This window comes from Pseudomonas sp. LBUM1647 (assembly GCF_059716175.1).
Window position 1 is genome coordinate 1,199,969 of record NZ_CP166809.1, and the last position, 57,671, is coordinate 1,257,639.

Annotated in this window: 42 protein-coding genes (2 of these 42 running past the window's edge); 25 read left to right on the top strand and 17 right to left on the bottom strand. The window is 59.0% G+C overall.

Going from position 1 to position 57,671, the window contains the following annotated elements; translation table 11 throughout:
• The 6 genes from hisS to ACA059_RS05405 form a co-directional block, all read left to right on the top strand.
• Window positions 1-640 carry the 3' portion of a histidine--tRNA ligase gene (gene hisS, locus ACA059_RS05380; protein ID WP_497632996.1) on the top strand. The gene continues 650 nt to the left of window position 1, outside the view, so only the last 640 of its 1,290 coding nucleotides appear in the window; its start codon lies off the left edge, out of view; its stop codon occupies window positions 638-640.
• Between the two features lie 40 nt (window positions 641-680).
• The gene (locus ACA059_RS05385; RefSeq protein WP_415773378.1) at window positions 681-1,322 is read left to right on the top strand and encodes a tetratricopeptide repeat protein; all 642 of its coding nucleotides are present in this window, start codon (window positions 681-683) and stop codon (window positions 1,320-1,322) included.
• Window positions 1,315-2,466, top strand: coding sequence for an outer membrane protein assembly factor BamB (gene bamB, locus ACA059_RS05390; protein ID WP_497632997.1), 1,152 nt, complete (start codon window positions 1,315-1,317; stop codon window positions 2,464-2,466). Before ACA059_RS05385 ends, bamB begins: the two co-directional genes overlap by 8 nt.
• A gap of 139 nt (window positions 2,467-2,605) precedes the next feature.
• The gene (gene der, locus ACA059_RS05395; protein WP_046046039.1) at window positions 2,606-4,075 is read left to right on the top strand and encodes a ribosome biogenesis GTPase Der; all 1,470 of its coding nucleotides are present in this window, start codon (window positions 2,606-2,608) and stop codon (window positions 4,073-4,075) included.
• 303 nt (window positions 4,076-4,378) lie between these two features.
• On the top strand, window positions 4,379-5,527 hold the full coding sequence (locus tag ACA059_RS05400; protein WP_497632998.1) for a pyridoxal phosphate-dependent aminotransferase: 1,149 nt from the start codon (window positions 4,379-4,381) through the stop codon (window positions 5,525-5,527).
• Window positions 5,515-6,306, top strand: coding sequence for an amidohydrolase (locus ACA059_RS05405; protein WP_497632999.1), 792 nt, complete (start codon window positions 5,515-5,517; stop codon window positions 6,304-6,306). Before ACA059_RS05400 ends, ACA059_RS05405 begins: the two co-directional genes overlap by 13 nt.
• Window positions 6,307-6,468: 162 nt before the next feature.
• On the opposite strand, the gene leuA is transcribed toward ACA059_RS05405, so the two are convergent.
• Complete coding sequence (gene leuA / locus ACA059_RS05410; RefSeq protein WP_497633000.1) at window positions 6,469-8,148, bottom strand: 2-isopropylmalate synthase; 1,680 nt, start codon at window positions 8,146-8,148, stop codon at window positions 6,469-6,471.
• 398 nt (window positions 8,149-8,546) lie between these two features.
• Here leuA and ACA059_RS05415 point away from each other — a divergent pair, with 398 nt between their 5' ends.
• The gene (locus tag ACA059_RS05415) at window positions 8,547-8,903 is read left to right on the top strand and encodes a hypothetical protein (RefSeq protein WP_497633001.1); all 357 of its coding nucleotides are present in this window, start codon (window positions 8,547-8,549) and stop codon (window positions 8,901-8,903) included.
• Window positions 8,904-9,038: 135 nt separating this feature from the next.
• On the opposite strand, the gene ACA059_RS05420 is transcribed toward ACA059_RS05415, so the two are convergent.
• Together ACA059_RS05420 and xseA are read right to left on the bottom strand one after the other, a co-directional pair.
• Complete coding sequence (locus tag ACA059_RS05420; RefSeq protein ID WP_497633002.1) at window positions 9,039-9,860, bottom strand: peptidoglycan DD-metalloendopeptidase family protein; 822 nt, start codon at window positions 9,858-9,860, stop codon at window positions 9,039-9,041.
• A 3-nt stretch (window positions 9,861-9,863) separates the two neighbouring features.
• Window positions 9,864-11,243: an exodeoxyribonuclease VII large subunit gene (gene xseA / locus ACA059_RS05425; protein ID WP_497633003.1), complete on the bottom strand. Its 1,380-nt coding sequence runs from the start codon at window positions 11,241-11,243 to the stop codon at window positions 9,864-9,866.
• Between the two features lie 177 nt (window positions 11,244-11,420).
• Between xseA and ACA059_RS05430 the strand changes: the two genes are divergently transcribed.
• The 4 genes from ACA059_RS05430 to guaA all read left to right on the top strand — a co-directional run bounded on the left by ACA059_RS05430 (window position 11,421) and on the right by guaA (window position 16,363).
• Window positions 11,421-12,188, top strand: a complete 768-nt coding sequence (locus ACA059_RS05430; RefSeq protein WP_497633004.1) for a sulfite exporter TauE/SafE family protein — start codon at window positions 11,421-11,423, stop codon at window positions 12,186-12,188.
• A 260-nt stretch (window positions 12,189-12,448) separates the two neighbouring features.
• Window positions 12,449-12,997 carry a sugar ABC transporter ATPase gene (locus ACA059_RS05435; RefSeq protein WP_497633005.1) on the top strand — a complete coding sequence of 183 codons (549 nt, stop codon included), beginning with the start codon at window positions 12,449-12,451 and terminating at the stop codon, window positions 12,995-12,997.
• 225 nt (window positions 12,998-13,222) lie between these two features.
• On the top strand, window positions 13,223-14,692 hold the full coding sequence (gene guaB, locus ACA059_RS05440) for an IMP dehydrogenase (protein WP_123368331.1): 1,470 nt from the start codon (window positions 13,223-13,225) through the stop codon (window positions 14,690-14,692).
• A 93-nt stretch (window positions 14,693-14,785) separates the two neighbouring features.
• Complete coding sequence (gene guaA, locus ACA059_RS05445) at window positions 14,786-16,363, top strand: glutamine-hydrolyzing GMP synthase (protein WP_046054681.1); 1,578 nt, start codon at window positions 14,786-14,788, stop codon at window positions 16,361-16,363.
• A gap of 79 nt (window positions 16,364-16,442) precedes the next feature.
• Here the strand turns inward: guaA and ACA059_RS05450 are convergent, their stop codons facing one another.
• Window positions 16,443-19,511, bottom strand: coding sequence for a membrane-targeted effector domain-containing toxin (locus ACA059_RS05450; protein WP_497633006.1), 3,069 nt, complete (start codon window positions 19,509-19,511; stop codon window positions 16,443-16,445).
• Window positions 19,512-19,648: 137 nt separating this feature from the next.
• Window positions 19,649-20,353, bottom strand: a complete 705-nt coding sequence (treR, locus tag ACA059_RS05455; protein ID WP_497633007.1) for a trehalose operon repressor — start codon at window positions 20,351-20,353, stop codon at window positions 19,649-19,651.
• 237 nt (window positions 20,354-20,590) lie between these two features.
• Here treR and treP point away from each other — a divergent pair, with 237 nt between their 5' ends.
• From treP to tadA, 7 genes are all read left to right on the top strand, one after another.
• Complete coding sequence (gene treP / locus ACA059_RS05460) at window positions 20,591-22,033, top strand: PTS system trehalose-specific EIIBC component (RefSeq protein ID WP_497633008.1); 1,443 nt, start codon at window positions 20,591-20,593, stop codon at window positions 22,031-22,033.
• Between the two features lie 140 nt (window positions 22,034-22,173).
• A complete protein-coding gene (gene treC, locus ACA059_RS05465; RefSeq protein WP_497633009.1) occupies window positions 22,174-23,820 on the top strand; it encodes an alpha,alpha-phosphotrehalase in 1,647 nt (548 codons plus the stop codon).
• 106 nt (window positions 23,821-23,926) lie between these two features.
• The gene (locus tag ACA059_RS05470) at window positions 23,927-25,150 is read left to right on the top strand and encodes a maltoporin (protein WP_497633011.1); all 1,224 of its coding nucleotides are present in this window, start codon (window positions 23,927-23,929) and stop codon (window positions 25,148-25,150) included.
• Window positions 25,151-25,212: 62 nt separating this feature from the next.
• Window positions 25,213-27,747 (top strand): phosphoenolpyruvate--protein phosphotransferase, encoded by a 2,535-nt coding sequence (gene ptsP, locus ACA059_RS05475; protein ID WP_497633012.1) that lies wholly within the window; start codon window positions 25,213-25,215, stop codon window positions 27,745-27,747.
• 2 nt (window positions 27,748-27,749) lie between these two features.
• Window positions 27,750-28,040, top strand: a complete 291-nt coding sequence (locus ACA059_RS05480; RefSeq protein WP_497633014.1) for a PTS sugar transporter subunit IIB — start codon at window positions 27,750-27,752, stop codon at window positions 28,038-28,040.
• A gap of 268 nt (window positions 28,041-28,308) precedes the next feature.
• Entirely contained in the window at window positions 28,309-29,685 is a 1,377-nt protein-coding gene (locus tag ACA059_RS05485) for a multicopper oxidase family protein (protein ID WP_497633015.1), read from the top strand.
• Complete coding sequence (tadA, locus tag ACA059_RS05490; RefSeq protein WP_497633017.1) at window positions 29,685-30,179, top strand: tRNA adenosine(34) deaminase TadA; 495 nt, start codon at window positions 29,685-29,687, stop codon at window positions 30,177-30,179. Before ACA059_RS05485 ends, tadA begins: the two co-directional genes overlap by 1 nt.
• Before the next feature lie 92 nt (window positions 30,180-30,271).
• Here tadA and cmoB read toward each other — a convergent pair whose 3' ends face one another.
• The 8 genes from cmoB to ACA059_RS05530 all read right to left on the bottom strand — a co-directional run bounded on the left by cmoB (window position 30,272) and on the right by ACA059_RS05530 (window position 41,156).
• Window positions 30,272-31,228: a tRNA 5-methoxyuridine(34)/uridine 5-oxyacetic acid(34) synthase CmoB gene (cmoB, locus tag ACA059_RS05495; protein WP_497633018.1), complete on the bottom strand. Its 957-nt coding sequence runs from the start codon at window positions 31,226-31,228 to the stop codon at window positions 30,272-30,274.
• Complete coding sequence (cmoA, locus tag ACA059_RS05500; protein WP_497633019.1) at window positions 31,225-32,004, bottom strand: carboxy-S-adenosyl-L-methionine synthase CmoA; 780 nt, start codon at window positions 32,002-32,004, stop codon at window positions 31,225-31,227. Before cmoA ends, cmoB begins: the two co-directional genes overlap by 4 nt.
• Before the next feature lie 159 nt (window positions 32,005-32,163).
• Window positions 32,164-32,649 carry a hypothetical protein gene (locus ACA059_RS05505; protein ID WP_497633020.1) on the bottom strand — a complete coding sequence of 162 codons (486 nt, stop codon included), beginning with the start codon at window positions 32,647-32,649 and terminating at the stop codon, window positions 32,164-32,166.
• Window positions 32,650-32,772: 123 nt separating this feature from the next.
• Window positions 32,773-33,432, bottom strand: coding sequence for a lysoplasmalogenase (locus ACA059_RS05510; RefSeq protein ID WP_497633021.1), 660 nt, complete (start codon window positions 33,430-33,432; stop codon window positions 32,773-32,775).
• Window positions 33,433-33,434: 2 nt separating this feature from the next.
• Window positions 33,435-33,827: a protease inhibitor I42 family protein gene (locus ACA059_RS05515; RefSeq protein WP_497633022.1), complete on the bottom strand. Its 393-nt coding sequence runs from the start codon at window positions 33,825-33,827 to the stop codon at window positions 33,435-33,437.
• Window positions 33,828-34,032: 205 nt separating this feature from the next.
• Complete coding sequence (gene lon / locus ACA059_RS05520; protein WP_497633023.1) at window positions 34,033-36,450, bottom strand: endopeptidase La; 2,418 nt, start codon at window positions 36,448-36,450, stop codon at window positions 34,033-34,035.
• Window positions 36,451-37,152: 702 nt separating this feature from the next.
• A complete protein-coding gene (locus ACA059_RS05525) occupies window positions 37,153-39,564 on the bottom strand; it encodes a glucose/quinate/shikimate family membrane-bound PQQ-dependent dehydrogenase (protein WP_497633024.1) in 2,412 nt (803 codons plus the stop codon).
• Between the two features lie 209 nt (window positions 39,565-39,773).
• Window positions 39,774-41,156 carry a carbohydrate porin gene (locus tag ACA059_RS05530; protein WP_497633025.1) on the bottom strand — a complete coding sequence of 461 codons (1,383 nt, stop codon included), beginning with the start codon at window positions 41,154-41,156 and terminating at the stop codon, window positions 39,774-39,776.
• A gap of 364 nt (window positions 41,157-41,520) precedes the next feature.
• On the opposite strand from ACA059_RS05530, the gene ACA059_RS05535 reads away from it, so the two are divergent.
• Together ACA059_RS05535 and ACA059_RS05540 are read left to right on the top strand one after the other, a co-directional pair.
• Window positions 41,521-41,751 carry a VF530 family protein gene (locus tag ACA059_RS05535; RefSeq protein ID WP_497633026.1) on the top strand — a complete coding sequence of 77 codons (231 nt, stop codon included), beginning with the start codon at window positions 41,521-41,523 and terminating at the stop codon, window positions 41,749-41,751.
• Window positions 41,752-41,753: 2 nt separating this feature from the next.
• Window positions 41,754-42,407 carry a Pr6Pr family membrane protein gene (locus ACA059_RS05540; RefSeq protein WP_497633027.1) on the top strand — a complete coding sequence of 218 codons (654 nt, stop codon included), beginning with the start codon at window positions 41,754-41,756 and terminating at the stop codon, window positions 42,405-42,407.
• A gap of 215 nt (window positions 42,408-42,622) precedes the next feature.
• On the opposite strand, the gene ACA059_RS05545 is transcribed toward ACA059_RS05540, so the two are convergent.
• Together ACA059_RS05545 and ACA059_RS05550 are read right to left on the bottom strand one after the other, a co-directional pair.
• Window positions 42,623-43,408, bottom strand: a complete 786-nt coding sequence (locus ACA059_RS05545; RefSeq protein ID WP_497633028.1) for a siderophore-interacting protein — start codon at window positions 43,406-43,408, stop codon at window positions 42,623-42,625.
• Entirely contained in the window at window positions 43,405-43,986 is a 582-nt protein-coding gene (locus ACA059_RS05550) for a PadR family transcriptional regulator (protein WP_347806051.1), read from the bottom strand. The genes ACA059_RS05545 and ACA059_RS05550 overlap by 4 nt, the downstream gene beginning before the upstream one ends.
• 516 nt (window positions 43,987-44,502) lie before the next feature.
• Between ACA059_RS05550 and ACA059_RS05555 the strand changes: the two genes are divergently transcribed.
• From ACA059_RS05555 to ACA059_RS05575, 5 genes are all read left to right on the top strand, one after another.
• Window positions 44,503-44,997 (top strand): CS1 type fimbrial major subunit, encoded by a 495-nt coding sequence (locus ACA059_RS05555; protein ID WP_497633029.1) that lies wholly within the window; start codon window positions 44,503-44,505, stop codon window positions 44,995-44,997.
• Window positions 44,998-45,082: 85 nt separating this feature from the next.
• Window positions 45,083-47,608, top strand: a complete 2,526-nt coding sequence (locus tag ACA059_RS05560; RefSeq protein ID WP_497633031.1) for a CS1-pili formation C-terminal domain-containing protein — start codon at window positions 45,083-45,085, stop codon at window positions 47,606-47,608.
• Window positions 47,609-47,612: 4 nt separating this feature from the next.
• The gene (locus ACA059_RS05565) at window positions 47,613-48,827 is read left to right on the top strand and encodes a hypothetical protein (protein WP_497634627.1); all 1,215 of its coding nucleotides are present in this window, start codon (window positions 47,613-47,615) and stop codon (window positions 48,825-48,827) included.
• A 42-nt stretch (window positions 48,828-48,869) separates the two neighbouring features.
• Complete coding sequence (locus tag ACA059_RS05570) at window positions 48,870-49,613, top strand: molecular chaperone (RefSeq protein WP_497633033.1); 744 nt, start codon at window positions 48,870-48,872, stop codon at window positions 49,611-49,613.
• 33 nt (window positions 49,614-49,646) lie between these two features.
• Window positions 49,647-50,147 (top strand): CS1 type fimbrial major subunit, encoded by a 501-nt coding sequence (locus ACA059_RS05575; protein WP_497633034.1) that lies wholly within the window; start codon window positions 49,647-49,649, stop codon window positions 50,145-50,147.
• Between the two features lie 132 nt (window positions 50,148-50,279).
• Here ACA059_RS05575 and ACA059_RS05580 read toward each other — a convergent pair whose 3' ends face one another.
• Window positions 50,280-55,409, bottom strand: a complete 5,130-nt coding sequence (locus tag ACA059_RS05580; RefSeq protein ID WP_497633035.1) for an NEL-type E3 ubiquitin ligase domain-containing protein — start codon at window positions 55,407-55,409, stop codon at window positions 50,280-50,282.
• A 146-nt stretch (window positions 55,410-55,555) separates the two neighbouring features.
• Window positions 55,556-57,671, bottom strand: partial view of a transglycosylase domain-containing protein gene (locus ACA059_RS05585; protein ID WP_497633036.1) — the 3' portion only. Its footprint extends 1,001 nt past the window's final position; 2,116 of the gene's 3,117 nt are visible here — the last part of the coding sequence; the start codon falls outside the window, past its right edge; the stop codon is at window positions 55,556-55,558.

Sequence of the window (57,671 nt, forward strand, 5' to 3'; positions counted from 1 at the left end):
AGCCGTGCTGGTCGACGCGCCGAAAATGGCCGACTACCTCGACGAAGAATCCCGCGTGCATTTCGAGGGCCTCAAGGCTCGCCTGGACGCCGCCGGCATTCCTTACGTGATCAACCCGAAGCTGGTTCGCGGGCTGGATTACTACAGCAAGACTGTTTTCGAATGGGTCACCGACCAGTTGGGCGCTCAAGGCACCGTGTGTGCCGGTGGTCGTTACGATGGTCTGGTCGAGCAGATGGGCGGCAAGCCGACCACGGGCGTTGGTTTCGCCATGGGTATCGAGCGCCTGGTGCTGCTGCTTGAAACCCTGGAGCAGATCCCGGAAGAGATTTCCCGTCAGGTCGACGTCTACCTCTGTGCCTTCGGCGAAGCTGCAGAGCTGGCCGGTTTGACACTGAGCGAGCGTATTCGTGATCAATTGCCCAACCTGCGCCTGCAAGTGAATGCCGGCGCCGGCAGCTTCAAAAGCCAGTTCAAGAAAGCCGACAAGAGCGGTGCGTTGTACGCGCTGATCCTCGGTGACGACGAAATGGCCCAGCAAGTGGTAGGTTTCAAACCCCTGCGTGGCCAGGGCGAACAACAAAGCATTGCCTGGGATGCGCTTGCTGCACACCTGGCCACCTGCGTCGTGCAGGGTTGAAGCTGTCAAACAGCCGATTTAGCGATTAAGGAGTATTGGGGTGTCGAGTACCGAAGACGAACAGCTGTCGGATTTGAAGGACTGGTGGACACGCAACGGCAAGCCCCTGGTCACTGGCGGCCTGTTGGCGCTGGTCATCGTGTTCGGCTGGCAGGCCTTTCACAAGTATCAGAGCAATCAGTCGCAAGGCGCCTCGATGCTCTATCAGCAACTGCTGGAAACCACGCTGACGCCAGACGGCAAGCCTGATGCCGCCCGTGTTGCGGACCTGGCCGGCAAGCTCAACAGCGAGTTCGGCGGTAGCGCTTACGCGCAGTACGGCAGCCTGTTCGTGGCAAAAGTTGCGGTCGACAGCGGCAAGCTGGATGACGCAGCCAGCGAGCTGAAAGCCATTGTTGCCAAACCGGCCAACCCGGCGCTGGGCGAAATTGCTCGGCAGCGTCTGGCGCAGGTGCTGGCCGCGCAGAACAAGGCCGATGAAGCCCTGAAACTGCTCGAAGGCGATGCCGATAAAGCATTCCTGGCCACTCGCGAAGAACTCAAAGGCGACCTGCTGGTGCAGTTGGGTCGTACCGACGAAGCGAACACGGCGTATCAAAAAGCCAAGGCGGCACTGTCGGATGAAGCGGCAGTGGGTGGCCTACAAATCAAGCTGGACGACCTGGCTAAAGGGGATGCGTGACGTGATTCGTTGGAAACATGCAGCATTGCTGGCTCTGGCCATATTGGCCGCGGGTTGCAGCAGCAACAGCAAAAAAGAACTGCCACCGGCCGAGTTGACCGACTTCAAAGAAGAAGTGGTTCTGCACAAGCAGTGGAGTCGTTCGATCGGTGACGGTCAGGGCGATTCGTACAACATGCTGGTTCCGGCGATCGATGGCGATACCATCTATGCCGCCGACGTCACCGGTGTGGTGATGGCGATGGATCGCAGCAATGGCGACGTCAAATGGAAGAAAGATCTCGAACTGCCTGTTTCCGGCGCTGTCGGCGTCAGTTACGGTCTGCTCCTGATCGGTACGGTCAAGGGTGAAATCGTTGCCCTGGACGCCATCAACGGTGAAGAGAAATGGCGCGCTCGCGTGTCCAGTGAAGTCCTCGCACCGCCGGCCAACAACGGTGATGTCGTTGTTGTTCAGACTCAGGATGACCGTCTGATCGGTCTGGATGCCGCTACCGGCACCCAACGCTGGTTGTATGACAGCACTCCAGCGGTATTGACCCTGCGCGGCACCAGTGCGCCGATCGTCACCAACCGCCTCGCGGTGGCTGGCCTGTCGACCGGTAAAGTGGTCGCTCTCGATATTTCCAACGGCGTGCCGGTGTGGGAACAACGGGTAGCAATTCCACAAGGTCGTTCGGAACTGGAGCGCGTTGTCGATATCGACGGTGGCCTGCTGCTGTCCGGCGAAACGCTGTACGTCGCCAGCTACCAGGGTCGCGTTGCGGCACTGGACCTGCAAAGCGGTCGTCAGCTTTGGCAGCGTGATGCTTCCAGCTATGCCGGTGTCGCCCAGGGTTTTGGCAGCGTCTACGTGAGCCTGTCTTCGGGCACCGTTGAAGGCGTCGACGAACGTTCCACCACAGCCTTGTGGAGCAACGATTCGCTGGCTCGTCGTCAACTGTCGGCTCCGGAAGTGTTCTCCAGCTACGTTGCAGTCGGTGATATGGAAGGTTACCTGCATCTGCTGAGCCAGGTGGACGGTCGTTTCGTCGGCCGCGAGCGCATCGACAGCGACGGCCTGCGTGCCCGTCCGCTGGTGGTGGGTGACACGATTTATCTGTATGGCAACAGTGGCAAGCTGGAAGCCCTGACCATTAAGTAAAGGTTTGACTATGCTTGGGGTTAACCCCCAGGCAGCCCCGTTTCACGGGGTTCGCAGCGCCCTCAAGCGCTGCCCCGAGCACCAGCCGCTGCCTCGCAGCGGCTTTTGTATTTTCTGAAATAACGAAGTGGAGAGCCGCATGGTTCCCGTAATCGCCCTGGTGGGCCGACCGAACGTCGGCAAGTCCACCTTGTTCAACCGCCTGACCAGGACTCGCGACGCCATCGTCGGCGACTTGTCCGGTCTGACCCGTGATCGCCAATACGGTGAGGCCAAGTGGCAAGGGCGTTCCTACATTCTGGTCGACACCGGCGGTATCTCCGGTGACGAGCACGGTATGGACGAAAAAATGGCCGAGCAGTCGCTGCTGGCCATTGAAGAAGCGGATGTCGTTCTGTTCCTGGTAGATGCCAAGGCTGGTTTCACCGCCGCCGACCAGATGATCGCCGAGCATTTGCGCAAACGTAACAAGCGTTCCTACGTGGTTGCCAACAAGGTCGACAACATCGACCCTGAAATGGCCCGCGCCGAGTTCGCCCCGTTGGGCATGGGCCACGCGATCCCGATCGCCGGCGCCCACGGTCGTGGCATCACCCAGATGCTGGAAATCGCCCTGAGCGACTTCCCGAAAGACGATGACGAGCTGGAAGAAGGCGAGGAAGAGATCGTTGCCGAAGGCGAGGAAGCCAAGCGCATTCCTGGCCCAAGCGAAAAAGACGGTATCAAGATCGCGATCATTGGCCGTCCGAACGTCGGCAAGTCGACCCTGGTCAACCGCATGCTCGGTGAAGACCGGGTAATCGTTTATGACGAGCCCGGCACCACCCGCGACAGCATCTACATCCCGTTCGAGCGTAACGACGAGAAGTACACGCTGATCGATACCGCTGGTGTGCGCAAGCGCGGCAAGATCCACGAAGAAGTCGAAAAATTCTCCGTGGTCAAAACCCTGCAAGCGATCAAAGACGCCAACGTGGTGATCTTCGTGATGGACGCCCGCGAAGGCGTGGTCGATCACGATCTCAACCTGCTGGGCTTCGCCATTGAGTCGGGTCGTGCGCTGGTTATCGCGATCAACAAGTGGGACGGCATGACGCCGAGCGAGCGCGACTTCGTGAAGGTCGAGCTGCAACGTCGACTGTTCTTCGTTGACTACGCCGACATTCACTTCATCTCGGCCCTGCACGGCACGGGCGTGGGCAACCTCTACGCCTCCGTACAGAACTCGTTCAAGTCTGCGGTCACCCGCTGGCCAACCAACCGCCTGACCACGATTCTGGAAGATGCGGTTGGTGAGCACGCGCCGCCGATGGTCAACAACCGCCGGATCAAGCTGCGTTATGCCCACTTGGGTGGTGCTAACCCGCCGATTATCGTGATTCACGGTAATCAGATCGAGAAAGTGCCGAAGTCTTATGTGCGCTATCTGGAAAACACTTATCGTCGTGTCTTGAAGCTGGTCGGTACTCCGATCCGCATCGAGTTCAAGGGCGGCGAGAACCCGTACGAAGGCAACAAGAACTCGCTGACCGACCGCCAGGTCAACAAGAAGCGTCGGATGATGTCGCACCATAAGAAAGCCGACAAGAAGCGCCGCGACAAGCGCTGATTCAGTTTCCCACACCTTTGTGTGTGGGCTTCTGTGGCGAGGGGATTTAGCGAAACGTCGCACCGCCCCGTTGGGCCGCGTAGCGGCCCCAAAACCATCCACTGCGGTCTGTCAGATAAACCGCGGTGCAGGGTTTACGACTACTTCGTAGCCGAACGGGGATAAATCCCCTCACCACAGAGTAATGCGGTGATGTTTGAAAGAGGGGCGCCGGTTGGCGCCCTTTTTTTATGGGCGTCGTTTGGGCTATCCTCGGGCTCTCCCGCGCCGCCGTAGAGCCGGGTGTAGAGCAGGGAATCACCGATGATCACCAGTAAGCTGCCGAATGTCGGCATCACTATCTTCACTCAGATGTCTCAGCTCGCGGCGCAAACCGGGGCGATCAATCTATCCCAGGGTTTTCCCGATTTCGATGCCCCGCAAGCCCTGTGCGATGCGGTCGGTCGGCATATCGCCAATGGCCATAACCAGTATTCGCCGATGACCGGCCTTCCGGCATTGCGTCAGCAGATTGCGGCGAAGATCGCCCGCAGCTACGGCGTCAATGTGGATGTCGACCATGAAGTGACGGTCACTCCCGGCGCCACCCAGGCGATCTTCTGTGCCATTCAGGCGGTTATCCACAGCGGCGACGAAGTGATTGTGTTTGATCCGTGCTACGACAGCTATGAACCGTCGGTGGAACTGGCCGGTGGTCGTTGCGTGCATGTGCAACTGGGCCTGAATGATTTTGCCATCGACTTTGAAAAGCTCGCGCGGGCGATTACGCCGCGCACGAAGATGATCGTTCTCAACGCTCCGCATAACCCTAGCGGCGCGCTGATCAGTCGTGCCGAGCTGGATCAGCTGGCGGCGTTAATTCGCGACCGCGACATCTATGTCATCAGTGATGAGGTCTACGAACACCTGGTGTTCGATGGTGTATCCCACGTCAGCGTGCTGAATCACGAAGAGCTGTATCAGCGCGCATTTGTGGTCAGCTCCTTTGGCAAGACCTATCACGTCACTGGCTGGAAAACCGGCTACGTGGTCGCACCGCCAGCCCTCACAGCGGAGCTGCGCAAGGTTCACCAATACGTCAGTTTCTGCGGTGTAACGCCGCTGCAATATGCCTTGGCCGACTACATGGCCGAGCACCCGGAACACGTCGAAGAACTGCCGGCTTTCTATCAGGCCAAGCGCGATCTGTTCTGCGACCTGCTGACGCCGTCGCGCTTCAGTTTCACTCGAGTGGCCGGCACGTATTTCCAATTGGTCGATTACTCGCAGATCCGCCCGGACCTCAATGATGTCGAGATGGCGTTGTGGATGACCCGCGAACATGGCGTGGCGAGCATCCCGATCTCGGTGTTCTACCAGACCCCACCCGAAGGCCAGCGCCTGGTGCGCCTTTGCTTCGCTAAACGCGAGGAGACCCTGCGTGAAGCAGCGGCAAAACTATGCGTGATCTGAGTGCGCTACCTAATCTGAATATCGCGCTGATCCAGACCACCCTGGCCTGGCACGATCGTCAGGCCAATCTGGAGCATTTCGAGCCGTTGCTGGAACAGGCTCGCGGCGCTGACCTGATCATCCTGCCGGAGATGTTCACCACCGGTTTCTCGATGGAGTCCGAGACCCTCGCCGAGTCGGAAAACGGTCCGACCAGCAAATGGCTGCGGGTTCAGGCGGCGAAACTGGATGCGGTGATCACCGGCAGCGTGATTGTCCAGGCGGGTGACGGCAGCCATCGCAATCGCCTGTTGTGGGCGCGGCCGGACGGGGAGGTGTGGCACTACGACAAGCGCCATCTGTTCCGCATGGCCGGCGAGCACAACCACTTCACCCCCGGCGAGCGTCAGGTGCAGTTCGAACTCAAGGGCTGGCGAGTGCGGCCGCTGATTTGCTACGACCTGCGCTTCCCGGTCTGGAGCCGCGATGCTCAGGACACCGATTTGCTGCTGTACACCGCCAACTGGCCGGGTGCACGGCGTCAGCACTGGAATCGTTTGCTGCCAGCGCGGGCAATCGAAAACCTTTGCTACGTGGCGGCGGTGAATCGCATTGGTACCGACGGCAAAGGCTTTGCGTATACCGGTGATAGTCAGGTGCTGGATTTTCAGGGTGAGACGTTACTCAGTGCGGGCGAAGCGGATGGCGTGTTCAAGGTCGTTCTGGACGCGGCGGAACTGGCGGCTTACCGCACGCGCTTTCCGGCGAATCTGGATGCCGATACGTTCGAGTTCACCTGATACCGGGGTGGTAGCTATAAGATCGCAGCCTTCGGCAGCTCCTACAGGGATCGCATTCCTATGTAGGAGCTGGCGAAGCCTGCGATCTTTTGATCTTCAAACGGCGCAAACAAAAAGGCCCCTAGGTTTTCACCTCGGGGCCTTTTGCGTTTCAGCGAAGGCTTACGCCGCTTTCGCTTCCGGCTGGCTCAGCGAGCGGTTCAAGGCGCTGAACAAAGCCTTGAAGCTGGCAGTGGTGATGTTTTCATCGATACCAACGCCGTGCACCGCACGTTCACCGTTCACACGCAGTTCAATGTAGGCCGCCGCCTTGGCATTGGTGCCCGAACCGATGGCGTGTTCGTTGTAGTCCATGATTTCAACCGGAATCGGCAGACCGGCCACCAGCGCTTCCAGGGCACCGTTGCCCTTGCCACGCCAGTGCAGGTTGGTTTCACCCTGACCTTTACCTGAGACTTCCACTTCGACGGCGCTGTGACCGTTTTCTTCCTGCAGGCGATGGCTGACCAGCGCGTACGGGGTGTTGGCCTGCAAGTACTCGCTGTGCAGCAACGCGTGGATCTGCTTGGCGGTCATCTCCAGGCCCAGGCGATCGGTTTCACGCTGCACCACCTGGCTGAACTCGATCTGCATGCGACGCGGCAAGCTGATGCCGTATTCCTGTTCCAGCAGGTAAGCGATACCGCCCTTGCCCGACTGGCTGTTGACGCGGATCACGGCCTCGTAGCTGCGGCCGATATCGGCCGGGTCGATCGGCAAGTACGGCACTTCCCACAGAGCGTCCGGTTTCTGCTGGGCGAAGCCCTTGCGGATGGCGTCCTGGTGGGAGCCGGAGAACGCAGTGTGAACCAGGTCGCCGACGTACGGGTGGCGTGGGTGCACCTGGATCTGGTTGCATTCTTCGACGACTTTTCGCACGCCGTCGATGTCGGAGAAGTCCAGCTCAGGGTGAATGCCCTGGGTGTAGAGGTTCAGCGCCACGGTCACGAGGTCGACGTTACCGGTACGTTCGCCGTTGCCGAACAGGCAGCCTTCGACACGGTCGGCGCCGGCCATCAGGCCCAGTTCGGTAGCCGCAACGCCAGTGCCACGGTCGTTGTGGGTGTGCAGGCTGATGATCACGCTGTCACGACGGTTGATGTGACGGCCGAACCATTCGATCTGGTCGGCATAGATGTTCGGGGTCGCGCATTCGACGGTGGCTGGCAGGTTGAGAATCACCTTGTGCTCAGGCGTCGGGTTCCAGACTTCGATCACCGCGTCGCAGACTTCTTTGGCGAACTCGAGCTCAGTGGCGCTGAAGGTTTCTGGCGAGTATTCGAAGGTCCACTCGGTGTTTGGCTGCTGGGCGGCATATTTGACGAACAGCTTGGCCGCGTTCACGGCGATGGCTTTGACCCCTTCTTTGTCCTGGTTGAAGACAATGCGACGGAAGGAAGGGGAGGTGGCGTTGTACAGGTGAACGATGGCTTTCTTCGCCCCGCGCAGGGATTCGAAGGTGCGCTCGATCAAATCTTCACGGCCCTGGGTCAGCACCTGAATGGTGGTGTCGTCCGGGATGTGGTTGCCTTCGATCAGGGTACGCACGAAGTCGAAGTCGGTTTGCGAAGCCGCCGGGAACGACGCTTCGATTTCTTTAACGCCGACCGACACCAGGGTTTTCCAGAAACGCAGCTTCTTGACCGCGTCCATTGGCTCGATCAGCGACTGGTTACCATCACGAAGGTCGGAGCTGCACCAGATCGGCGCGGCGGTAATGGTCTTCGACGGCCAGGTGCGGTCCGGGATGTCGATGGTCGGGAACGCGCGGTATTTCGAAGACGGGTCTTTGAGCATGCTCATCGGGAAATCCTTATTGTGTGGGCCGAAAAAAGGCGGCCTGCCGGTGGATCAAATGTTCTGGGGATAAAGCGTAGGACGAGGCACCGCGATTCAGCCTGGCAGTCGTGCACTGACAAGGCACAGGCTGCGGTGCTGGCGAAGCTGAATGAGGGTGTGAGAGGTTTTCATGCCTTCAACCCTAACCGCGAGGGTGAAGGATGGCAAGCGGTCGAAAAAAATTGAGAGGAATCCTCTAAAAGTCGTGGTTATCGAGATTTTATTGCGGTGAGTGGCGGTGATTGTTTTTATGTTTGCGCGAGGTTTGAGCGATGCGCAATTGAAGGCTTTCGGTGATGGGGCGTGTCAGCGCGGCTATTCTTAAAGCCTCACCAAGGACTACTGGCAGGCAGGAGTCGGCAATGAACGAGTCGGATTGGAAGCTTTATAGCTCACTGCGTCCGCTGGCCCATGAGCGGCTATGCATCCGGATCATGGAGGAGGTCGAGCGCATAGTGCTGGATAAAAGCATTGCGTCTTACGAGCGTATTGAATCCAGTGAGGAAAGGCTGAAGGCGGGTCAACAGGAGCTGTATTGGGCGTTTGGCGTGTTCAGGCACTCACGCAATGAGGCGCCTGCTCACTTGCTGGGGCTGTGTACTCATGAGTTGATCAGCGCTGAAGAGTTGGCGGGCTTCTCGGAGGAAACTCAGGTGTGGATCAAAGAGTGCCTGGCGCACAGGGAAATCCATGGGATTGAGGACTTGGAGGCGGAATAGCGGCGCCATTGGGGCCGCCTTCGCGAGCAGGCTCGCTCCCACAGTAGATGGGAGTCAACTCAGATTCAGCGTGCACCGCAAACCCAATGTGGGAGCGAGCCTGCTCGCGAAGAGGCCATCAGCCTCACCGAAGTTTCAGGGCTGAAACGCCCCAATGAAAATCGCCGGATCCACCCGCGCATCATTCAGACTGACGTTCCAGTGCATATGCGGCCCGGTCGCGCGCCCGGTCGAGCCGACTTTGCCGACCACTCCACCACGGGCCAATTGCTGCCCAACTTTCACATCAATCTTCGACATATGGCAAAACATGCTGATAAAGCCCTGCCCATGATCGACAAACACCGTGTTGCCGTTGAAAAAGTAATTACCGATCAGGATCACCTTGCCGGCAGCCGGGGTCTTGATCGGCGTACCGGCAGGCACGGCGAAGTCCAGGCCGGCGTGAGGATTACGCTCTTCACCGTTGAAGAAGCGGCGCACGCCGAACTTGCTCGACAACGGTCCGTTGACCGGTTTGTCCAGCAACAGGTTGCTCGGGGTGTTCGGGCTGAAGCTGCGGTAAGCCTGGATCTGTTCGGCCAACTCACCCTCGATGCGCTTGAGATTCTCCGGGTTCGGATTGACCTGCTGCGTGTTCTTCAACGTGATGTGCTGTTCCGGGTATTTCTTGTTGCCGACCGTGAAACTCAGATTCCGCCCGTCACTGCTGACCTGCTGAGTGCCCGGTTTAACCGTCAGCGGCACACCTACAATCGCCAGCCAGTTGTTCTGTTCCTTGACCACCAGCACAGGCTTGCCTTGATAGCTGGCCTTCGGCGCCTGGGCAGAGGCGCCCAGATCGACCACGGCCACGCCGCCCGGCACCGGTTTGTTCAGCAGGCGAGTGATGTAACTGTCGGCGTGGGCATTGAAGGTCAGGCACAGCAACAGCAGCGGAGCTAAAAAACGCGGCATGGATCAATCCAGTAAAGAAAGGGTGACAGGCGTCAGGTGATTGTCTTCGACCCGCACTTGCAGCTCGCCTTCGCCAAGTCTGGCTTTCAGGCGCTGACCATTGTGGGTTTGCGCGGCGTTGCGGATCGCGTTGCCGCGTTCGTCCAGCAGAATGCTGTAGCCACGGCCGAGGGTCGCCAAAGGGCTGACCACATGCAGCGTCTGCATTTGGCTTTGCAGTTGCAGGCGACGGGATTTGAGCCCTTCGCGCATGGCACGGGGCAGGCGTTCGGCGAGGCTGTCGAGACGCTGACGGAGCATCGCCAGGTGCCGTCCCGGATGTTGCCCGGCGAGGCGGGTTTCCAGACGGATCAACCGTTCGCGACGGGTATTGAGGCTGCGTTCGAACGCGCGGCGCATGCGCATGTCCAGATCATCCAGGCGCTGCGCTTGCTGGCGCAGACGTTCGCCGGGATGGCGCAGGCGGCGAGACATGCCTTCCAGGCGCAGTCGATCGCGCATCAAACGGTCGCGGATGCGCATCACCAGCCGTCGATGCAGGCTTTCGACCCGGCGCACCAGGTCACTGGAATCCGGCGCGAGCAGTTCGGCGGCAGCGGACGGCGTCGGGGCGCGAACGTCGGCCACGAAGTCACTGATCGAGACATCGGTTTCATGGCCGACGGCGCTGACAATCGGCGTCACGCAGGCATCCACGGCGCGGGCCACGGCTTCTTCGTTGAAGCACCAGAGGTCTTCCAGCGAGCCGCCGCCACGGGCCAGGATCAACGCATCGAAACCGCGGGCGTCCGCCAGCTTTAGTGCGCGGACAATCTGCGCAGTGGCTTCGCGACCCTGCACGGCAGTGGGGATCAACGTGAGTTGGATCTGCGGCGCACGGCGGCGGAATACGCTGATGATGTCGCGGATCACCGCGCCGGTGGGCGAGCTGATGATGCCGATGCGTTGTGGGTGCGCTGGCAGCGGCACTTTGCGCTCGGCGCTGAACAGGCCTTCGGCGCTGAGTTTTTCCTTCAGCGCATCGAAGGCCAGACGCAGCGCACCGTCACCGGCCGGCTCCACGGTATCGAGGATCAACTGATAGTCGCCGCGGCCCTCGAACAGCGAAACCTTGCCGCGGACCTTCACCGCCAGGCCATCCTTTAATGCCTGACGAACCCGCGCCGCGTTCTGCCGGAACAGTGCGCAACGTACCTGGGCGTCGCTGTCCTTGAGGGTGAAGTACACGTGGCCGGACGCCGGACGGGCGAGGTTGGAGATTTCGCCTTCGACCCAGATGTTGCTGAACACGTCTTCGAGCAACACCCGCGCGCGGCCGTTGAGCTGGCTGACAGTCAGGACTTCACGGTCCAGGCCGAGTCTTGCAAAGGGATCTTTAATCATGGGGCGCATGATAAAGGCAATGCGCTCCACCTGACACCCCGCACACTTGTAGGAGCTGCCGAAGGCTGCGATCTTTTGACCTTGATTTTTAAGATCAAAAGATCGCAGCCTGCGGCAGCTCCTACGGTGATCAACGGTGATCAACGGTGATCAACGGTAATCAGGGAAGACGTGCAGATGAACGTGCTTGAGTTGTTGAACCAATGGCCCTTCGGCGCGACGGATTGGCTGGTGATCGGGTTGGGCATCGCCCTGGCGTATATCGTGTTCGGCATAGCCGGCTTCGGCACGGCACTGGTGGCCGGGCCGATATTGATCCTGTTCATGCCGCTGTCGAAGATCGTGCCGCTGTTGGTGCTGCTGGATTTCGTCGCGGCGTTCGGCAATTTGCTGCCTTCGCGACGGGATGTGTCGAAGCCTGAGTTGCTGCGGCTGCTGCCATGCATGGCGGTGGGCTGCACGCTGGGGGTGATTTTTCTACTGAATCTGAAATCCGATGTGTTGTTGCTGTTGATGGGGCTGTTTATCAGCGCCTACGCGATTTACAGCTTGTGGGTCAAAACGCGTCCGACGCAATTGTCCGCCGCGTGGGCCGTGCCGATGGGCACGGTGGGCGGGATGTTCGGGGCATTGTTTGGCAGTGGCGGCTTTTTATATGCGATCTATTTGAACAGTCGCCTGCCCAAAGAGGCGGCCCGGGCGACCCAGAGTGCGCTGATCAGTTGCAGCACCGTGGTGCGCTTGAGCCTGTTTGCCGTCGCAGGTGTGTATGCCGAGCTACCCTTGTTGGTATTGGCGCTGTGTTTATTGCCGGCCATGGCATTGGGGCTGTGGATCGGCCGGCGGTTGACCATGAGATTGTCCCGGGAGGCGTTTGTGCGGCTGGTGACCTGGTTGGTGCTGGCCAGCGGAATTGCCTTGATCGGACGATATTTGAGTGCTTGACCGGATTTCGTCAGGTATTAAGCTGCCGGCCGCAAAACCCTTATGGGAGCGAGCCTTTGTTGTGAGGGGATTTATGTGGCGAGGGGATTTATCCCCGTTGGAGTGCGAAGCGCTCCCCTGTGTCTTTTCAGTCACATTGCATCCACAGGTTTACGGCTGCTGCGCAGCCGAACGGGGCGGTGCGACGTTTCGCTAAATCCCCTCGCCACAAAGGCTCGCTCCCACAAGGGTGGTCATTCAGTATTTGCAGGGCTGCACCCATGAATTCCCAAAGTATCATTGTCCCGAAAATCTCCACACTGCCGGTGCACGAACCCCGGGCCCGGGCGGTCGTGCGTTGGCTGGTGCGCAAGAACATCGTCAAGGAAGAACTGACCACCTGTGGCCGCACCGGCAACCGCATGGCGCATGCCATCGGCGACGGTGCCCGCGCTGTAGTGCTGCATCCTGAAGCGCTGCCGTTCGGCGAACCGGTCAATGGCCTGGAAATCATCACCAAACGCTGCATCTATACGCCGGCCAAGGGTTTCCTTGAAGAGGCGGGTTGCGCCGAGTGCCGCAAGGAAGTCGGCGAAGCGCTGTTCGACAGCCTGGAAGACTGGATGCCGGGGCGCACCGATAACTTCACGTGTCCAGAGTGCGGGCATGAAGATGACATCAACGGCTTTCTTTTCCTGCAGGAATGCGGCTTTTCCAACCTGGGTTTTATCTTCAACAACTGGGCCGAGGCCGGGTTCAAGCAGAGCTTTATCGACGAATTTGCCGATTGGCTCGATCAGCCTGTCAGTTGGGTGAAAGTCGAACTGTGAATGCGATACCCGTGTAGGAGCTGCCGAAGGCTGCGATCTTTTGATCTTGAAATTTTTAGCCGCGCCGAAAATCAAGATCAAAAGATCGCAGCCTTCGGCAGCTCCTACGCAGCAATAACCCCCGTATATCAGTAATGCTAATAATAGACAGAGTTTTACATTGAACCCGAGGGGGTGTCTGACTATAATGGCGCGCTTCCATTTTCCCGCTCGGGAGCCCCCGCGATGCTGCGTATCAGCCAAGAAGCTCTGACATTCGACGACATTCTCCTAGTGCCTGGTTATTCCGAGGTGCTTCCTAACGAAGTCAGTCTCAAGACCCGCCTAACCCGTGGCATCGAGCTGAATATTCCCCTGGTTTCTGCTGCCATGGACACCGTTACTGAAGCCCGTCTGGCAATTGCCATGGCTCAGGAAGGTGGCATCGGCATTATCCACAAGAACATGACCATCGAGCAGCAAGCTGCCGAAGTGCGCAAGGTCAAGCGTTACGAAGCCGGCGTGGTCAAGGACCCGATCACCATCGAGGCTGACGCTACGGTTCGTGAACTGTTCGAACTGACCCGCATGCACAACATCTCCGGTGTTCCGGTATTGCACGATGGCGACCTGGTCGGCATCGTCACTTCCCGTGACGTACGTTTCGAAAACCGTCTGGACGCCACCGTCCGTGAAGTGATGACGCCTAAAGAGCGTCTGGTCACGGTCAAGGAAGGCGCCGACAAGAACGACGTCCGCGAGTTGTTGCACAAAAACCGCATCGAACGCGTGCTGATCGTCGACGACAAATTCGCCCTCAAAGGCATGATGACCGTCAACGACATCGAAAAAGCCAAGGCATACCCGCTGGCCAGCAAGGACGATCAAGGTCGTCTGCGTGTTGGTGCTGCTGTCGGTACCGGTAAAGACACCGGTGATCGCGTCGCTGCCCTGGTCAATGCCGGCGTTGACGTGGTGGTGGTCGACACCGCTCACGGTCACTCCAAAGGTGTGATCGACCGCGTTCGCTGGGTCAAACAGAATTTCCCTGAAGTGCAGGTCATCGGCGGCAACATCGCCACCGGCGCTGCCGCCAAGGCTTTGGCCGAAGCAGGCGCCGATGCAGTCAAGGTCGGTATCGGCCCAGGCTCGATCTGCACCACCCGCATCGTCGCCGGTGTCGGCGTCCCGCAAATCAGTGCCATCGCCAACGTCGCCGCTGCCCTTGAAGGCACTGGCGTTCCGTTGATCGCCGACGGCGGCATCCGTTTCTCCGGTGACCTGTCCAAGGCCATCGTTGCCGGTGCTTCCTGCGTGATGATGGGCTCGATGTTCGCCGGTACTGAAGAAGCACCGGGCGAGATCGAACTGTTCCAGGGTCGTTCGTACAAGGCTTACCGCGGCATGGGTTCGCTGGGCGCCATGTCCCAGGCTCAAGGCTCCTCCGACCGTTACTTCCAGGACTCCTCGGCAGGCGCCGAGAAACTGGTTCCGGAAGGTATCGAAGGGCGTGTTCCTTACAAGGGCACACTGAGCGCCATCATCCATCAACTGATGGGCGGCCTGCGTTCCTCGATGGGTTACACCGGCAGTGCCGACATCGAAGAAATGCGCACCAAGCCTGAGTTCGTGCGGATCACCGGCGCTGGCATGGCCGAGTCCCACGTTCACGACGTGCAAATCACCAAAGAAGCGCCAAACTACCGCGTAGGTTGAGCCTTCCAGCAAAAAGTTAAGTAACCGGGGCTGTTTTCAGCCCCGAGTTGTTTCTGATTTTCTTCACCGAACTGCATAGACGAGACTGACCACATGGCCCTCGACATTCACGCTCACCGCATCCTGATCCTCGACTTCGGTTCCCAGTACACCCAGCTGATTGCCCGCCGCGTGCGTGAAATCGGCGTGTACTGCGAACTGCATCCGTTCGATATGGATGAAGACGCGATTCGCGAATTCGCTCCAAAAGGCGTCATTCTCGCCGGCGGCCCCGAGTCCGTACACGAAGCCAACAGCCCTCGCTGCCCGCAAGCGGTGTTCGACCTGGGCGTACCGGTCTTCGGTATCTGCTACGGCATGCAGACCATGGCTGAACAGCTGGGTGGCAAGGTCGAAGGTTCCGAGCTGCGTGAGTTCGGTTACGCCCGTGTCGATGTGGTCGGCAAGAGCCGTCTGCTCGACGGCATCGAAGACCACATCGACGCCGACGGCCTGTTCGGCCTCGACGTGTGGATGAGTCACGGTGACAAGGTCACCAAGATGCCTCAGGAATTCCACATCCTGGCCAGCACCCCAAGCTGCCCGATCGCCGGCATGTTCGACGATGCTCGTGGCTACTACGGCGTGCAGTTCCACCCGGAAGTGACCCACACCAAGCAGGGCGGTCGCATCCTCTCGCGCTTTATCCTCGACATCTGCGGCTGCGAAGCCCTGTGGACGCCTTCGAAGATTGCTGAAGACGCCATTGCCAACATTCGCGCCCAGGTCGGCACCGACAACGTACTGCTCGGCCTGTCCGGCGGTGTGGACTCCTCGGTGGTTGCCGCGCTGCTGCACAAAGCCATTGGCGACCAGCTGACCTGCGTCTTCGTCGACAACGGCCTGCTGCGTCTGCACGAAGGCGAGCAAGTGATGGCCATGTTCGCCGAGAACATGGGCGTCAAGGTGATCCGCGCCAATGCCGAAGATCAGTTCCTGAACAACCTGGCTGGCGAAAGCGATCCAGAGAAAAAGCGCAAAATCATCGGCCGTACCTTCATCGACGTATTCGATGCCCAGTCGAACAAACTGGACAACATCAAGTACCTCGCCCAAGGCACCATCTACCCGGACGTGATCGAGTCGGCTGGCGCCAAAAGCGGCAAGGCTCACGTGATCAAGTCGCACCACAACGTGGGTGGCTTGCCGGAAGAAATGAACCTCAAGCTGGTTGAACCCCTGCGCGAGCTGTTCAAGGACGAAGTCCGTCGTCTGGGTCTGGAACTCGGCCTGCCGTACGACATGGTCTACCGTCACCCGTTCCCGGGCCCGGGCCTGGGCGTGCGGATCCTCGGTGAAGTGAAGAAGGAATACGCCGACCTGCTGCGTCGCGCCGACCACATCTTCATCGAAGAACTGCGTAAAGCCGACTGGTACCACAAGGTCAGCCAGGCATTCGTGGTGTTCCAGCCAGTGAAATCGGTTGGCGTTGTCGGCGATGGCCGTCGTTACGCTTGGGTGGTTGCCCTGCGTGCCGTGGAAACCATCGACTTCATGACCGCGCGTTGGGCGCACCTGCCTTACGAACTGCTGGAAACTGTTTCCGGCCGAATCATCAACGAAATCGAAGGCATCTCCCGCGTCACTTATGACGTGTCGAGCAAGCCGCCAGCGACGATTGAGTGGGAATAATGCCGCGCTAGCCTTGATGGCTTGATCGCAGGTAACTGAAAAGGCCGTGTGAACACTGTTCACACGGCCTTTTTGCGTTTTAGACGCCTGGTAGTCGGACGGGGCTCATGCCCATTCTGTGCAGCGCTGAACTCAAGGCGTCGGGGGTTTGAAAGCGTCGGCCGTTGATCTGCCAGGAATCCCGTTCGACGTAGTACCCATTTGCATCATGCTTGATGGGCGTTCGAACGAGTTTGCCACGGGTGATGATGCCGTTGCTGGTGATGACTCTGTTGGTGAGGGTTCTGCTGCGGTGAACCAGCAATGGTTCGCCAGTACTGGTGCTGAGGGTGTACGTGCCAGGACTGGGTAGCCCATCCTCCAGCCTTTGCGCCAGGACCACGCTTTTCGGCGTCGGGATTTGCAGCAACAAGTCATTTTTGGCAAAACCGGCTGCTCGCCCGGGGCGCACCTCGTCGGATACCCCCGGGTCGACCTTGATACCGCCGAGCTCGTCCGGGCCTACGCTTTCAATACGCAGCCCGATGCTGCCTTCAAGCTCGCTGATGCCCGCCACGCCGCCATAGGTATTGGCGTGGCTGTTCCCGACCAACGCCACCCAGCGATGCGCGCCTCTGGCTGTCTGGTCGGCGCCGATGACTTGTCGGGCGAAAAAATTCATCATCTTTTGCCGGTAATTGATAGCTGACCCCTGAATACCGGTGCTGCGGTAACTGGCCAGACAGTCGATTGCCTGAACGCGGATATGGTTTTTTTGCGCTGTCCTCACCACTTGTTCAAAAGTGAATTGTTCGCTGGGGTCAGTCGAAAAACCTGCGTCAAGATCCTTGAGGTAGCTTTCCAGGTCCTCGGACATCACACCGGTGCGGTTGAAAACGTCCAGGTCGGCCTGATGGAAATCAGTCAGCAGATGCTCCATGTACAGGGTTTTGACCTTTTGTTTGCGCAGCAGGCTCATGTTCTCGACCAAAAACTGTTTGCTGCCCACGCTGGAGTGACTTTCGCCGATAACCAGGTTCTGTGACCGCTTGAAAAGCGTCTTGATGATGTCCTTGAGCTTTGCATTCGGGAGGAAGGATGGAATGTTTGGCCTGGGTGGCAGTTGTGGTTGCGGTAGCGAATAGAAGCTCACAGCGTCGTCGTGCAGCGTTCGGCGCAGTCTTTTGAAGGCTTCCAGTTCATCGTCCGGATTGTCGGGATTCACAAAGCCGTCCTTCAAATCCCCCTTCGAGGCCATACCCTTGGCCGCCTGTTTGAGGGCTGGCTTGATGTCCTGTGGAACATCGTATGCAGTCGCCGGGGCATCGAAGTCCGGGAGTGACGGTTCGGCCCTGGTAAATAGATCGGAAAACTTGCCACCTCCCTCCAGGCCGGGACGCGTGAGGGCCGTCCATTCACCCAGCTCATTCAGGCGTACCGGTATGTTGCGAAAAAAGGAGTAGGGATTGACTGGGTCGACGATTGTCCAGGCCCTCATGTCATTGCTGTAGCGCACCAGGTAGAAACTGTCACCGATGGCAATGTAATGACCGCCTGTCTCAGGCTGATAGATACCTTGAAACTTGCCTTCGGCGTTGATTGGGGAATCGCCATCGAGAATTTCATTGGTTTCAAAAGGAGCCAATATGTCGGAATCGCTTGGGCGGGGTGCAATGGCTTCGGCGGGGGGATGCACTGTTGCGCCCGACTCTCCTGGATTCTCCTCGGCCGTGAGTACCTCCTCGGTCTCTGTTTCTGCTTGCGCTGCTTCTGCGAGCTCGGCCGCCCCTCGTAAAAATGGCAAGTTGAACAGCACGTCCACGCTACCGAGAATGGCACCTGTGACGGCTGCCTTGCGTTCCGCAGGGGTAGTCGCGTTGATGGCTTGATCGATGTGCAGGCCGACATTGGCAATGCCCGCGCCAACGACAACCAGTGCTGCCGGCCATGCAAGGGCCGCCATCGGCCCGAAGGTGTGGTTGAAGGCATTGAGATAGCCTATCCACAGCTTTTTCCTGATCTCGCCGTTGGAGTGCAGCAGGTAATTGGCGTCGCTGAGCATGCGCTCATGAGTGGACCGGTTCAGATGGGTGAACGCATCACCGGCAATTTTCTCGCCACGGTAGTGGAGCAAATGAAAGTTCGCGGCTTCATTGTCACTCGGTAGAACGTCATAGGCGTGGGTGAGGCCGACATTATCAATGGGCGTTTCTTCGAACGCGTGGATGATCAGGCCAATGCCGGTGAAGTTGGCGAGCTTGTGCCCTAGCGAAGTGGGTCTTTCCTGAAGAATGTCGCGCTCTTCCTGTTTGAAGTGCATGAGCATGCGTTCACGGCCTTCGGCGTCCTTTACCTCATTGACCAGCCATTCGTGCAGCTCCTCGACCTTGTTAAAACAGTGAAACCCTCTGGGTTCGCCCGGAACGTAGAGAATGTTCAGATCACTGTCGTCAGTGATGCTGAGGATGTCCGTCGACACGAAGTGGTCAATACAAAACTTGCGAATCGATAAACCGCTGCCCGCTGACGCCTCGTCCAGCAGCATTTGCCAGGTGAGCGGCCTGCTTACATTACCGACGACAGCCCTGAGCACCGTGGTGAAGTGTTCTTGGGTCAAGTGACCCTTCTCGTAGTCTTCAATGGCTTTGGCAATGAACGTGCACTTGGCCAGCGCACGGAAGTTGTCGCTGTGCTTTTCCCAGAACGTCGCGACGGCCGTTTTGTAACGGTCAGCGAAATTGATATCCCAGAAGGTTTTCAACACATCCCTGGAATGCAGCCGAATCTCGTTGGTTTCGTCGTAGTTTCCGGCATTGCCGTCGGCACGGTAGAAACCGCTGTCAACGTCCAGCAGGTCCCCGTTGTCCTGGTCGTGGACACTGAAACGCTGCATGACCAGTTGCGGGAAGGTCATCGACTCCCTGGGTGTTTCAAACACATGCTGCCAGCCGGTAAAGGTCTTCGAGCTGCTTTGAGCGGCATTAAACCGATGCCAGTAGACTTTGTCGGGTTCGATATCCGTGATGTTGTGCTGGACGAGAATGTCCTTGGCGACCTGATACGCCATGGCGTGCAGGTCGGGGCAATCGGTTACCAGATCAGGGATCAGGGCCTGGAGGGCCAGCGCATCGGTAGCGTCGGGCAGGGTTATGTCTTGAGTGTCGTCCATGATGCTCGCCTTGAGAGGTTGCTGAGGGAGCGCTCACTATCTCAAGGGGCATCGGTTTCATCTGTAAGGCACAGGGTAGCAGGCGGTGGTCTGTTGCTGACGGAAGACGTAGGAGATGGCGAGTACCGGAATCAGGCTCAGCGCCGTGCAATGTCAGAAAAGTAAAACTTGTCCAGGGTATGCCGCGATTCGGTGTACTCGAACTGCCGTCCGTCCTGCAAAAACGTCTGGTTGCTGACCACGATCACATGGCTCTGGCCGTCGAGGTCCAGGTGTTGCTGGTCGTCCTTGCTCCGGGGCACCGCTTCGATGGTGCGCTGCGCGTAGGCGATTTGCAGTTGCAGCGTCTGCTCGATGAAGGCGTAGATTGAGTTCTCGGCGATGTCCCGGGACAGGCCGGGGATCACGTCACTGACGAAATGGTTGATGTCGAGGATCACCCGTTTGCCGTCGATCCGCCGCACTCGCTTGATCCGGGTAATGAGGCTGCCTTCTTCGGCCTTGATGTGTTCAAGCAAGGGGCCTTCGAGGGGGATTTGAGTGAACTCGACCACGTCGGTGCTGACATCGTTGCCCAGGCGCGGGTAGGTCTCCTGGAAGCTGACGATGCCGCCCAACTGGAATTCGATCGGGTTGGTCGACAGTACGAACGTGCCTTTGCCGTGGACTTTCTGGGCGAAACCGCGCTCCTGAAGTTGCTCGATGGCCTTGCGCACGGTGCCGCGGCTGGCCTGGTAGCTGTCCATCAGTTCCGTTTCGGAAGGCAACCGGGCGCCGCGTTCCAGACGTTCGGTCGTGATGCTGGCAAGCAGATCGGTGTAGATCTGGTTGTATTTACTCATGGGGATGGCTCTATGCCGCGCTGTACTCAAGGTTTCGAACCTTAAGGGCAGGGTAGGGGTTTGTCCATGCGGCGTTAGGTTTCTTTGACTTTTGAGGTAGGAAATGTCGCCGCCGGTCGGGTTCAGGATAAACAAAATCAAACTCGTCTGTACGAGTTGTTGCTTTAACTCGTACAGACGAGTACTTTTCGTTTCGGCGTGCTGCCAATAACAAAAAACTACAGCGGAAGAACAAGCATGAGCCACGACTATCCGAATATCGCCAGCGAGCTGCTGCAAAGCCTCGGTGGCAGCGACAACCTCGAGCAGGCCGCGCACTGCGTCACCCGCTTGCGCCTGGCCCTCAAGGACCCGAGCCTGGTCAACAGCGCCACGCTGAACCAGATCGATCTGGTCAAAGGCTCGTTCTTCACCGGTGGCCTGTTTCAGGTGGTTATCGGCCCTGGCGAGGTTGAAAAGGTCTACGCCGAACTGCGTCGTCAAACCGGTCTCGCCGCCTCGACCATCGCCGACGTTAAACAAAAAAGCGCCGACAAGATCAACGCGATGCAGCGTCTGGTGCGGGTGTTTTCCGACGTCTTCATGCCAATCCTCCCGGCGTTGATCATTGCCGGCCTGCTGATGGGCATCAACAACCTGATCGGCGCCAAGGGCATGTTCATCGAGGGCAAGACCCTGCTGGACGCCTATCCAAAGCTTGACGGGCTCTGGAGCCTGATCAACCTCATGGCCAATACCTCGTTTGTGTTCCTGCCGGCGCTGGTGGGCTGGTCGGCGGCCAAGCGGTTTGGCGGCAGCGAAATCCTTGGCATCGTGCTCGGCCTGATGCTTGTTCACCCTGATCTGCTCAATGCCTGGAACTACGGCAAAGCGGTGGCCGGGCTGGACGGGCAGAGCCTGCCGTACTTCGACATCCTCGGCTTGTTCCAGATCGAGAAGGTCGGTTACCAAGGGCAGATCCTGCCGATCCTGATGGCGGCCTATGTGATGAGTGTCATCGAGAAATGGCTGCGGGCACGGGTACCAAACGCGGTGCAATTGCTGGTGGTGCCGATCACTACCATCGTTGTGACCGGCGTGCTGGCGCTGGCGGTGATCGGCCCGGTGACCCGGCATCTGGGGATTCTGATCACCGAAGGCGTGGTCATGCTGTTCGACCTGGCGCCGATGGTCGGCGGGGCGATTTTCGGTTTGCTCTACGCGCCGCTGGTGATTACCGGCATGCACCACATGTTCCTCGCGGTCGACTTGCAGCTGATCTCCACCCAGGGCGGCACCTTCATCTGGCCGATGATCGTCATGTCTAACCTTGCCCAGGGCAGTGCGGCACTGGCGGTGTTCTACATGACCCGTAACGTGCGGGACAAAAGCATGGCCTCGACCTCGGCGATTTCCGCTTACTTCGGCATCACCGAACCGGCCATGTTCGGGGTCAATCTGCGCTACAAATTTCCGTTCTACGCCGCCCTGATCGGTTCGGCCCTGGGCTGCATCTTCCTGTCGCTGAACAAGGTCCAGGCCTCGGCAATCGGCGTCGGTGGCTTGCCCGGTTTTATCTCGATCATTCCGCAGTTCATTCCGATGTTCGTGATCGGGATGGTCATTGCCATGGTCGTGCCGTTTGTTCTGACCTGCGGGTTGAGCATGAATATTGTTCGGCCCGGGTATCGGGTTGCCTGACAGATCGCTATCGCCTGTAGGAGCTGCCGAAGGCTGCGATCTTTTGATCTTCGGCGGTGTTGCTGAAAGACCAGGATCAAAAGATCGCAGCCTTCGGCAGCTCCTACGGGGCCAGTACATATTTATGAGGGAATAGCGCCATGCAAGACTGGCAACGTTCGGTGATCTACCAGATCTACCCGAAGAGTTTTCACAGCCACGCCGGCAACCCTACGGGTGATTTGCTGGGCGTTGTGGCCAAGCTCGATTACCTGCACTGGCTGGGTGTCGATTGCCTGTGGATCACGCCGTTCCTGCGCTCGCCCCAGCGCGACAATGGCTATGACATCAGCGATTACTACGCCATTGACCCGAGTTACGGGACCATGGCCGATTGTGAGTTGCTGATCGCCGAGGCCGACAAACGCGGGATCAAATTGATGCTCGATATCGTGGTCAACCACACCTCCATCGAGCACACCTGGTTCCAGCAGGCCCGCAGCAGCCTCGACAACCCGTACCGGGATTTCTACATCTGGCGCGACCAGCCGAACAACTGGGAATCCAAGTTCGGCGGTTCGGCCTGGGAATACGAGGCGCAGACCGGTCAGTATTTCCTGCACCTGTTCGACCACACTCAGGCCGACCTGAACTGGGATAACCCCAAGGTGCGCGCCGAAGTCTTCAAGATGATGCGTTTCTGGCGCGACAAGGGCGTAGGCGGGTTCCGTCTGGACGTGATCAATCTGATCTCCAAACCGGCGGACTTCCCCGAGGACAACACCGACGGTCGACGTTTCTACACCGATGGCCCGAACGTCCACGAATACTTGCAGCAAATGCACCGCGAAGTCTTCGAAGGCCATGACCTGATCAACGTCGGCGAGATGTCCTCCACTAGCCTGGAACACTGCATTCGCTACTCGCGACCGGACTCGAAAGAGCTGTCGATGACCTTCAACTTCCATCACCTGAAGGTCGATTACCCGAACCTGCAGAAATGGATCCGTGCCGACTTCGACTTCCTCGAACTCAAGCGCATCCTCTCCGATTGGCAAATCGGCATGCAGGCCGGCGGTGGCTGGAATGCGCTGTTCTGGTGTAACCATGACCAGCCACGGGTGGTCTCGCGTTTTGGTCATGACGGCGAATATCGGGTGCTCTCGGCGAAGATGCTCGGCACGGCGCTGCATTTCCTCCAGGGCACGCCGTTCGTGTACCAGGGCGAGGAACTGGGCATGACCAATCCGGGCTTCGATCACATCGATCAGTACCGCGATGTCGAGACGCTGAACATCTTTCGGCTCAAGCGCGAGGCGGGTGCGAGCGATGCCGACAACATGGCGGCGATCATGCAGAAGTCCCGGGATAACGGCCGTACGCCGATGCACTGGAATGCCGAGCCCAACGCCGGTTTCAGCGTTGTCGAGCCGTGGATCGGGGTGCCGGCGAATGCCGAGCAGATCAACGTTGCCGCTCAGCTCAATGACCCGGATTCGGTACTGCATCACTACCGTCAGTTGATCGCCTTGCGTCGCACTGAGGCGCTGATGTCCGACGGCGTTTACCGGCAGTTATTGCCAGAGCACACGCAAATCTGGGCGTACGTGCGTGAGGGTTGTGGCGAACGGTTGTTGGTGCTGAATAACTTCTACGGTACGCCGTGCGAAGTCGACCTGCCGGATGAAGTGATCAGCGAAACCATGGCCCAACGTCTGGTCATCAGTAATTATCCGGACAGTCCGGTGCGAAATAGTCAGGTCCTCTTACGGCCTTATGAGTCGTTCGTGCTGCATATGACCGACTGACCGACCGCAAAAAAACATCGACTTAAAAAAACACGCAGAACGCTGCGCGGGGGAGTTTTGCGCGCCGATTTTGCCGCTGCACACAATAAAAATAATGGGGTAGCTCTTGAAAACAACAATAAATCGCAGCCTTGCAGTGGCGGGCGTGTGCCTGGCTTTGCCTCTTTCGGCCCAGGCGCTGGAGTTCGCCGGTTACTTGCGTAGCGGCGTCGGCACCTCGGTCAACAGCGGTAAACAGCAGTGCTTCCAGCTGCCGGGCGCGCAGACCAAATATCGGTTGGGCAACGAATGCGAGCAGTACGCCGAACTGGAACTACGGCAGGATTTGTACACGCTGGATGACGGTTCGGTGCTGAGCGTCGACGGCATGGCTTCGTTGTACAACCAGTACGACAAGGACCTGACCTTCAACGGTGACAACGGCTCGGTGCGCCTGCCGCAGGCGTACGCGCAGTGGTCGAACATGCCCAGCCTCAACGGCGGTTCGCTGTGGGCTGGCCGGCGCTACTACAAACGGAACGATATTCACATTTCCGATTTCTATTATTGGAACCAGAGCGCCACCGGCGGCGGTATCGAGGACGTGCTGATCGGCGATCTGAAATACAGCTACGCCTTCTCGCGCAAGGACAACCTGTACCAGAAGGACTACATCAACCGCCATGACTTCAACGTTGCCGGCTTCAACACCAACCCCGGCGGTGCGTTGGAGTTCGGGCTGAGCTACATCGACAAACCCGACAGCCGCGACGCTCACCGTGGCTGGGCGATCACCACCCAGCATGTGCAGAAAGGCTTTTTGGGCGGCAAGAACAAACTGGCTTTCCAGTACGGCGAAGGTCCCGGCACCGGGTTGGGTTATACCGGTAACGTGCAGCTGGACGACAGCAACAAAAGTTACCGGATGGTGGAGTTCTTCGACTGGCAAGTGACGCCGCGCTTTGGCGGGCAGATCGAGGCGGTTTACCAGAAAGACATTCGCCCGGACGGCAGTGATCAGAACTGGATTTCCCTGGGCGTTCGCCCGGCCTATGCGATCACCGAGCAATTCAAACTGGTGACCGAACTGGGTCACGATCAGGTCGAAGCCACGGGCGGTACGCGCAAGCTGAGCAAGTTCACCTTCGCTCCAACCTGGTCGCCCAAAGGCCCGGAATTCTGGGCGCGCCCCGAGGTGCGTCTGTATTACACCTATGCCAGCTGGAACGAGGCGGCCAAACGGGCGGCCAATGAACTGGCGCAGGGTTCGGCATTGTCCGACACCGGCGCCTTCGGCACGGCGCGACACGGTTCGAATGTCGGATTGCAGGTCGAGTACTGGTGGAAATAAGCGATGCTGTCGGAGCCTCGCGCTCCATCGGCACTTCAAAGAACAAAACAGCAGGTGACGTCATGGCCACACCCCAACAATTGCAATTGCACGCGCCCCTGTCCGGCGTATTGATGCCACTGGACCTCGTGCCCGATCCGGTGTTTTCCAGCCGCGTGATCGGCGATGGCCTGTGCATCGATCCGACTTCAACGACGTTGTGCGCGCCGCTGGCAGGGGTTGTCAGCAATGTGCAGGCCAGCGGGCATGCGATCAGCATCACCGGCGAAAATGGCGTGCAGGTGTTGATGCACATTGGCCTCGACACGGTGAACCTGGCCGGGAAGGGGTTCACGCGGTTGGTGGAGGAGGGCCAGCAGGTTGACGTTGGGCAGGCGCTGATCGAGTTCGATGCCGATTTTGTTGCATTGAATGCCCGCAGTCTGCTGACGTTGATGCTGGTGGTCAGCGGCGAGCCCTTCACTTGGCTGACGCCGGAAACGGGTTTGGTAGACAGTGGCCAGCCGCTACTGAGCTTGAAGCCCATCGAGCAGGCAACGGATGAGCCAGTGACGGAAGAGGGCGAAGCACTGTTTTCCAAACCGGTGACACTGGCCAACCCGAACGGTTTGCACGCTCGTCCGGCAGCGGTGTTCGCTCAGGCGGCGAAAGGTTTTTCGGCGAGCATTTACCTGCATAAACAGCAGGAGAGTGCGAACGCAAAATCCCTGGTGGCGATCATGGCGTTGCAGACGGGGCACGGTGACGTTGTGCAAGTCAGTGCGGCTGGCCCGGATGCTGAAGCGGCGATCAAGACGCTGGCCGAGCTGCTGGTGACCGGATGCGGTGAAACGGTGGCGGCCTCGGCGCAGGTTGAGGCAAATGCGATTGAGGCTTCATCGCTGACGGTGTTGCGTGGGGTTTGCGCATCGGCCGGATCGGCGTTTGGCCATGTGGTGCAGATAGCCGAACAACACCTGGAAGTGAATGAATTCGGCGCCACACCGCAGGTTGAACGCGATCATCTGTCCCGCGGCTTGGCCGAGGCGCTGCTGGCCCTGCAACTATTGCGTGACAACGCCATTGGCAGCGCGCAGGCAGACATCTTCAAGGCTCATCAGGAACTGCTCGAAGACCCGGGTTTGTTGGAAGTGGCTCACGTGCTGATCATCGAAGGCAAAAGCGCCGGGTTCGCCTGGCGCGCGGCCACCGAGTCGGCGGCAACCTTGTTCATAAGCCTGGGCAATGCCTTGCTGGCGGAGCGGGCGGCGGATCTGGCCGATGTCGGCCAGCGAGTGCTCAAGCTGATCCTCGGCGTACAGGATCAGGCGATGGAGCTGCCTGAAGGGGCGATCCTGATCGCCGAACAACTGACGCCGTCACAGACCGCCGGGCTCGATACCCGCAAGGTACTGGGTTTCGCCACGGTCGGTGGCGGCGCTACCAGCCACGTCGCGATCCTCGCGCGGGCGTCCGGTTTGCCGGCGATCTGCGGGTTGCCCGTTCAGGTGTTGGGGCTGGCCAATGGCACTCAAGTATTGCTCGACGCCGACAAGGGCGAGCTGCATCTGGACCCGGATCTGGCGGCCATCGAGCAGTTGCAAGCCAATCGTCAGCGCCAGCAGAAGCGCCATCAACATGAGTTGGCGCACGCTGCGCTGGCGGCTTGTACCCGCGATGGACACCACTTTGAAGTGACGGCCAACATCGCCTCGCTGGCTGAAGCGGAGCAGGCCATGGCACTGGGAGGCGAGGGCGTCGGATTGCTGCGTTCGGAGTTTCTTTATCTGGATCGCAATCATGCGCCGAGCCATGCCGAGCAGGCATCCATCTACAGCGCCATCGCCCGCGCCTTGGGGCCGGCGCGCAATCTGGTGGTGCGGACTTTGGATGTCGGCGGCGACAAACCGTTGGCCTACGTGCCGATGGACAGCGAAACCAACCCGTTCCTCGGCATGCGCGGAATTCGTTTGTGTCTGGAGCGCCCGCAGCTGTTGCGCGATCAGTTCAAGGCGATCCTGAGCAGCGCCGGGCTGGCCCGCCTGCACATCATGTTGCCCATGGTCACGCAGCTGTCGGAGTTGCGCCTGGCCCGGCAGATGCTTGAGGAAGAGGTGCTGGCATTGGGCCTCACGGAACGGCCGAAACTGGGGATCATGATCGAAGTGCCGGCAGCGGCCCTGATGGCCGACCTGTTTGCGCCTGAAGTGGATTTCTTCTCGATCGGCACCAACGACCTGACCCAATACACCCTGGCCATGGACCGCGATCACCCGCGCCTGGCCAGTCAGGCCGACAGTTTTCACCCGTCGGTGCTGCGTTTGATTGCCAGCACCGTGAAGGCCGCCCACGCCCATGGCAAATGGGTCGGCGTGTGTGGCGCCATGGCGTCCGAGGCGCTGGCGGTGCCGCTGCTGCTGGGATTGGGGGTGGATGAACTGTCGGTGAGCGTGCCGTTGATTCCGGCGATCAAAGCGGCGGTTCGCGAAGTGGATCTGGTGGACTGCCAGGCCATCGCCCAGCAAGTGCTGGGCCTGGAAAGCGCCGAGCAAGTGCGCGAGGCGTTGCGGCTGTATCACGAGGCGACGGTCGATACTTCACTGGTACTGGAGAACTGAGCATGTTCGAGAAAATGCAGCGGGCGTTCTGGAAAGCGTTGACCCCGGACCTGATCGTGGATGAGCCGAAAGTGGTTGCTCAGCCTGTTTCTGGCCTGGCCCCGGATATCGTGGCCGCGCTGGGCGGTGTGGATAACCTGAAGGCGCAGCAGCCGGTGGCGTTGACCCGGGTTCGGGTGGAGTTGCGGGATGTGGGGCGGATGGATCGGCAGGCTTTAAATAGGGCCGGTGTGCCGGGAGTCATGAGGCTGGATGACGGGGTAGTGCATCTGATCACTGGCCTCCAGCCGTAACCGGAGCACTGTGGCGAGGGGGTTTACCCCCGTTGGGTCGCGAAGCGGCCCCTAAGCCTGCAAGCTTGTTCTATCAGGCATACCGCGTTGGATGGTTTCACGACTGCTTCGCAGCCGAACGGGGGTAAACCCCCTCGCCACAGGGTATTGCCAACCATGCCTTGAGTGCGGCCCTTGGTCGCCCTTACTGTTTCTCAACCGCAGGTGTATCGTATTCGCCTTTTACAGGCCCACGGGCCTGTCGCTGATACGTGAGGTAGTTGAGTTCATGTCCTTTACCCGTCGCCAAATCCTCGGTGGCCTGGCCGGTCTTGTTGTCGTTGGTGTGGGAGCAGGGGGCGCGTCGCGGTACTGGTTGGGCAAGATGGCCGACGCCGACGCGGGCCACGACTATGAGCTGATCGCGGCACCGCTGGACGTCGAGCTGGTAGCCGGGCACAAGACCGAAGCCTGGGCGTTCGGCCCGTCGGCGCCGGGCACCGAGTTGCGCGTGCGTCAGGGCGAATGGCTGCGGGTACGTTTCATCAACCACCTGCCGGTTGCCACCACCATTCACTGGCACGGCATTCGCCTGCCGCTGGAAATGGACGGCGTGCCCTACGTCTCGCAGCTTCCAGTGCTGCCGGGCGAATACTTCGACTACAAATTCCGCGTACCCGATGCCGGCAGCTACTGGTATCACCCACATGTGAACAGCAGCGAAGAACTCGGTCGCGGGCTGGTCGGCCCGCTGATCATCGAAGAGCGCGAGCCTACCGGCTTCAAGTACGAAAAGACTTTGAGCCTCAAGAGCTGGCACGTCGATGAAGAGGGCGCTTTTGTCGCGTTCAGCATTCCTCGCGAAGCGGCCCGTGGTGGCACGGCGGGGCGCCTGTCGACCATCAACGGTGTCTCGCAAGCAGTGATCGAATTGCCCGCCGGGCAGATCACCCGGGTGCGCCTGCTCAACCTCGATAACACCCTGACTTACCGCCTCAATATTCCAGGCGTCGAAGCGCAGATCTATGCGCTGGACGGCAACCCAATCGAGCCGCGGCCACTCGGCAAGGAATACTGGCTTGGCCCGGGCATGCGTATCTGCCTGGCGATCAAGGCACCGCCGGCCGGTGAAGAACTGTCCCTGCGCAATGGCCCGGTACGACTGGGCACGTTCCGTTCGGTGGCGAACGCCGATGCACCGACTGAGTGGCCACCTGCACTGCCCGCCAACCCGGTGGCCGAGCCGGACCTGGCCAATGCCGAGAAACTCAACTTCAATTTCGAATGGGTAGGCTCGGTGTCGGTGAACTTCGACAATGGCAAGCCGCCGAGCCTGTGGCAGATCAACGGCAAGGCCTGGGACATCACCGATAAAACCTGTGCCGACCGCCCGATTGCCAAGCTCGAGAAGGGCAAGAGCTACATTTTCGAATTGAAGAACATGACTCAGTATCAACACCCGATTCATCTGCACGGCATGAGCTTCAAGGTGATTGCGTCGAACCGGCACAAGGTTATTCCGTACTTCACGGACACCTACTTGCTGGGCAAGAACGAGCGAGCGCAAGTGGCGCTGGTGGCGGATAACCCTGGGGTCTGGATGTTCCACTGCCATGTGATCGATCACATGGAAACCGGCCTGATGGCCGCCATCGAGGTGGCCTGATGCGTCAAATACGTCCCGCCGCAATCATCGATCGCAGCCGTGACCGTGACTTCATGCGCGAAGCCCTGACCCTGGCCGCCCAAGGCGCGGCTCTGGGTGAGGTGCCGGTGGGCGCAGTGCTGGTTCAGGACGGTGAAATCATCGGTCGGGGTTTCAACTGCCCGATCAGCGGCAACGACCCGAGTGCTCACGCCGAAATGGTCGCGATCCGCGCAGCGGCGTTGGCAGCCAGCAACTATCGTCTGCCCGGCAGCACGCTGTACGTGACGCTTGAGCCGTGCAGCATGTGCGCCGGGCTGATCGTGCATTCGCGGATTGCGCGGGTGGTGTACGGCGCGCTGGAGCCAAAGGCCGGGATTGTGCAGAGTCAGGGGCAGTTTTTTACCCAGGCTTTTTTGAATCACCGGGTGCTGTACGAAGGCGGGGTGTTGGCCGAGGAGTGCGGGACGGTGCTGAGTGAGTTCTTCAAGGCCCGTAGAGCCACTAGAGACTGAGATCGCCAAGATCGCAGCCTGCGGCAGCTCCTACATTGAAAGGCGATCCACCTGTAGGAGCTGCCGAAGGCTGCGATCTTTTGATCTTGCCTTTACTTGCGGGCGACGATCACGGCACGCATCGGCGCTGGCAGCCCTTCAACCGTCTTGCTGTGATCTTCCGGATCAAGGAAATCGCTCAGCGACTGATACTTCATCCACTCCGTCCCGCGCTGTTCCTCGACCGTCGTCACGCTCACGTCCACACAGCGAACATCCGTGAACCCGGCCCGGCGTAGCCACAGCTCCAGCGCGGGTACTGACGGCAGGAACCACACGTTACGCATCTGCGCGTAACGGTCTTCCGGCACCAATACCTGTTGCTGATCGCCCTCGATCACCAGGGTTTCCAGCACCAGTTCGCCGCCCTTGACCAGGCAATCCTTCAGCGCCAGCAAATGCTCGATCGGTGAGCGGCGGTGATAGAACACCCCCATGGAAAACACCGTGTCGAAGCCTTCCATATTCGGCGGCAGGTCTTCGAACGGGAACGGCAGGTGCCAGGCATTGGGTTCGGACAGGTAACGCTGCACCGCCTGGAACTGACAGAAGAACAGCCAGTTCGGATCGACGCCGATCACGCTGTCGGCCCCGGCACCAAGCATGCGCCACATGTAGTAGCCATTGCCGCAACCGACATCGAGGATGCGTTTACCCTTCAGATCCAGATGCGGTGCAACCCGCGACCACTTCCAGTCCGAACGCCATTCCGTGTCGACATGCACGCCAAACAGATCGAACGGCCCTTTGCGCCACGGCGACAAGCCCATCAGTGCAGTACGCATCTGAGCGCGGGTTTCGTCATCGCAATCGGTGTCCAGCATCAGACCGTTGAGCAAATCAACTTCGCTGGGCTGAATCTTCGGCAAGGCGTCCAGTGCACTCTGCCAGCGCTCCAGGTCGCCATGACCTTTTTCCATTTTCTTGTCGAGTTGCGCTTGCAGGGTGTTGGCCCAGTCGGCCAGCGGGGTGCCGGCCAGACGGCGGGCGAGGGGGGACAGATCAATCATGGCAAGGCAATCAACGAGGCAAAGTTAAGACACTGGAACCACGGCACGACTTTCGAGAACCCGGCGGCCAGCAGGCGCTCGCGGTGTTCTTCGAGGCTGTCGGGCTTCATGACGTTTTCGATGGCGCTGCGCTTCTGGGCTATTTCCAGTTCGCTGTAGCCGTTGGCGCGTTTGAACGCGACATGCAAGTCAGTGAGCAGCGCATGTTCTTCGAGGTCGTTGAAACGCAGCTTCTCCGACAGGATCAGCGCGCCGCCCGGCACCAGCGACTCGCGGATACGCGAGAGCAACGCGGTGCGCTGCTCCGGGGCGATGAATTGCAGGGTGAAGTTCAGCGCCACCACCGAGGCTGGCTGGAATTCGAGGGCCAGGATGTCGCCTTCGATCACTTCCACCGGCAGCAGCTCCTGGAACATAGAGTCCTGACCGTTGAGGTATTCGCGGCAGCGTTCGACCATCGCCGCCGAGTTATCCACAGCGATGACGCGGCAGCCGTCGGTGCGCACATGGCGGCGCAGCGCCTGAGTCACGGCACCGAGGGACGAACCCAGGTCGTAGAGCACGCTGTTGGGCTGGGCGAACTGCGCGGCGAGCACGCCAAGGTTTTCAACGATGGTCGGATAGCCCGGCACCGAGCGCTTGATCATGTCCGGGAACACCCGCACTACGTCCTCGTTAAAGGCGAAGTCAGGCACCTGGGCCAAAGGCTGGGCGAAAAGGCGATCGGGTTCTTTGCTCACGGCGGTTCCGGCGGCGTAGGTGGAAAAGGCCGGCATTTTAGCCAACTTGGCGCAGGGATGCTTGGGTTGTCTGATAAACCGTGGGGGATTTGCGAAGGGGGCAGATGGGGTCTTGGATGCAGAGAGCATTTGGAAAAGACAAATGAATGACCAAGTCGAGAGGCAAGACCTGGTCATTCATTGTTTAGAGCGAGATCATCTAGGACGCGTGAAAACGTTGAGTTCGGCTTTGCCAACGATGTGCAGCTGTTCGGTCCTGAGGTCTTTGCCTTTGAAATCAAAGTTGATGAGGTAGCGCAATGCCTCGGGGTTGTTCTGGACTACTTCGACGGTAATAGTGCCGCTTTCGGGTTTGTATTGGTAAGAAGTCGAAAAGTCGGCGTTAGCTCCATTTTCATAATAATAAAATGTGTCAAATGGAAAGTTTGGGTCTTTGGGTGAGTAAGTGCCTGACTGAATGTCACTGGAAAAAGTAAACATCATCCCTTTTTTGGAATCGTTAAAGCCGTTTTCATAGCTTCGACCGATAAAAGCAATCAAATTGCTGTTAGTGTCTTTGTCGAACTGGATGTTTTGAGTATGAAACTTTACGCGGTTTGAAACCTTGGCTTCAATATCGCAGTTGACGCTGACAAAGGGGTCTAAAGAAAGTGTCGAATTTTTGCTTTTAAAAAGACTCATGATTTTCTTCCCTGGTTTACGTTGGTGGTGGATAACGCCACTGGGATAGTAAGTAGGGTAGAAAATATGAACTACTGTCATATCTGACAGGTTTTTATAACATTTCGGAATAGTTTGTCGATTTTATGGTTGTGGAGTCTGGCTAAGTTGCTGTTTGTCTTTATTAAATGCCGAGGCTGCGATACCCCATTGCCCCAACCAGTAACTGAGGATGATGATGTATGGCGCGGCGGCGAATGGTGATACGAAACGGTTGATGCCGATCAGACTGTCGGAAAACACAAATGCCACCGCACCAGTCGCTGCCAATAACGCAGACCGTTTGGGTACGTCGGTGCCGAGTCGGGCCAACGCTCGCCAGAGCATGGCGCTGATGGCTAAACCGTAAACGATAACCGGGATCAGCAGTGGACCCAGCCCGTGAGAAATCAAAATCCCCAGCAATACCGCGCCGACGCCCAAAGCAATCACCAGCGGTAACGGCGCCACCCGCCGACAATCGCTCAAATAGGCTTTCAGATACGCCAAGTGGGCAACCAAAAACGCCCCAAGCCCAAACACAAATAAATCCCCGGGCCATGCCAGCAACACATCGCCGAGCAGGGAGAAAATCAGTCCAAGGCTGATCCAGCGTCGATACTCGGTAGGCGGTGCATCATGCAACCAGCCGAGCAAGGCCAGAACCGGCAATGGCTTGACCAGCAGACAGAGCAACGCCGCATGCACGCTGACGCCGTAGAGAAAAGTCACCGCGCCCATCAGCGCCAAAATCAGCCAGCCCACGATCAGTTAACCGAGATCGCGCAGTCGAACGTTTCCACCGCCGGTACTTCCGGTGCCCATGGTTGTGAGTAGGTCAGGCGTAAACGGCCCGTGCCAGCGGTGAAGGACTGGAAGCGCCAGGTCGAGATGCCTGCGCTGCCGACGATCCCCGCGTCTTCCGGGTTGCTGTAGACCTCGGGGCTGAGCGCGCGCAATACGCCACCGGCCGAATCCTGGATCGCCCAGCGGTAACCTGTGGTCGGGTTGCTTGGCAGGGTCAGGATCAGGTTTTGCCCGCTGTGCAGTTTTACCGGGCATTCGCTTTGTTTTTCCACGGTCACGTTCTGTTTCGGTTGCGTGGCGCACGCGGCCAGCAAGGAGAGGGCGAGGGGGGCAAACAGGCGAGTGGGGGACATAAGGTCAGTGGCTCCGGCATTCACGACGAACGGCGAGCATAACTGAAGATGAGACAAAGTGTGACAGCAACGCCTGAGGTGGCCGAGAGTTGAGCGTCGTCAGTGCCGACGTCTTCGCGAGCAAGCTCGCTCCCACAGGGGACAGTGATAAACCTGTGGGAGCGAGCTTGCTCGCGATGGCGGTCGTATTGTCGCTACATCACCGTCAGAACAAGATTTTTGCCACATCCGCAAAGCGCTTGGCAAAGTGCACGGTAATCCCTTCCTTCAGATAATCCGGCAATTCTTCAAAGCTTCCACGGTTAGGCTCCGGCAGGATCAATTCGAAGATCTTCTGCCGCCGCGCCGCAATCACCTTCTCGCGCACTCCGCCAATCGGCAGTACATGCCCGGTCAGCGTCAGTTCGCCGGTCATGGCGATGCCTTTTTTCGGCGCCTGGTTTCGGGCGAGCGAGAGCAGGGCACTGGCCATGGTCACGCCGGCACTCGGGCCGTCTTTCGGGGTGGCGCCTTCCGGGACGTGCAGGTGAACGAAGGCTTCGTCAAAGAACTTCGGATCACCGCCGAACGACTTCAGGTTGGAGCTGACGTAGCTGTAGGCGATTTCCGCCGACTCTTTCATCACATCGCCCAATTGCCCGGTGAGTTTGAAGCCACGGTTCAAGGTGTGAATGCGCGTGGCTTCGATCGGCAGGGTCGCGCCGCCCATGCTGGTCCAGGCCAGCCCGGTAATGACGCCGGTGCCAGACAGCACTTGCTCGTTGCGGAAGACTGGATGGCCGAGTGAGGATTCGAGGTCTCTCGGGCCGAGCTTGATCACCGCTTTCGGCTCGTCGATCAGTTTCACAACGGCTTTGCGCACCAGTTTGCCTAGTTGTTTTTCCAACTGCCGCACGCCGGCTTCACGGGCGTATCCGTCGATCAACGCTTTGAGGGCGCTGTCGCTGATACTCAGGCTGCCTTTGGACACGCCGGCTTTTTCCAGTTGTTTCGGCCACAGGTGACGTTTGGCGATGGCGATTTTTTCTTCGGTGATGTAACCCGACAGGCGAATAATTTCCATCCGGTCCAGCAACGGGCCGGGAATCGAGTCCAGGGTGTTGGCGGTGCAGATGAACAGCACTTTCGACAGGTCCAGACGCAAGTCCAGGTAGTGGTCGAGGAATTCGACGTTCTGTTCCGGGTCGAGGGTTTCCAGCAGCGCCGAGGCCGGGTCGCCCTGGTAGCTCTGGCCCATCTTGTCGATCTCGTCGAGCATGATTACGGGGTTCATCACTTCGACATCTTTCAACGCATGGACGAGTTTGCCCGGCTGCGCGCCGATGTAGGTGCGGCGATGGCCCTTGATCTCGGCTTCGTCGCGCATGCCGCCGAGGCTGAAGCGGTAGAACGGCCGACCGAGGGATTCGGCGATGGATTTGCCGACACTGGTTTTACCTACGCCCGGCGGGCCGACCAGCAGCACGATGGAACCGCTGATCTCGCCTTTGTAGGCCCCGACGGCGAGGAACTCGAGGATGCGGTCCTTGATGTCGTCGAGGCCGGCATGATGTTTGTCCAACACCTTGCGCGCGTGCTTGAGGTCGAGTTTGTCCTCGCCGTACACGCCCCACGGCACCGAGGTCGCCCAGTCGAGGTAGTTGCGGGTGACCGCATACTCCGGCGAACCGGTCTCGAGGATCGACAGCTTGTTCATTTCCTCTTCGACGCGTTTTTGCGCCTGGGGCGGCAGAACCTTGCCTTCCAGGCGTTGCTCGAACTGTTCGATGTCGGCGCTGCGGTCGTCCTTGGTCAGGCCCAGCTCTTGCTGGATGACCTTGAGTTGTTCCTTGAGGAAGAACTCACGCTGATGCTCGCCGATCTTGCGGTTAACTTCGGCGGAAATTTCTTTCTGCAGGCGCGCGACTTCGACTTCCTTGCGCAGCATCGGCAGGACTTTTTCCATGCGTTTGAGCATCGGTACGCAGTCGAGCACTTCTTGCAGCTCGCTGCCGGTGGCCGAAGTCAGGGCTGCGGCGAAGTCGGTCAGCGGCGACGGATCGTTGGGGCTGAAGCGGTTGAGGTAGTTTTTCAGCTCTTCGCTGTACAGCGGGTTGAGCGGCAGCAGTTCCTTGATCGCGTTGATCAGCGCCATGCCGTAGGCCTTGACCTCGTCGGTCGGCTCGGTGGGCTGGTGCGGGTATTCGACTTCCACCAGGTACGGCGGGCGATGGTGTTTGAGCCAGGTGCGGATGCGCACGCGGGTCAGGCCTTGAGCGACGAATTGCAGTTTGCCGTTTTCGCGACTGGCGTGATGGACCTTGACCAGGGTGCCGTAGAGCGGCAGGGCCGAGGTGTCGAAATGGCGCGGATCTTCCTGGGGCGTGTCCATGTAGAACAGGGCCAGGGAGTGGTGGTCGGATTTGCTCACCAGATCCAGCGTTTCAGCCCACGGTTCTTCATTGACGATGACCGGCAGCACTTGGGCCGGGAAGAATGGGCGGTTGTGGATCGGGATGATGTAGACCTTGTCCGGCAGGTTCTGGCCTGGCAGGGCGAGGCCTTTGCCGGTGGAGTGGTGTTCGGCGTTCTCTGGGTCGGCGTATTCGCTCGGGTCTTCGGGGAATTCTTGCTGGTCGCTCATGGGGCACCTGCGCAATTGAGTATGGGTGTTAGATGGGGCAGGTGGGGGGTGGTTTCAATGGCTCGGGATATTTCTGGGTGTGTGTTCAGGGTTTGGACAGGTGCTTTTGACTTGGCGGCCTTTGGGCCGACCATGTTGGTGGTTGTCCGGGTACATATCCGTTGCTGCGGTAGCGCCCACCTATGGTTTCGCCCTTACGGCGACTCACTTTTTTGACAAACGCCTCAAAAAAGTAAGCAAAAAAAGGCTCGCCCCGAGCGTCCGGCCCCTCGCCTGGGCTCGGCGTACCCTCGTTCCGGTATCCATCCGGGGACACTGCCCTCCGGTCTGCTTCGCGACGACCTACATGCAGCGTGTTCGACTGCGTCGAACGGCGCTGCGCGCCACTCCCCGGATGAACACCTCCACTCAGCCTCCCGAAGGGGCGGGTGGATCAAGATCAAAAGCTGCAGGCGAGCTAACGCTCGGCCTGTTGAGTGGTGAGGGGCGAAAGGCGAACACCGATCCATTGTGGGAGCGAGCCTGCTCGCGATGACGGAGTGTGAGACGACATCAATGTCGGATGTTAGGCCGCTATCGTCGGAACGCCGCCCGGACCAAGCTCGCTCCCACAGGGGATGTGTTGTGTGGCGGAAATACGTCACCCACAAAAAAGGCGACCCCCATCACAAGAGTCGCCTTTGCATTTACTGCCGCTAAAACTTACTCGGACAGTTTGTACGCAATCACATAGTCACCTTGCTTGGTGCCCAGCGACCCATGACCACCTGCAACAACCAGCACGTATTGCTTGCCGTCCTTGCCGGTGTAGGTCATCGGCGTGGTTTGCGCGCCGGCCGGCAGGCGGCCTTCCCACAACTGCTTGCCGTTTTTCACGTCATAGGCGCGCAGGTACTGGTCGAGGGTGCCGCTCAGGAAGCCAACGCCGCCAGCAGTGACGAAGGTACCGCCCAGGCTAGGCACGCCCATGCTCAGCGGGATCGGAACCGGTGAGCTGTCGCGCACGGTGCCGTTTTTGTGTTTCCAGATGATTTTGCTGGTGGTCAGGTCGACCGCTGTCACGTAACCCCAGGCCGGTGCCTGGCACGGCAGGCCCAGTGGCGAGAGCAGGGGTTCGAGGATGACGCCGTATGGCGCGCCTTTGTTTGGCTGCACGCCTTCGGTTTCGCTTTTGCGCGGGCCTTGGGCAGCGATTTCGGCGGCCGGGATCATTTTCGATTTGAACGCCATGTAGTCCGGATTCATGAAAGCAATCTGACGCACCGGGTCAACCGAGATGCCGCCCCAGTCGAACACGCCGAAGTTGCCTGGATACACGATCGAACCTTGCAGCGATGGCGGCGTGAACGGGCCGTCGTAGCGCATGGATTTGAAGTCGATCCGGCAGATCAGTTGGTCGAACGGGGTGACGCCCCACATGTCGCGTTCTTTCAGCGGCGGCGGCATGAGGTTGAGGTCGGATTTCGGTTGGGTTGGCGAGGTGTGATCACCTTCGACCGCGCCTTGTGGCACCGGCACTTCGTTGATCGGCACGATGGCCTTGCCGGTGCTGCGGTCCAGCACGTAGATGCTGCCTTGCTTGGTGGACGCGAGTACCGCTGGCTTCACGCCGTCAGCGGTTTTCAGGTCCATCAGGGTTGGCTGGCCACCGACGTCCATGTCCCACAGGTCGTGGTGGGTGAACTGGAAGTGCCAGCGCACCTTGCCGGTGCCGATGTCGAGTGCAGTCAGGCCGGCGGCGTGCAATTCCGATTCAGGGGTGCGTGCGCCACCGAACTGGTCCGGGGTCTGGTTGCCCATCGGCAGGTAAAGCATGCCGAGTTTTTCGTCGACCGCGAACATGGACCACATGTTCGGCGAGTTGCGGGTGTAGACCTTGCCTTCGGCAATCGGCGTGGTGTCGTCCGGGTTGCCGCTGTCCCAGTTCCACACCAGTTTGCCGGTGTGCACGTCGAATGCGCGGATCACGCCGCTTGGCTCGTCGGTGGAGACGTTGTCGGTGACGTGGCCGCCAATCACGACCAGGTCTTTGGTGACCGCTGGAGGCGAGGTGGAGTAGTAACCGCCAGCGTTGAAGCCGCCGATGTTGGCGCTCAGGTCGACCTGGCCTTTGTTGCCGAAGTCTTCGCACATCTTGCCGGTGTCGGCGTCGAGGGCGATCAGGCGGGTGTCGGCAGTCGGCAGGAAGATCCGGCGTGGGCAGACGCTGCTGACCGGCGCAGGGCTGGCAGTGCCGGTCGGGCTTTGCTCGGACGCGTAAGCGGCGTCATCGTGATAGGTCACGCCACGGCAGGTCATGTGCGCCCAACCCTTGAAGTTCGCCGCGTTTTGCGTGGAGAGCTTCGGATCGAAACGCCAGATTTCCTTGCCGGTGTCCGGGTCCAGCGCGATCACCTGGCTGTGCGGCGTGCAGACGTAGAGCATGCCGTTGACTTTCAGCGGGGTGTTTTCGGCGGTGGTTTCGCCCGGGTCGTTCGGCCCTGGCAGGTCGCCAGTGCGGAAGGTCCAGGCCGGAACGAGTTTGTTCGCGTTCTGCGGGGTGATCTGCGCCAGTGGCGAGTAACGATCGCCATGGGCGCTGCGGCCGTAGGAGTTCCAGTCACCGTCGGGCATGGCCGGGGCGGTGTTGGTCATGCCCGGCACGCTGTCGCGGTCCAGTTGGCCTTTGATTTCCCCCGGATTGGTGAACTGGCTGGCCAGCGCAGCAACGCCCGCCAGCACCACGGCCACGCTCAGTGCGCCCGTGCCCATCGGCGCAGGGCCAGTGAGCAACAGCGGACGGCGGAACCACGGCAGCAACATGACGATGCCCAGCGCAAACAGCATGGCCAGACGCGGCACCAGTTGCCACCAATCGAGGCCGACTTCCCACAGGGCCCAGACGGTACTGGCGAACAGCACCACTGCGTACAGGCCCAGCGCAGAGCGGCGGGCAGCGATCAGCAGCCCCCCGGTCAGCACCAGGCCGATACCGGCCAGCAGGTAATACAGCGAGCCGCCGAGCATGCTCAGCTTGATCCCCCCGGCCAGCATGGCCAGGCCCATTAGCAGAAGCAGGATACCGAGCAGGCTCGGCAGCAGACGGCTTCGACTCAAAGCACCATCAGTGCTCATAGTGTGGTTCTCCGTGACGTTTTAAGTAGTCCCGCGCAAGTTCACTGTAGATGACGATCCTGTGCGGGCATGGTTCAGTTATAAAAGTGAAACTTGATCCTTGTGGGAGCGGGCTTGCTCGCGAAAGCGGTGTGTCAGTCAACCATGATGTTGAAGCTGATGACCTCTTCGCGAGCAAGCTCGCTCCCACAGGGGTTTTGTGGTGTTGGTTAGAACGATGACTGGATCTTGATCCCGCCAATCAGCGCGTCATCGACCTTGTCCACGCCCCCGGGGTGGCGGATGTATTGCAGGTTCGGGCGCACGGTCAGCCAGTTCGTGACGTGCACGCCGTAATAGAGTTCGGCGCTGTATTCGGTGTCCTGCGGGGGCAGGAAGGACGGGTTGTCATAGTCGAAGACCGCGCGGGCCTGATTGGTCGCTTCGGCGTTCTTGCGATAGGCCGGGTTGACGTGGACGCGAGCCAGGGCGAAACCGATGTCGTCCTTGGCGCGTGCATCGAACAAGCCTTTGTAGACGACGCCCGCCTGGACATAGTTGTCGATGGCGTTGGTCTTCTTGTCGTGCATCGTGCCGTTGGCGAACACGCTCAGGCCGCGGGAGTTGTCGCTGGCGCGGCTGGTGATCTGCTGCTGCACACCGAGCCATACACCGTGTTTGCTCGACGCGCTGCGGTAAGCCTCGCCGCTCAGGGCTGCCGGCTGACCGTTGCTGTCCTTGTAGGCATCAGTGGCGTTGGCGTTGCTGTAGTAATAACCGGCGCGGTATTCGCCCGGCAGGCCGTTGAGCTTCGGCGACCAGACCAGTTCCAACGGCAGGATCGCGCCCTGGGTGCCGCTGCCGCTGAGCTTGAAACCATTGTCGCGATCAAGGTTCGATGGGTTTTGCTCGTAGGCGCCGACCTGCGCGTACAGCTCCGGCGTCAGGTGATATTTGACCCGCATCGCCCATTGGCTGACCGGCCAGTTGTACCAGATGCCACCGACCCAGTTGCCGACCTGCGAGCCGCAGAACGCCAGGTTCTGGAAGTCGCAGGGGAAGCTGTTGAAGTCTTCGCCTTCGCCGAAACGGCCGACCTTGATGTCGAGCTTTTGATCGAAGAATTTCTGCTGATACCACATCTGCGTCAGGCGCCAGGTCTGCCCGCGACCCCAGACTTCCTGAGCCGAGGTGAACCCGCCCACGCGCGGATCATTGATGCGGTCGTTGCTGATGTTGTTGCCGTTGCGCTCGGTGATGGTCAGCTGAAACTCGGCGTCGTCCCAACCCAGAATCTTCTGCAAGTCCATGTGGGTGCCGAGGCCGAACTGGTCGCTGTAGCGAGCGGTGCGGTCATGGTCGTAACCGCCGTGCAGATTGCTGCCCATTTCGCCGGTGTAATCGACTTTGAAGTCGTAGCCTTTTTCCGAAAGTTCGGTGCGCGTGCCGTTCCAGTCGCCGAGCATCCACGGCGACTCGCTATCGAAGGCCGGAGCGGCCTGGGTGCAAGTAGCTAGGCCCAATGCGGTGAGTCCGCCAATCAGGTTCAGGGCTTTTCGACGAGCAATAGCGGTGCAGACAGCGCTGTCTCGCGGAGTTTGAAAATAAGGCATAGGGGAAGTAATTCTTGGTCTTTTTCTGAGAAGTGAACTGAAGCGGCAGTATGTCGCGGGCAGCAGAAGCGTTTCAGCTTGACGGGCGCAAGGATAATGTCCTGTTACAAATAGAGAAAGCGCTTTTACGGACATGGAGCGTTTCGAATTTGGTAACAGTCCATGGGAAAAGATCGCAGCCTCGTTTCACTCGACAGCTCCTACAGGTGAACGCATTCCAATGTAGGAGCTGTCGAGTGAAACGAGGCTGCGATCTTTTGCGTTTCACCTACATTTAACTGACCGCACACAGATCGCTTCCCCCCAAGGAAGCCCTCGGCTAAGGTGCGCGGCTTCCCATTCTTTCACCGCTCGAAGGCCCGGCATGACCGAACAGAACAACAACCCGCTGCACGGCGTGACGCTGGAGCAAATCCTCAACGCGCTGGTTGAACACTACGAATGGTCGGGGCTGGCCGAGCGCATCGATATCCGCTGCTTCAAGAGTGATCCGAGCATCAAGTCGAGCCTGACTTTTCTGCGCAAAACTCCGTGGGCACGGGAGAAGGTCGAGCGCCTGTACATGAAGTTGATGCGCACCAAGCGTCCGGTCTGAACATGGTCAACCCACCGACGCCAGGTTCTGCCACGAGGCGTCGATTTGTGGCCATGGCGGCGGTGCTCGGCTGGGCGGGACTGAGCATTCAGTTGTACCTGATTTTCTACTCACGCTGGACGCTGGCGGCCAGTCTGCTCGGTGGGCTGGTCAGCTTCTTCAGCTATTTCACCGTGTTGAGCAATACGCTGGTGGCGACCGTGCTGACGTGTGAACTGACGTCCCGCGAGTCGGCCGCGCGACGCTGGTTTTTGCAGCCTTGGGTGAGTAGTGGCATTGCCGTGAGCATCGCCGTCGTCGGCTTGGGGTACAACGTGTTGTTGCGCCATTTATGGCATCCGCAAGGCTGGCAATGGCTGGCCGATGAGCTGATGCATGACGTCATGCCACTGCTGTTTCTGGCTTATTGGTGGTGCTGTGTGCCGAAAGGCACGTTGCGACTGCGGCATATCGCGGCGTGGGTGATCTATCCAGTGGTGTACTTCGCATATGCGTTGTGGCGCGGGCGTCTGCTGGCGGTTTATCCCTATCCGTTCATTGATGTCGGCAAACTGGGTTATCCACAGGTGTTTGTGAATGCCGGGGGGTTATTGGTGGGATTTGTAGCGATCGCGTTGTTATTGATCGCTCTTGATAGATGGCGCGCCCTAAAGTGAAAACTCATTGTGGGGAAGGGGCTCCTGTGGTGAGGGGGACTTGTCCCCGTTGGAGTGCGAAGCGCTCCCAAAACCTTCGACAGCTGCCGAGATTTTGGGGCTGCTGCGCAACCCAACGGGGACAAGTCCCCTCGCCACAAAAGCCCCTTGCCACAGAAGCCCTTGCCACAGAAGCCCCCTCGCCACAGAAAACCTGGCAGCCACAAAAGTCGCTCTCACTCCTCGTCGCTATCATCCAGCCGCCAGTAGCCGACGGCTTTGACGGACTGCTCGTTAAGCCCATGCTCATCGAGCAACACCCGGCGGATCTGCCGCGACACCTTGCTCTCGGTCGCCACCCAGGCGTACAGATTGCCGCTGGGCACTTGCAGCTGCTTCACCGTCTTCAGCAGGTTGTCCTTGCCGCCCTCGCGCAATACCCAGATCACATTGACTTGCGCGGCGCTTTCCAGAAGCTGCTGCTCGGCGCCGTTCTCTACTTCCACGATCACCAATGCCCGGCGATTGGCCGCCAGGCCTTCCAGCCGTCGAGCGATCGCGGGCAGGGCAGTTTCGTCACCGATCAGCAAGTAGCTGTCGAAAATGTCCGGCACGATCATCGACCCCCGTGGCCCGCCGATGTGCAGGAACTGGCCGGGTTTGGCCTGTTCGGCCCAGGTCGAGGCAGGGCCGTCGCCGTGCAGTACGAAGTCGATGTCCAGTTCCAGCGTGTCGAGGTCGTAACGACGCGGCGTGTAGTCGCGCATCGCCGGCATCGGCCCGTTGTCTTTGCCGGCACCGAGCACCAAGGTTTCCAGGGCGGCTTGTTCCGCCGCGTTTTGAGGGAACAACAGTTTGACGTGGTCGTCCGTGCCGAGGCTGACGAAGCCCGCCAACTCCGGTCCACCCAGCGTGATGCGGCGCATGCGCGGCGTCAGGTCGACCACCCGCAACACTTCCAGGCGACGGCGTTTGATCTCGTGGCTGACACGGTGGATGGTTTGCACGATCACTTCAGTCATTCGGCTTGCTCCTGAGCGGGTTGAACGACAGGGCCATCGACGATGGCTTTGGCGGTGTTGTTAAGCAGGTCGCGCACCCGCAGGATTTCTTCCGGGCTCCAGCGGCCGTGATGCATCTGCAAGGCATGACGCAAGTTGTGCACTGCTTCGTGAATCTCGGCGGGGCGGTCATGGCCGCGCAATGAGCGCTTGCTGACTTCGATGCGCATCCGCACGCCGTCCAGTGCGATCGCCTGATCGCTTAACGACAGACGTCCGGCATCGGTGATGGTGTAGCGTTTTTTTCCGCCCTCGGCGTCGCCCAGGATCATTTCGCTTTCTTCAAGGAAGGTCAGGGTCGGGTAAATCACACCGGGGCTGGGGCTGTACGCGCCGTCGAACATGCTTTCGATCTGGCGGATCAGGTCATAACCGTGGCAAGGCTGCTCGGCGATCAGCGCCAGCAGCAGCAGTTTCAGATCGCCAGGGGCGAAAACCCGCGGGCCTCGGCCACCCCGTTCGCGGCCGGGTCCTGGGCGTTTTTCGAAGCCGTCGCGGCCGTCGTTATGGTCGCGGTGTTGGGAATGATGGTCTCTCATTTTGCGTCTTCTCTCGTCGTATTTAGATACAACTTAAGATATATCTTAAGCGTAAAGCAAGACGTTTTTTGCAAGGGGCTGATCGGTGCCGACGGGCGGTTGACGCGGTCAATGATGCAATTCACCCGGAAATATCACCGTACATAAGCTGATTTTGTCGCCGATACAGGAATTGTTTAATAGTTAAAGCTATTGCTCTAATAATAGGTGAGCTTATTTTCTAAAAATCCTGCGAGTCCATTGTTGTATAGACGAAACCACTGTGTGGTTTTTTTGGTAAAACTGTATGTAGGCTATAACTTACAGTCACTGTCTGGTATTTGCGTTTTTTGTTTATTTTTCCTTCTGGTTATGAGGTTGTTTAACTACGCGCTCACAGGAAGTTGCCTGCTTACTTTCGAGAACAAGAAGTTGAAGATGTTTCGGCGTTGGAAGTTCAAATAAAGCGACCCATTACAGGTAAGCATTTTTTAACTTTCAATGAACCGACTCCATAAAGAAAACAGGGACTTAACAATGTTCAAGAAAATCGCAATCGCTGCCCCATTGGCTGTTTTGATGCTAGGTTCCGCCGGGGCATTTGCCGCAGGTGAAGCTGCTCACTCCATCAGCATCGTCGCCCACGTGCCGACTAACGGTTTCTACGTGGTGCCGATTGACCCTGACCTGGTTAACAAGGATCAGGACATGAGCTTTCAGCCGAGCACCGGCAAAATGGGAGAGGTTAATGGGTTCTTCGATGTGCGCAACAACAACGGTTCGGTTCACGCCAGCCTGGACAGCGCGCCAAGACTGATCTCTGGTGCCAATTCCATTACTTTGAAAGTGGAACTCAATAACAGGGAACTCAACTTGACCCCGCAAATGGTTGTAGGTGAAGCCGAGTCTGACGTGAACTTCCGCGCACCGCTGAAAATCAGTGCGGTAGGTACGGCCTTCCAGCCGGGCGACTACACCGGTGTCGTGGCAATGACCTTCGACGCTGTCCCTCCCGTGGGCGGCTCGCGCTAACTTTCAAAGTCGCGCAAACCGACAGGGCAAACAGCATTGTTTGTCCCGTCGGACTTCAACTTGATCGTAATCAGAGTAAGAGTTCATGTTCCCGATGACCCCCATCGCGGCTGCGCTTGCGCTGTTGTTTTGCGCCAGTGCAGCGGCGGTTCCCGTTTCTTCCGCCGGTACGACACCGCGAAGTCTCCTGGCGCAGGCCAAAGGTCTTCCGGCGGATTTCGAGGAGCATTTCTTTGATGTGCCTCTGGCTGTCCGGGTAGAACTCGATCAACAGCCTCTGGGAGAGGCCATGGTGGTGTTGTCTCGCGATGATCGCGTCACCCTGCTCGAATTTACCGACACCAGCGAAAACCGTTTCGGCCCCGCTGAACGGGAAAAATGGGCAAGTTATCTCAAGCCGGGTGTGCCGCTGGGCAATTGCACGGGGTCATGTCCGGATCAGGTGCTGGCCGTGCACTACAACCTGGAAAACTCGTTGGTTTCGATCCTCACCGAAAACGCCGAGCGCGATCTGGAGGCCAAGCGTTATTACGAGCAGCCGGATGGCGGCAGTAGCGGCCTGATGGTGCGCAACCAGCTCAACCTCAATGGCGGCCAGGATCAGGATCTGGGCGGGCGCTATGGCCTTGAAGCCAGCGCGAGCCTGGGCAACTGGAGCCAGACATTCAACATGCAATTGGCCCGCCTCGGCGGTCCCGACGATAAGCTTTATCACGCGGTTCACGAGCTCTACACCCAGCGCGAACTGCAGGGCAGTTTCCTGCGCCTGGGCTATTTCACCCCAAGTTCCGAAGGGCTGACCCGTCAACCTCGTACGTTTGGCACCAGCCCCGATACCGCTGTCGGCGTCATGTTCGGCAGCTCTGACAGCCTGGCGATCAACAGTCCGATGCCCAGCGTCTACCCGATTTATGTCACGGCCAATCGCCAAGGGTCGGTGGAGATCTATCGCGACGGTCTGTTGATCAACACCCAGTCAGTGCCCGCGGGATTGCAAACCCTCGATACCCGGCCGCTGCCAGGCGGGATCTACGAAGTGGAAGTGCGCCTGGTCGAAGATGGCCAGATCACCTCCACTACCCAGGAGCTGGTTTACAAACCCAACAACTGGCGCAACCTCGATGAGCGCTGGCGCTACAACCTGTTTGCCGGTGAAGAAAGCAAACTGCTCAGTAACTGGGACCAGCAGTCCAGCGGCAGTCCTACGGCAGGCGCCTCGGTCAATTACCTGATGCACCCACGAGTCATTCTCGGGCTATCGGCGCGGCAGATTCGCGAAAAACTGCAATACGGCAGTTCCATCGACTGGACCCTGGCCAATCACATCAGCCTGTATGCCAACGTCTACCAGACACAGGATCACGGCACCGGCCTCGACTTGCAAAGCCTCTACAACTACGGCGCAGGCAGTGTGGTCTTCAGCCATAACCGCAGCTGGCTGGACACCACCAACCTCTACGAAACCCTGCCGGATGGCACGCGGATACGCCAGCGCAATGTCTTTGTCGGCGAGACCAGCAACTCGTCGCTGGCGCTCAACCATCGTTTGAGCAGCAAAAGCTCGATCAACGCCAGGGTCTCCCACAGCGACGGCAATGTGGAAGGCGTCGGCCTGGACCTGGGCTGGAACCAGCGCACCACGTTGTTCGGTAGCGATGGCAACTGGCGGCTGTCGCTGTTTGACCGGCCCGGCAGTTACAGCAGCGGCAGTGCGCGCAATCGTGGCGTCGACCTGAGCGTCAACCTGGCACTGGGCGCACCCGGCCAGCAAATCACCGGCAGCATCGGCTCGCGCACGGCGCGTGATGGCAGCCGCGACAATAACGGCTCGATCGGCTGGCGCAAGGACCTGAAAGACCATGTCTTGCAAAGTGTCTCGGTGACTGCGCTGACCGATACCTACGGCATCGGTATGTCCAGCCTGGCGAACTTTCGCACCGACCAGATCAATGGCGATGGCTTCCTGCAACGTTCGTCCTATAACGGCAACTACACCGGTGGCCTGAACCTGGACAGCACCTTGGCCATTGGCGGCGAGAAGATGATGCTGACCAGCCAATACGAGATGCGCGGCGCGGGACTGATCGTTGACGTGGAGTCGGACATCGACGACATCGCCCTGCGCGCCGACGACTACAGCGGTGGCAGCGCGGCATTGAAGCCGGGACGCAACTTCATCCCGATTACCGCGTATCAAAACAGTTCGGTGAGTTTCGACTTCGAAGGCAACCACGTACCGGCGGCCACCATCGAGCCGGCGCGCACCCGCTATCACCTGAACAAGGGCGGGGTGGAATACCGCAAAGTCCGCGTGATGAAGACCCTGACCGTGCTCGGCCGGCTGGTCGATGCGCAGGGGCGACCGCTCAAGGGCCATCACGTGATCAACCACGCCAGCCGCGGGGTGACGGAAGTCGACGGGTTCTTCTCGATGGAAATGAACGCCGGCTCGCCGACGCTTGAAGTGCGCCAGGGCAATCAGCTGCTGTGCCAGTTCCGTCTCGATGCGAGCCGTCATCGCAGTGAAAACGATGTGTTGATGATCGGTGATCTGCGCTGCACGCCGGACACCCTGGCGGACGTCGCCTCCAACGAGCAAAAGGCGGGGTGAATATATGAAGAAATCTACCTGTTATCTGGGATTGTTAATGGCACTGGCGGTGCCTTCGGCTGAGTCGGCGAATCAGGAAATCAGAGCGTTGTTTCAGCCGGATCCTTCTCAGCCAAACAAAAATGTATTTGTCAACAAAACACCGAACAGTGGTTACTGCGCGAGCTTTCCGGGTGAATGCGCTTCCAACAATATGTTCAGTATTCAGCTGCCGATCCGGTTCAACGCCAGCCGTTTCATCGGGGTCGGCGAAGGTATCCCATTGAAAGTGCCGGCCAACTGGCGACAGCTGACGGTGACCAATGCCGAGACCCATGAAACGGAGACTGTTGAAGTACGCATCACCGGTGTTGGCTCCAACTTCATTTTGAGCGATTCAGCGGCCAATCTGGTGGGGGTGACCGACATACTCGAAGGTCATCAAAAGCTATGGACCAGCAGCAGTTGGGTCTACGCACCGGCACCCTGTCAATACAGCGGTGTTGGGGCTTACTCCCCCGCGACTTATCGGTTTTTCTGGAAAACGCCCGTGGAAGCATCTTGTGTCAAGGTGGCCGCTTACTTCATTCCCTCCATGTACTTTGACACCTTCGATATCGCCTATGAGCTACGCACGCCCATTCCCCTGGGCATGTCGAGCGGGCTGTACACAGGCTCGATTCCCTACACCCTGGGCCCCGGCGCCGATTTCGATCTGGGGCCAGTGATGCAACCGGACGACGCCAACCTGACCCTGGATTTCGTCCTCGACGTACAGCACACCCTGAAGGTTGACCTGCCACCGGGCGGCAACAAAGTTTCGCTGGAACCCGAGGGCGGATGGCAACGCTGGATTGAAGGCGGTCGCAAACCGAGCAGGATCTACCGCGACCAGCTGTTTTATCTGTCGGCGTCGTCGCGCTTCAAAGTCATGATGCTATGCAGCTCGACCGGCGGCACCCGCTGCAAGCTGTACAGCCCCAAAGGCAATACCACCGAAGTGGAAACCTACCTCACCTTGCCCGACGGAATCACCGGGCCGGGCGGCGGGTCGGTAAAGCTTTACTCGCTGAGATACAACACCTGGTCATCAGTCTTTCAACCAGGGATCTATGTGAATCGCAAGGCCGGCTCGCTACGTTTCGAGATGCCCCAGGACTCCATCGATTTTCTGCTGCGACCCGGCCTGAGCGACACGCTCAGCGGCAACATCACCATTATCTGGGACTCGGAAGCTTGATCGTTCGAGCCTGGCCACTTTTTTCTTATGGGATTAAAGACGATGAACCGTGTGTTTTTGCTGTGGATGCTCAGTGTGTTTTGCGGGACGGCCAACGCCGGTCCGCAGATCAATGTCGGCACCGTGTATGACTATCTGGATGCGGATAAAAGTACCTACCTCAAACGGGTATTCAACAGCGGCGATGCCACCGCTTTCGTCAAGGTCAACGTGCTGGAAATCGTCTACGACGACGATGGCGCGCCCAAGGAAATTCCGGTCGAGGCTGCGGTGGACGGTGCCTCGCGCAACGGCGTAATGGCCAGCCCGGCGCGGCTGATCGTGCCGGCCCAGGGCATGCAGGGCACGCGTCTGTTGTACATGGGCGAACGAGACCGCGAGCGCTACTTCCGTGTGCGTTTCTTGCCAGTGGTACCGGAGAAGGAAGATGAATTCGCCGTCTCAAGCGAAGAGCGCGAAGACTATAAACAGAACCTGTCGGCCGGGGTCAACGTGATGACCGGGTTCGGCACAGTCTTTTTCGTGCGCCCCAAAGATGCTCGCTTCGAGACCGCCATCAATGACACTGCCAGCCGCTACGAGTTGAAAAATAATGGCAACACCGTGGTGATCGTCGATGAATTCAAAAGCTGCTCATTGAGTAACGAGAGTGACTGTGGCGCGACCACCAAACACCACGTCATGGCCGGCAAGGCATTTGGCTTCGACAAGGAAAAGGGGCGTGAATACCGTTTCATCCTGATCGAAGGCGACAGTAAAAAAGTCCTGAAGATTGCCAGCCGATAGGCCGGCTTTCCATTGACACAACGGGTATCGAACATGATCAAGCAATGCGCCGCCGTCGCGCTGACGGCAATGACTGCACTGATGGGCTCTTTGACATGGGCTGCCCGGGAAGAGCACACCTTCGAGGTGTCCGTGAGCATCCCGACGCGCTCGTTCTACCTGATCCCGGCCGAACCGGACTGGATTCACCGGCCTCAGCGGTTGAACTGGAACCCCTCGACATCGACCCTGAGCAGCGTGCGCAAGCACTTCGATGTACGGCATGACACTAGCGCCATTGAAGCGCGCCTGGAGGCCGCCCCCTACCTGTCGAACGGCAGGTCGGTTGACGACATTGCGTTGCGGATCAGTTTCAACGGGGTAGAGTTGAGCCCGGACCTTTCTCCACGGCTGGTGGTGTCGGCGGCTGACGCGGCGGCAGGCAAGCGGGTGTTGCTGGAAATCGCTCCGGTGATGCCGTCCGGGGGATACCGCCCGGGGGATTACAGCGGCAACGTACTGTTGTTGTTCAGCGCCAGGGCGCCGGGGGAGTGAGCTGAAACAGGCGCCTCGAGATCTGGGGTTCGGAAGTGGGCTGAGCAATGTGTCGATCGAGAAGCAGCGCCGAGTGATAAGACTCGGCGCTGGCGTAGGGTCAATCAAAAGATCCCCAGGCGCGTTACATTTTCAAAGCCCGGCTCGTGCCATCGCTGCCCGGGTCAGGTTTCTGGCCAACTCGTTCCGTGCATAGCCCATGTCTTGCACCAGCCTGTTATAAAACGACGTGCTCATTTTTTCGCCACTGAACACGTCTTTCTCTGGAACGTTCAGCACTCGGGCTAACGCTTCCAGTTTTTTCTGAAGCCGTGTTGTCTGAGCCCTATCCTGATTATTTGCCCACTGGTTTTGAACCTCGCGCAGCTCTTCGAGCTGCCCTTGCTTTTCCTCGAAAAGTTGATCGTTCGACTCGAACTGTTCAGGGTAGGTTTTGCGCAAATGCTGCTCCCAGAACGGATTCTCGAATGAATCGACCATCCCATTGACCAGCCCGTCGCCTTTCTCCCGTTCGATGATCGTGTCATAGGCTGTGTCGATTTTTGCCCGATCTACCCCGGATCTCGGTTCAAACATCATGCCCTCGGACTGCCACGGCAACTCCAGGCGTTTTGCCAGTCCCGTTTCAAACGCCAGGTGCACTTCCACATCATCCGGAGGGGTGTTGTTTGCCGGATTGATCAGAAACTTTTGCTGCTGGCTGCTGATTTCGGCTCTGGCGACATCACCGACCTTTTCCAGGCGAGCGGCGCTACGGGCCAGCCTGACCAGTTTGTCGTCGAGCACCGTGGTGGACGCCGATTCTGTGTACGCTTGCGACACCAGTACTTTGAGCCCCATGTTGTTGAACAGCTGCGATCCGGCATCCGCGCAGCTCTCGGGATCACTGGCCTGTTTAAACAGTTCTTCGCGCAAATCGGAGTCCAGCGCCATGGCATCGATCATTTGCCAGACGCGCTTGGTCAACTGCTTGCGAGCTCCGACGTCCTGGTAGTCCTGGCTTTCTCTCTGCTTACTGATGACCCTGAAAAAATCGGTGGAGCCGGGTTCGGCCATCACATCGTGCCAGGACTCTTCCCTGTGCACTTTGTAACCCTCGGACAAATCGAAAACCGATGGTGCGCTCGAGGACGGCTTCCAATGGCTCAGTTCATCCTCTACAGCTCCTGAATAGGCCTGCTGACGGGCAAAGCCCACGGATTCGCGGTAGTCGCCAAAACGGATCCGGTCGGCATCGGAAAGCCGCATGGTGCCGAATCGCGCACGTGCCAGGATGAACGCTTGATCCGACCCTGGTGCGACCTCCGGTACGGTCTTGATCGGGCATTGGCGCATGTCGAGAGCAAAACCACGCGGGCGGTTTCTCTCGCCGGCCGCGTCGCTGAAAAGACCTTGCGGCCAGTCTTCGATACCGGTATTTGCCAGACCTAATACTTTCAAGTCGCGCATGCCACCGACATTCGGGGGCTGGCGCAGCGGATTGCCGTCCAGCCTCAGAGTTTCCAGGTTGGTGAGGTTGCTCAACTGCTCGAGCGAATTGGCACTCAGACTGATTCGGTTGTCAGCCAAATCCAGGGTTGTCAGCTGACCCAGCTTGCCGATATCGGATGGCACCGTGGTCAATCCTGTGTTGCGGGCACTCAGCTGATGAAGGTTCGGGAAGTCGTTCAATAGACCGTTGCTGTCGACCGAAAAACGCGCTTTGTCCAGGTTCAGCACGGTGATCTGGTCAAGGTATTTGCTGATGTCGGCCAGCTTGCGCACTTGCTTCCACCAACTCTCGAGATCCGGACCCCTGATTTCGGAGGAAAGGTCCAGCGTATAGCCCCCGTGCGCAAGGATGCTGCGCTCGCCGAACGCTTCGCTCTTGCGTTCGAAGCACTCAAGCAGCCGTTCCTCGATATGCCTTCCGCCGTTTTGCAGGAAGTCCCTGTTAATCCCGGCGATGGGATCCCCGACACTGTCCAATTGAGTTGGTTGGTTGTCCCGCCACGCCTGTAAAGTGTTGCGCAATTGCTTGAGGTCATCCCTGATGCGGTCGATGGCCTGGTTGGGATCGCCCTTGGCACGCAATGCCTGAAGAAACCTGGTGACTTGCTGATCGCTCAATTGCGGATGCAGGTCCTTGATCCTCTGCTCCGGGGTTTTTTCGCCAAAGAACCAGAACGGACCACGCACCAGATTGGCGGTTTCAGTCGTGGCAACGGCGCGAATGGGCGGCTCCGCCAGCAATGTTCGGCGTTCGCCCGACGGCGCGGAGATTTCCATGATCCACAGTTTAAGCAGGCGACCGTGACCGCGCGCGTAACCCAATGCCGTGCGCTTGTCGTCGGGCAGGGCATTCAGTATCGCTTCGTAGAAGTCACCGGCTTTGTGCATCTGCCGGTTGTCCCCGTCGAGCACCTCGTATTGGCCCTGCTCATCGCGGATCAGTAGCCGTACCGTCGAGGCATCATCGGGGCCGACACTACAGCGTAGCGGGCCGTCAAATACGCCATCTCGCACCTCAATGCGAAAATCGCTCAGGCTCTCGTTATGAAGTGTCAGGGTTCTCAGCGCTAGCATCTCAGTGTTCGGCACCATCATTTCGTCGCGATAAAAACCGTCGTAGGCGCGGGCGGTGGACGCTTCGAAATTCACTTCGCGCGCCAGGGTTTTGACCCTTAGGGGCAGGCGACTTTCATCGGCTATTCGCCGCCGTTCGGCTGGCTTTGCTTGAGCCAGGACTTTTTCCGCAAGCGGGAGCGGCATGTCCGGGAACGTCTGTTTCAGCACGCGGGTTTGCGCCCTGTTCGACCGCTCACCCGCCTGGTACACGCGTTTGGAAATTTCGCCCTGACGCTGATCGACGGCCTCCGCCAATCGGTCACGCACTGCTTGGACGCGTTTGGCGCGTGGTACTTCGCGACCCAGCAGGGCGTTGATTTCGGTGTCATTCAAAAAGACAGAAACGCGTTCGGACAGCCGGCCGGACAGGAGCTCCGGCAGGCCGATGCTCAGGGTATTGGTGTCAGTTGCTTTGGCGTTGCCATAGGTGCGTGACTGACCAGTCAAGTCAGACCGTTCATAAACCTTCAGCGCCCGTTCGGCGGGCCAGCCCTGGAGCTTTGTCAGCAGTGGTACGAACCACACGGACGAAGGATCGAGCGGCCGTCCGGCACGGATGTTCGCACTGGCGATCTGCACATCGTCAAAGGCGCCGAAGCGCTTGATCGCGTCGACCAGCAGCGGCGGCGGTGGCGCATGCTCGATATGCATCCACCGCAGTTCCCCTTCGTCGGTACCGCTGCTGATGCGAATCTGTTCGCGCTCGATTGGCGTAAAGCGCTCGACGCTATGGCCGAGGCGACGCATCAGCGTTTCACCTTCCCAATCGCCCGGATTCTCGTCCTCGAACATCCAGGCGCCGCTGCCGTTGTGTTCGAGCTTCGGCGAGTAGGCATTCGGTCGGGAGGGGTGTTTGAGGCGGTGCGTGGCGCTCGGGTCGTGTGAAGTGGTTTCAACGGCGTAGAGCTTGCCTTCAAGCGGCAGGATGTCCTGATTGAGGTGTCGATGCAGGCCGAGGACGTCGGGTTTCGAATCAGTGGGCAGGTTCAGACTGGCTTGTTCATAAGGCTTGAGATCGGAATGCCACAGCGACTGTTTGCCATTGGGCAACGTGACCGGGTGCATGCCCTCGACCAGCGCCGACAATTTGAGTCGAAACGTGCTGCCAATCGCTGCACCCGCCCCAAACGCCGCCAGTTGAATGACGTCCGTCACTACGTTGATCACATGTTCGGTTGCTTCAACTGCCAGACCTTCGGCCAGATCGACAATGCCTTCAATGACGTCATTCGTCAGTTGATAAGCGGTGTAGGCCATCATCAGTTCGCCCAGACCCGGCACGAATGGCGTGGCGATCAACAGGGCGACGTTGAAAAGGTCCGATACGACTTTCTTGAAGTTGTCCCACCAGGCCCAGCGCGCCTTGGTATCTGTGTCGGCGGTGGACACGGCGATTTCACGCGCGTCGTTGAGGACCTTGTTGAGTTTCTGCTGGTAGGCATATGTCCAGTAACTCCGAGGAACTGGCAGGGACTGGAACTGCAAGCGAAGGTGAGGCACAGGTTCTTCGCGCCACGCCGGACGTTGATCCGTCCGATCTTCTTTGTCATGCCATTTGATGGTGGTGAGGCCTCGATCCAGATTGGCAAAAAAATGCCCGCGCTGCTGTTGATCGACAAACTGGCTGAAGAATTGTCGGTAACTCTGCCTTGCTGAGGCGCCGACCTTGTTTTCGCGCAATTGGCGCGCCAGTTCCGTCATGAAGGCGTCTGTTGATTCGTATTCCTTGAGCGGGTGATCCGGATCATGGGGAACATAGGCAATGAGCCGTCGAATACCTCGGCTGTCTCGCATGACAGGAAGCAAAAGAACAATGCCGGTCATACGCGTCCCCATCATGGAGAAATCGCAACACAGCATTTGTTTCCCATTGAGGAGCGGTAGAGGTTCGTCCTTTGCCAGCGCCACTATCAGTTTGTAGGCGTCGTATTGGATATCCTCGGTCATCAGCGCCAGTTGCGCGGCGACGGCGAGTGCGTCTTTCTGGCTTTCAGTCACCGTCTGTTGAAGGATGGCTTTGGCCATGGGGTCGCCGGGGAGCAGGCAGCTTTCGAGGTATGCGTTGTATCGGGCGCCAATGTCCAGTTCCCGGCACAGCGCCTGGAACTGGCTGATGGTCATTTTTCGCTTGATCGGCAGGACATCGAAGTGCCCGCGATGGTCGGGTTCGGTGATGAAGTCCGAGCTGGTATCAACCTGTTCACTCTTTGCAAAGTTGTGCAGCGCCGCATCCAGCATGGACACGGTTCGGGCTGTGACACCATCCCGCAGGTCGATCACATACCAGGGCAAATCCTTGGGAAGGTACAGGCGCAAGTAGGTGGTCTTGACGTCATGCTCGACTCCGTAACGTTTTTTGAGCTCTGTCTGGAGCAGGGGCGCGGCGAACGAATGGAGGTCCAGTTTTTCGAACAGTTTGTCGACCGTGTTCTGCGAACGCCATGCCTTGAGGTTGGCCGCTTTCAGTTTGTCGTGATGGGCGGCGGACACCTGGGTGTACCACGGTTCGATCTTCAATCGAGTGGCCGCCAGTGCCCGGCCTCTGCCGACGGTGGCGTCTTTGAAGTTGTCGCTGATGGTGTTTTTGATGAACTCGTAGTGCCGGCCCTTGTTCATGTTTTGGCCGAGCGTGGGAGCGTCAGACATGGCAATCATCCTTGATCGTTTTAAGAATGATCAGCCTATCTGTCGGGGCTAAAAACAACAGTCTAAAGATCTGTGCTTAACCGGCGCTTTCAGCCGATAAACAGGTAAGTATTCAAATCTGAAAAATAATTAAATACCACCTGCTGCGCAAAAGCTCACAGTCGGGATGTCGGAAGCGGCTGACACGCGACACTGCTACCCGGTTGCAGGTACGGCGTCAGAATCGGCGCCATCCCCTTGAGCACCTGTACTGGCAAGGCCGAGGTGAACTTGAACGTTTCGGCCGATTGCCCGGGCACGAACGCGGTCATCGTGCCGAAGTGACGATCGCCGATGTAGAACACGAAGGTCGCGGTGCGGTTAATGGATTTCGAACTCAGAATTCGCCCACCCGAACCGAAGGCTTCGATGCGGTTATCGCCCGTACCGGTTTTGCCGCCCATGGCCAACGGTTTGCCATCCGGCGTGATGAAACTGCCAGAAACACGTTTGGCCGTACCGGCATCGACCACTTGTGACAGGGCTTCGCGCATGGCCGTGGCGACCTCGGAAGGCATCACCCGTTTACCGGCATCCGGGTCATTGATCAGTTTGGTTTCATACGGCGTATTCGCCGCGAAATGCAGGCTGTCGATGCGCAGTGTCGGCATGCGCACGCCGTCGTTGAGGATGGTACCGATCAGCTCCGCCAAGGCTGCCGGACGGTCGCCGGAACTGCCGATGGCGGTGGCCAGCGACGGCACCAGGTGATCGAACGGATAGCCGACTTTCTGCCAGCGCTGGTGAATGTCGAGGAACGCCTCGATCTCCAGCATGGTGCGAATGCGGCTGTCGCGGGCGCCCTTGTGACGGCTTTTGAACAACCAGCTGTAGACTTCCTGGCGTTCGAACTGGCTGGCTTTGACGATCTGGCTGAACTTGGCGTCGGGGTTGTTTAACAGGTAGCCCATCAGCCAAAGATCCAGCGGGTGAACCTTGGCGATGAAGCCCTGGTCCGGCAAGTCGTAGGCGCCAGGGCCGTAGCTTTCGTAGAGCCGTTGGAGGCGTTCGTCGGTCAGTTTCTCGGTGAGCTTGGCGCCTTTGAGGTGCGAGCGCACGAACATGTTGAAGCTTTCCTGACTGGCCTGTGGCAACAGATAACGATGCACGGCAGCCATGCGAATCGGTGTCGGGCGCATGCTGTCGAGGAAGGTCTCGAGCCGCGCCTGGGTGTCCTTGTTCTTGTACTTCTTCCAGAACTTCAGCAGGAACGACGTGCCTTCGCGGTCGGCAAAAGAGGCCAGGTATTCCTGACGCCGAGGGTCGCGGTCGTCCTTGAGCAATTCGGCGCTGCTGCTGGGGCCTGAATACGTGGTGTAGCGCACCAGGTCACGCATCAGCCGAATGAACGGCAGGTTGATCGACTCACGCAGGGCATCACGCAGGGTAGGGAGGCGGCCGTTGTCTTCTTTGCGAAAGTTAACGAATGTGTGCAGCCCGCCACCGGTGAAAAAAGCTTCGCCGGGGCTTGCGGAGTATTTGCGATCTAGCGAGGCGCCCAGCATGGCCGGCAGGTTGCGATCTTTGTTCTGGATCATGTAATCGACGGCCCAGCGACTCAGGCGGTCCTGATCAGGGACGTCGACCTTCTTCAGTTCCGGGACGGTCATCGTTGCGTATTTATCGTGCAGCTCGGCGATGATCTGCAAATAGGTGGTCAGCACACGCATCTTGGCGGTGGAGCCCAGTTCCAGCTTGCTGCCTTCATTGATATCGAACGGCTGGTCGGTGCTGTCGGTCTGCACCCGCACCCGCGAGCCGTCCGGGGTCAGTTCGAACAGCGTGAAGCTGTAGCGCACTTGCGTAGTGCTGGTGGGGGTCAGCAGGCGTTCGCCCATCAAGCCGATCTGCGCCGCAAAAACGGGGTCGGCCAGATGTTTCAGGTACTCGGTAGCCTGGGTTTGCAACTCGCCTTGCAGGGTGCTGGTGGCGGAAAGATCAAGGCGATCGAGGTCGTACAGCGGACGGTTGAGCAACCCGCCCAGACGACTGCGTGCCACGCTGATGCCCTTGTTGGTTTCGATTGGCTGGATGGTTGGCTGCGTTTGCCAGTCGCGGTAGGTCACTTTGCTGGCCAATGCCGCTGCCGCGAGTGGCGCATCGATCACGCTATTGAGTGCCAGCAGACGAATGTGGCTGTCGGTGAGTTCGGCCAGTTCATCGTGGCCCTTGGTCAGGTAGTGGGAAGGGCGGCGCTGGGCAATCATCAAAGACAGCATCTCACGCAGGGCC

Excerpts from the sequence above, each read along its gene's own strand:
- ACA059_RS05405 (WP_497632999.1), top strand. The coding sequence starts at position 5,515 with ATGCGTGATCTGAGTGCGCTACCTAATCTGAATATCGCGCTGATCCAG.
- ptsP (WP_497633012.1), top strand. The coding sequence starts at position 25,213 with ATGGCCACACCCCAACAATTGCAATTGCACGCGCCCCTGTCCGGCGTA.
- ACA059_RS05555 (WP_497633029.1), top strand. The coding sequence starts at position 44,503 with ATGTTCAAGAAAATCGCAATCGCTGCCCCATTGGCTGTTTTGATGCTA.
- ACA059_RS05580 (WP_497633035.1), bottom strand. The coding sequence starts at position 55,409 with ATGATTGCCATGTCTGACGCTCCCACGCTCGGCCAAAACATGAACAAG.
- ACA059_RS05435 (WP_497633005.1), top strand. The coding sequence starts at position 12,449 with ATGAATTCCCAAAGTATCATTGTCCCGAAAATCTCCACACTGCCGGTG.
- ACA059_RS05415 (WP_497633001.1), top strand. The coding sequence starts at position 8,547 with ATGAACGAGTCGGATTGGAAGCTTTATAGCTCACTGCGTCCGCTGGCC.
- ACA059_RS05535 (WP_497633026.1), top strand. The coding sequence starts at position 41,521 with ATGACCGAACAGAACAACAACCCGCTGCACGGCGTGACGCTGGAGCAA.
- ACA059_RS05560 (WP_497633031.1), top strand. The coding sequence starts at position 45,083 with ATGTTCCCGATGACCCCCATCGCGGCTGCGCTTGCGCTGTTGTTTTGC.
- bamB (WP_497632997.1), top strand. The coding sequence starts at position 1,315 with ATGCGTGACGTGATTCGTTGGAAACATGCAGCATTGCTGGCTCTGGCC.
- lon (WP_497633023.1), bottom strand. The coding sequence starts at position 36,450 with ATGAGCGACCAGCAAGAATTCCCCGAAGACCCGAGCGAATACGCCGAC.
- guaA (WP_046054681.1), top strand. The coding sequence starts at position 14,786 with ATGGCCCTCGACATTCACGCTCACCGCATCCTGATCCTCGACTTCGGT.
- leuA (WP_497633000.1), bottom strand. The coding sequence starts at position 8,148 with ATGAGCATGCTCAAAGACCCGTCTTCGAAATACCGCGCGTTCCCGACC.
- cmoA (WP_497633019.1), bottom strand. The coding sequence starts at position 32,004 with ATGCCGGCCTTTTCCACCTACGCCGCCGGAACCGCCGTGAGCAAAGAA.
- ACA059_RS05430 (WP_497633004.1), top strand. The coding sequence starts at position 11,421 with ATGAACGTGCTTGAGTTGTTGAACCAATGGCCCTTCGGCGCGACGGAT.
- ACA059_RS05450 (WP_497633006.1), bottom strand. The coding sequence starts at position 19,511 with ATGGACGACACTCAAGACATAACCCTGCCCGACGCTACCGATGCGCTG.
- ACA059_RS05400 (WP_497632998.1), top strand. The coding sequence starts at position 4,379 with ATGATCACCAGTAAGCTGCCGAATGTCGGCATCACTATCTTCACTCAG.
- treP (WP_497633008.1), top strand. The coding sequence starts at position 20,591 with ATGAGCCACGACTATCCGAATATCGCCAGCGAGCTGCTGCAAAGCCTC.
- ACA059_RS05515 (WP_497633022.1), bottom strand. The coding sequence starts at position 33,827 with ATGTCCCCCACTCGCCTGTTTGCCCCCCTCGCCCTCTCCTTGCTGGCC.
- guaB (WP_123368331.1), top strand. The coding sequence starts at position 13,223 with ATGCTGCGTATCAGCCAAGAAGCTCTGACATTCGACGACATTCTCCTA.
- ACA059_RS05540 (WP_497633027.1), top strand. The coding sequence starts at position 41,754 with ATGGTCAACCCACCGACGCCAGGTTCTGCCACGAGGCGTCGATTTGTG.
- treR (WP_497633007.1), bottom strand. The coding sequence starts at position 20,353 with ATGAGTAAATACAACCAGATCTACACCGATCTGCTTGCCAGCATCACG.
- ACA059_RS05480 (WP_497633014.1), top strand. The coding sequence starts at position 27,750 with ATGTTCGAGAAAATGCAGCGGGCGTTCTGGAAAGCGTTGACCCCGGAC.
- ACA059_RS05530 (WP_497633025.1), bottom strand. The coding sequence starts at position 41,156 with ATGCCTTATTTTCAAACTCCGCGAGACAGCGCTGTCTGCACCGCTATT.
- treC (WP_497633009.1), top strand. The coding sequence starts at position 22,174 with ATGCAAGACTGGCAACGTTCGGTGATCTACCAGATCTACCCGAAGAGT.
- ACA059_RS05545 (WP_497633028.1), bottom strand. The coding sequence starts at position 43,408 with ATGACTGAAGTGATCGTGCAAACCATCCACCGTGTCAGCCACGAGATC.
- ACA059_RS05575 (WP_497633034.1), top strand. The coding sequence starts at position 49,647 with ATGATCAAGCAATGCGCCGCCGTCGCGCTGACGGCAATGACTGCACTG.
- tadA (WP_497633017.1), top strand. The coding sequence starts at position 29,685 with ATGCGTCAAATACGTCCCGCCGCAATCATCGATCGCAGCCGTGACCGT.
- ACA059_RS05565 (WP_497634627.1), top strand. The coding sequence starts at position 47,613 with ATGAAGAAATCTACCTGTTATCTGGGATTGTTAATGGCACTGGCGGTG.
- ACA059_RS05505 (WP_497633020.1), bottom strand. The coding sequence starts at position 32,649 with ATGAGTCTTTTTAAAAGCAAAAATTCGACACTTTCTTTAGACCCCTTT.
- ACA059_RS05420 (WP_497633002.1), bottom strand. The coding sequence starts at position 9,860 with ATGCCGCGTTTTTTAGCTCCGCTGCTGTTGCTGTGCCTGACCTTCAAT.
- cmoB (WP_497633018.1), bottom strand. The coding sequence starts at position 31,228 with ATGATTGATCTGTCCCCCCTCGCCCGCCGTCTGGCCGGCACCCCGCTG.
- ACA059_RS05525 (WP_497633024.1), bottom strand. The coding sequence starts at position 39,564 with ATGAGCACTGATGGTGCTTTGAGTCGAAGCCGTCTGCTGCCGAGCCTG.
- ACA059_RS05570 (WP_497633033.1), top strand. The coding sequence starts at position 48,870 with ATGAACCGTGTGTTTTTGCTGTGGATGCTCAGTGTGTTTTGCGGGACG.
- der (WP_046046039.1), top strand. The coding sequence starts at position 2,606 with ATGGTTCCCGTAATCGCCCTGGTGGGCCGACCGAACGTCGGCAAGTCC.
- ACA059_RS05550 (WP_347806051.1), bottom strand. The coding sequence starts at position 43,986 with ATGAGAGACCATCATTCCCAACACCGCGACCATAACGACGGCCGCGAC.
- xseA (WP_497633003.1), bottom strand. The coding sequence starts at position 11,243 with ATGATTAAAGATCCCTTTGCAAGACTCGGCCTGGACCGTGAAGTCCTG.
- ACA059_RS05485 (WP_497633015.1), top strand. The coding sequence starts at position 28,309 with ATGTCCTTTACCCGTCGCCAAATCCTCGGTGGCCTGGCCGGTCTTGTT.